Below are 55,288 nucleotides of genomic sequence, written 5' to 3'. Positions count from 1 at the left end.
GCTGATATCAATGAGAAGAAAGTCGACCTAGGCGTACAGTTGCACGCTTACTGCCTGATGACGAATCACGTGCATCTTCTACTTACGCCTGGCGATGACGTGAGTGGGGTAGCTCGACTAATGAAAGAGGTCGCTAGGCGTGCGACTCGGCGCTTCAATGATCGGTCGAGGCGATCTGGCTCTCTGTGGGAATCTCGATATAAATCGAGCGTCGTCCAGACAGAAACCTACCTTTTGGCCTGTATGCGATATATAGAACTCAATCCCGTCAGGGCGGGGATGGTCGCGCGCTACGAAGACTATCAGTGGTCCAGCTATCGGGCGAGGATGGGGTCATGTGATAGCTCTAGGCTTGATCTGCATCCAGTGTATTTGGCATTGGCCGTCGACGAGCGGCCGCGCCGCATGACATATCAAGATTATGTGCGGAGCCAGGAATCTGCGGATGAGGTGGCATTGATGCGCCGAGCGAGTAGAGAAGGTCATCCGACAGCGGATGATGAGTTCAAAGCAGCACTTGAACTGTCTCTGGGGCGACGGGTTGTATCCAAAGCCCGTGGGCGGCCTCGAAAAGCGTAGTCTGACACCTTATTCAAAGCCAATCACCCGCTTCACCAAACGCAGAAATCTCAGACTTATCTGATTGGACAACGCATCTTCTCGGCGTAAAGTCCTTCAACGCCCAACGCATCCTGCTCCGGCGCACTTAATATCCCGCGCCATTCGCCGTTAGTACTTGGACCCCTGTCGTCATCAAAGTGATCGTCCGCATCGCGGATCGACCACCCTGGGGTGCGGGCTACGCCAGCTTCGCCGGCACGTGATCGCAGGCGCCCGGTTCATTCTCCAAGCATGTCCCTTTACCCTGGCCGCCAAAGCAGCGGCCACGTTCGGAATAAGAAATGAAAAAGCTATTCGCAGTGGCAGTAATGGCGGTACTGGTATTGAGTGGTTGCGCGGTTAAACAGCCTACGCCCAGATACGAACGGGACAAGCAGGCCAACCGGACAGTGATCCAGTCGGGCAAGCAGGTCGAAATTTTCTATCATGCTGACGATTTCGGGGTGGTGGATCTGGGGGGATCCAAGTCGGTGGGCCTGCTGGGCATCCTGGGTCCGATTGGCCTCTTGGCAGGCCTGGGGGCCGACGCCGCGCACAAGTTGGACTCCAAGTCGCGCACGGTGCGACGCTCTGAGGAGTTCTCCAAGCTGATCGCGGACAACCTGCCCGACGACAGCATCAATCAGACATTCGCCCGGCAAATCGGCGATCAGCTGGAAAAGGACGGCCGGCAGGTGAAAGTGACGAAAGTGACGCGGCCTGGCGGCAGCGACGATCTGTCGCAAAGCACGTCCGCCGACCTGGTTCCCACCGATGGCTATATGCAGCTGTGGCTGCGCGTCAGCACGGGGTATGGGGCCACATCGGCCACCGACTCGTACAAGCCGATGACGATCATCGAGTACGCCCTGAAGGACCCCGAGGGCACCCCGTTGATGTCCCGATCGTTTACGCGCTTTTACGGTGAGTCGGACAAGACTTATCTGACCTACGCGGGGTTGCTGGGCGATTACAAGGCCGCCCGCGACGAGCTGGGCGCAAGACTGACCTACTGGAGTTCGCCGGTCTACACCGAGATCTTCCAGTTCTCCGACGCGGTTGCCTCCACCAAGTAGGTCAATACCGCAGCGCCTTATTCTCTTCATCGGATACGACCACGACCATGCAAGCCCTCAAATTGGCGGCCGCTGCCGCCGTATCGCTGCTGACCTCCGGCTGCGCATTCATCATGGGCTCGCCGGCCAAGCCGCTGGCGACAAATCCCGCGCCCGATGAGGTGATCAGCCCCGTGCTGGTCTACACGTCGGACTGCGATTTTCAGAAGCAGATCGACGACTCCGGATGGATCGGCGCCCGCACGGCGCTGCCGGCGCTGTATGCGGCCGAGGCCGTGTGCAAGGCGTTGAACAACGAACTGCCGGGTGCCATGGATGCGGCAGGCATCAAGGCGACATTCAAGCTGCGCAAGTCAGACCCGAAGTCCGCCCGGCCGCAGGCACTGACGGAAGATGCGGCGGCCATCGGGGCGAAGTACGTCGTGGCGCTGAGTGAGCCGAGTGGCTTTGGTGGCTATCAGCAGTACGGGCCGTCGGTGGCTATCTCGGTGCGGTTGTACGACGCCGAGTCGGGCGAGTATCGCGGCTATGCCGAAGACGCCTACCCGATTTCACTGCGTGATTATTCCAATCGAGGCCCAGCTGCAGACGGCCTGCGCATTGCGGCGGATATGGCCAACAAGTTGGCGCACACGATGCGCAAGCGTTGTACCGAGGCCTATCCGTATCAATGCGGCAAGACCGGGCTGCTCCGCCTGGCCGAACCGCGCGATGCCTATGGCAAGTGACTGCCTATGCCGTCAACGCCCCTTGACCGTCGCCGGGCAGGACGTTATCTGGTCGGCGGGTAGTGGGCGTGTGGACACTGCCCCTTCCGTGGTCACCAGCTCTCGTACCGTGACAGTGCCACCGATGAAGTGGGTTTCGTAGTCTTTGCCGGGCTGCAACGTGACGCTCACCCGCTCGTCGAAGGTCGGTTGGGTGATGATCACAGAGGGGCGGTAATCGACGCCGCCACCCGAACGGCCGATAAGAATAGGCACGTTGGCGGGCACGGCGTATTCCGCAAAATACTTGTCGTGCACTTCAGGCAACGGCATGCCGATGGTTCTGGCTTTTTCGCTACCGACCCATGATGGCCCCGCCTTGAGCGCGATGGTCCGATAAGCGGCCCCGCCCTCGACGCGCCCTTGGCAGTTCTGGTTGAACCGCACCGTGACATAAGGCCCCCAGTAGACGCGCAAACGCGCGTCGGCCGCAGGATCATAGGGTTTGATCTGCTTGAAGCTGGCGGACGAGCAGCCGGCCAACAATAGGACGGCTGCCGCTAACGCAACGCGAGACCACGGCTTGACTATCGCGGGAGCTTGTCCGCTGATTCGGTTGCTACGAGGATGAGACAGCATGCTGTTTCCGGTGGGTTGAAAGGTCGCGTTCTTGGGCGATCAAACCGGCCATTCCCCCAACCGGTACGCCGAGTCCCAGAACATCCATTCCAGTTGCGCCGCATGCGTATAGGCACGATGCATATCCTCGCGCGTCTGCGCCGAGGCCTTGTCGGCCGCGTGGTCCACCGATGCGATCACCTCGCGCACCAAGGTATGGAATTCTTCGCCAGCGTAGGTGTCGATCCACGCGCTGTACGGATTGGGGCGCGTGGCGCGCGCGTGGATGTCGCGGCCGATTTCGGCGTAGATCCAGAAGCACGGCAAGAGCGCGGCCAGGGCCACGGGGTAGGGCGCGCTCCAGGCGGTGGCGATGAGAAAGCTGGTGTAGTGGTGGCTGGCGGGCGACAGCGGGGTGGATGCAAAGGTCTGGGCGTCGATGCCGAATTGCTTCATGAAGCCTTCATGCAGGCTGCGTTCGACCACCACGGCGTTCTTGGCGGCGTCGGCAAATTGCACGACGCCGTCGGCATGGTCGGCCTTGGCGGCGGCCACGGCCAGGGCGCGGCCGAAGGCCAGCAGGTAATGGGCGTCCTGGATCATGTAGTGGCGAAATGCCTGCTCGCTGAGCTGGCCGCTGGCCAGTTCCTGGTTGAACGGCATGGAGCGCGTTTTGTCGTACAGCGCGGCATTGCGCGCCCAGGCGTCAGAGCTGAAAGTCATGGCATTCCTCAAGGCAAAAACGGCGGCGCGCAAGGGTGCGAGCCGCGGTGACGGGCCCCAGGGTATCAGGTGTTGCGCAATGCGCCGCGCCGGGGCCGGCAGCGGCAAGTGTATTCATTAATTGAGAATCATTGTTAATATGGCCGTCCTTTTGCCATGACGCGACGTTCGGCCCCATGTCCCGCTCCACCAACCCCCTGAAAGGTTGGCTCGCCTACTACAGCGAGCTGGTGGGGTCGTGGGCCAAGCGCAATTCGCGGCCCAGCGATGCCGAGGATGCGGCGCAGGACGTGATGGCGCACATGCTGGCCAATACACGCGCGGCGGCGCTGGATGCGAAGTCGTATCTGTACCGCGCGGCGCAGAACCGGTTGATTAGCGAGATCCGGCGGCAGTCGCGTCACCCCGAGACGTCGCTCGAGTCGCTGTCGGCCGATGACCACCCGCTGTTGCACGATCCCGAAGCCGGGGTGCGCGCGCGGCAACTGGCCGACGCCTTGGAACAGGCTCTGGCGAGCTTGCCGCTGAAAAAGCGGCAAGCCTATGTGTGGCACCGCCTGGAAGGCTATTCGCAGCCCGAGATCGCGCAGCGCATGGGCCTGGCGCTCAACACGGTTGAACGCTATATCATGGACGCCACTCGCGAGATGCGCGAACAGCTTGAACGCTTCTGCCCGGATTGATCCGCCGCGCAATGACAGACCCCATCGACCCCGACCTGCTGCGTGACCCGCGCGACGCCGCCGCGTTCTGGTTCGCGCGCGTGCGCTCGGGGCAGATGGACGCGGCGCAGCAGCGGCAGTTCGACGCCTGGCGGCAGGCTGATCCCGCGCACGACCTGGAATACCGCCGCGCCTGCGGGGTCTGGAATGGCATGGCGCTGGTGGACCCGGCCAAGCTGCGTGCGCTGGCGGCCGAACCTGAACCCGCGCGCCGTCGTTCCGGGTTGCGGCGCCCGTTGACGCTGGGGCTGGCGCTGGCCTGCGCCGCCTTGGTAGTCGGCGTCGCGCTGCCGCAATGGTTGGGCGCGTCGCCGACGTTTGCGCAGCAATACGCGACCCAGGCGGGGCAACGCCAACAGGCATCGTTGCCGGATGCGTCGGTGGTGGACATGAATACCGCGACCCGCCTGTCGGTGCGCTTGTACGCCGACCGCCGCGTGGTCGAGCTGGAGGCGGGCGAGGCGACGTTCTCGGTGACGCCGGACGCGCAGCGGCCGTTCTATGTCGAGGCGGGCGGCGCCACGATCCGGGTCACGGGTACGCGCTTCAATGTGCGGCGCGACGCCGACGCGGTGCAGGTGGCGGTGGATTCCGGCACGGTGGACGTGAAGGCCGGCCACTGGTGGAACCGCAGCCAGGTGCAGCTTGTCGGCGGCCAGGGTACGCATACGCTGGCGGACGGCGGCTTGTCGCCGTCGGCAATGGTGGATGTGCCCAATCTGCTGGCCTGGCAGGCGGGCCAGGCGGTGTTTCGTGACCAGCCGCTGGCCGACGCGGTGGCCGAGATGAACCGCTATGGCCGCAAGACCATGCGCGTGGCCGACGCCAAGGTCGGGCGCATCCGGATCTCGGGGGTCTTCAATGTGGATAACCCGCAGGCCTTCCTGGACCTCTTGCCCGCGATTGCGCCGGTGCGCGTGCAGGCGGCATCGGACGGCGTCGTCACAATTCTAGGCCGTTGATTGCGCCCATTGCTGGGGCCGCAGGTTAAAGCGATCGCGCCCCGACCGTTTCATTTAGTTTCAAATAAGCCCCGGATTTTCATCAGGGATTTGGCACGCCGCGGCGTCTTGCAGACAGGCGCGCTGATTGGCGTTGCCGCGCATCGCCAGCATTGCGGGCCGACACCTCGGCCGGCGAGCGTCGATTCCCAGAAAATCATCAGGAAAGCTTGTTCCGTGAACCGTAAATCCGTTGGACTCCGTTCTTGCACGCCGCCCGCCCTTGGCGCGGGCGCGTTGGCTTTGTCGTTGTTGCTGGCGGCGGCCATGCCGTTGACTGCCGTGCGGGCAGAGGAAGCGGCGCTGCAGGTCAACCTGCCCGCGCAGTCGCTGGAAAGCGCATTGATCCAGCTGGCCCGGCAGGCCTCGTGGGACCTGGCGTATTCGCCGGACGTGGTGCGTCATCTGCGGGCCCCGGCCGTGTCGGGCCAACTGACGCCCGACCAGGCGCTGCAGGCGTTACTGGCGGGATCGGGGCTGGTCTATGAACGAAAGGGCAGCACGGTGGCGCTGTCGCGCGACCCGAATGACGCCAGCGTGGTGATGGAAAGCATCACGGTGGTGGGCAAGGGCAATGCCACGACGGAAGGCACGGGGTCGTACACCACCGGCGCGATGAATACGGCGACCAAGCTGCCGTTGACCATCCAGGAAACGCCGCAGTCCGTCAGCGTGGTCACGCGCCAGAAGCTGGATGACTTTGCGATGCAAACCATCGACGACGTGGCCAACAGCACCACGGGCGTCACGGTGAACCACTGGAGCAATGACCGCTCGCGCTATTTTTCGCGCGGGTTCACGATCAATACGTTCCTGCTGGACGGCATGCCGGTCACGTACGAGACGGATACGTCCACCTACAGCACCACGGCCATGTACGACCACGTCGAAGTGGTGCGCGGGCCGACGGGGCTGATGACGGGCATGGGCGACCCGTCGGGCGCGATCAATTTCGTGCGCAAGCAGCCAACCGACACGGCGCAGTTCATCCTGACGGGGCGCGCGGGCAACTGGAACAATTTCTCGGGGGAGTTCGATGCGGGCGGTCCGTTGAACGACAGTGGCTCGGTGCGCGGGCGGTTTGTGACGTCGCAGCAGTCGCGCGACTATTTCATCGACGGCTACAGCAGCCGCAAGCACCTGTACTACGGCGTGCTGGATATTGACCTCGCGCCGCGCACCACATTGAGCCTGGGCGGGCATTCCAACACCGAAGACAACCCGGGTTCCGAATGGATGGGCGTGCCGACCGCGCCGGATGGCTCGCCGCTGGACATTCGCCGGTCGCGGCGATTCTCGCCGTCGTGGAGCTATTGGGACAAGAAAGAAAACAGCGTATTCGCCGAGTTGAAGCACACGTTCGACAGCGGCTGGGTAGCCAAGGCCGCGGCGCGTTCGGTGAATGCGAAGTCGGCGCTGGACGGCGCCTATTTCGTCAGCGGCAGCTACGACGAGCAGGGCAACATGCTGTACGACGTGATGGGCGGGCGCTACGACTACGACAAGAAGCAGCAGAGCTTTGACGTGTCGGCGCAAGGGCCGGTCAAACTGTTCGGCCGCTTTCACGATATTGCGCTGGGTGCGAGCTACCGCAAGGACACTTGGCGTGACGACGGCTACAGTTACCTGGATACGCCGGACGGCTATTACATGCTGGGCGGCGTCAATCCGTACACGTGGAACCCGGATTCGATCCGCCGTACCGATTTCGTGAAAGACACGCTGTGGCGCCGCGACCAGCGGTCGGAATTGACCTCTGCCTATGCCACGGGCCGCTTCCGCCTGGCAGATCCGCTGAGCATGATCCTGGGCGCGCGCCTGGACTGGTTCGACTTCGACAACAGCCAGTACCAGGGCGCCTGGAGCAGTCACCGAAAGTTCAGCGAAGACAAGCACTTCACGCCCTACGCGGCGCTGACCTACGACCTGAACGACAACCACTCGGTCTACGCCAGCTATTCCAGCATCTTCAAGCCGCAGTACTACCTGGACACGTCCGGCACGGTGCTCAAGCCGGTAGAGGGCACCAACTACGAAGTCGGGCTGAAGGGCAGCTATCTGGATGAGCGTATCAACGCTGCGATTGCGGTGTTCTCGACCACGCAGTCAAACCTGCCGCAGGCGGTGACCGACATCCCGTCGTGCTTTGTCGCCACCAACTGCTATCGGGCGGTGGGCAAGGTCAAGAGCGAAGGGGTGGAAATCGACGTCAACGGCGAACTGCTGCCGCGCCTGAACGTAGGCATCGGCTATTCCTACACCCGCGCCAAGGTGTCGTCGGGCGGCATCGATGGCGCGCAGGGCCAACCCTATGCCAGCTACATTCCGCAGCATCAGTTCAAGATCGCCGCCATGTATCACCTGTCCGGCGCTTACGAGAAGTGGCGGCTGGGCGGCGCGGTGCGTGCGCAAAGCAAGACGTCGACGCAGTCGTTGACCGGCAGCGAAGGCTACGAGCTCAAGCAGTCGCCGTTCACGGTGGTGGACCTGGTGGCCGGGTATCAGGTGAACCGGCAGCTGGACATCCAGTTCAACGTCAACAACCTGTTCGACAAGCGCTACTTTGAATCGATGCAGGGCAATAACGGCGGCAACTACTACGGCACGCCGCGCAGCTTCCTGCTGACGACGCGTTATCAGTTCTAGGCAAGGCCGCCGGCGCACGCTTGTGTGTGCCGGCGGTGCAGAACGCTTGGCGCGGCGGCCGGTGCCGGCCGCGCCCGACCGCCTTACTGCATGTACCACCCGTGGCTGACCACGAACGATTGGCCGGTGAACGCGGCGCTGGGGAAGGTGGACAGGAACAGCGCGGTCTGCGCCACGTCTTCGACGGTGGTGAAGACGCCGTCGACGGTGTCGCCCAGCATCACTTTCTTGACCACGTCTTCTTCGCTGATGCCCAGTTCCTTGGCCTGCTCGGGAATCTGCTTTTCGACCAGAGGCGTACGCACGAAGCCGGGGCAGATGACGTGCGAACGCACGTTGTGGGCCGCGCCTTCCTTGGCCAGCACGCGCGCCAGGCCCAGCAGGGCATGCTTGGCGGCCACGTAGGCAGACTTCAGCGGCGAGGCTTCATGCGAATGCACCGAACCCATGTAGATCACCACGCCGCCGCGGTTGTCCTTGTACATGTGCTTGAGCGCGGCCTTGGTGGTCAGGAAGGCGCCGTCCACGTGGATGGCCTGCATCTTCTTCCAGTCCGAGAATGCGAAGTTCTCGATGGGGTTCACGATCTGGATGCCGGCGTTCGAGATCAGGATGTCGATGCTGCCGTAGGCCGCTGCCACACGGTCGATGCCCTGGTTGACGGCGTCTTCGTTGGTGACGTCCATGGCCACGCCCATGGCCTTGCCGCCGGCCTGTTCGATTTCGCGGGCCACGGCGTCGGCGCCGGCCTGGTTCAGGTCGGCGATGGCAATGGCGGCGCCGGCGCGCGATAGCGTCAGCGCGATTTCCTTGCCGATGCCGCTGGCGGCGCCGGTGACGACCGCGACTTTTCCGTTCAGATTGCTCATGCTGGGAACCTCCGGGTAAGGATGCCGCGGGCCGGGTAGCGCCCGCGGATGCGTGGGGCATGCCTTGATGGTAGCGCCCCAGGATGAGAGCGGCCTGAATGCGCGCAGGGTAACTTTTTATGTCATTTGCTTCCGCCAGGCAGGCCGTGGCGCGGGTGGCATGTCAGGACGGGCCGCGCAGCGTCCCGGGGGCTGTTACCAAGCGGGCCCGCGCGCCGAAATCGGCCATTGCCGGTTGGCGCCGGCTGCGCGAGAATCCGCCGGATTCAGGCCCTGCGACAGACCACGGGCCTTCATTTCTTACAGAGCGAAGACAAGCGTGTCATCAGTCATGAGCGGTCAGGTGGGCGTCAGGGCAGCGGGATCGAAGGCGGGGCGCGTGGCGCGGCAGGTGATTGCCGGGGCCTGCCTGGGGTGGGCGGCGCTGTCGGCGCAGGCCGCCTACATCGTGGTCGACACGGGCCACACGCCCAAGCAGCCGGGCGCCACGGGCGCCAGCGGCCGGGTCGAATACCAGTACAACCTGGATCTGAGCGCCGCGGTGGCACAGGACCTGAAGCGGCAGGGCGACCGCGTGACGCGGGTGTCGGCCGACGGCGCCGAGATCGCGCTGGGTCGTCGTGCGCTGACGGCGCCGGATGCGGACTTCTTCATTTCGATCCACCACGATTCGATGCAGCAGAAGTACATCGACGCGGGTCGCCAGCGTGAATTCGCGGGCTTCGCCATCTTTGTGTCGCAGCTCAACCCCAAGTACGAAGACAGCCTGCGCTGCGCCCGCGCCATTGGCGAGGCGCTGGTGGCGGCCGGCGAGAAGCCGTCGCTGTACCACGCCGAACCGATCGCGGGCGAAAACCGTCCGCTGCTGGACCGCCGCCTGGGCGTGCATCGCTATGATGGCCTGGCGGTCCTGAAGACCGCCGCGATGCCGGCGGTGCTGGTCGAGGCCGGCGTGATCGTGAACCCCGACGAAGAGGCCCGCCTGGCCCGGCCCGACACCATCCAGCGCGTGGCGCAGGCCATAGCGGACGGCACGCACGCCTGCCAGAAGCGGTAGCGGCAGGTGGCGCGGGGTGGCATTGCCCGGCGGGATGGATAAAATCCCGCTGCAAGAGGCGTTCCGTGGATAAGGACTGATGATGCTGAAAAAAACACTGACAGCGGTAGGGTTGAGCGTGGCGATGTCCCTGGCGGCCCTGTCGCCCGCCACGGCGCAGACGCCGGCGGGCGCGCCGCAGCAAGAAGAACCGGAGCGCTACGGCCCGTTCTTCTTCCTGCCCAGCCAGCCCAACCTGCTGATCTACGTGGGCGCGGTGGGCGCCAACGACATGCTGAACCTGAAGAAGGCGCTGCGCGAGCATCCGACCATCTCCACCCTCATCCTGCAGAACAACGGCGGCGGCCTGGTCCATATCGGGCTGGTGGTGGCCGAAGAAGTCTACGAACGCGGGCTGAACACCTACATTCCCAAAGACAGCTACTGTGCGTCGGCCTGCGCGTTCGTGTTCTTTGCCGGACGCCAGCGCCTGGCCGAGGGGCGTCTGGGCGTGCATCAGATCACCGCGCCTGAAATGACGGGTGAGCAGGCGCAGTTCGGCGTGTCGGACATCGTGGCGACCCTGCCGAAGTACGGCGTGTCGGCCGATGTGCTGGGCATCATGTTCAGCACGCCGTCCAAAGAGATGTATTTCTTCTCGCCGCAGGAAATCATCAAGTACGGCATCAACCGCACGGGCAACGTGCAGACGGCCAGCAACGCGCCGCAGCAGGCCGCCCCGCGCAGCGCGCCGGTGCCGGCCCCGGCGCAGCAACCCGCCGCCGCGCCCTCGCAGGCCCAGGCTCCTGACGACGAGCCGCGCCTGCCGCCGCGCAAGCCGGCCCAGTCCGCGCCCGCCCAGTCCGCCCCTGCGCCCGCCCAGGCGCCCGCGCCGGTGCCCAATCCCTATATGCCCAAGGAAACCGCGCCCGCCGCGATTTCCGACGAGCAAAAGGCGATCAATGCCGCCGCCCTGATGATCCAGGCAGGCAGTGGCACCAACGAAGAAGCCATGAACTTCACGCGGGAGTTCTACGCCGATACGGTCGACTACTTCAAGAAGAAGCGCCCGAAGTCCGAGATTCTGGCCGACAAGCAGGCGTATTTCGCCCGCTGGCCGGTGCGGCGCTTCGTGGTGGACCAGAATTCGCTGAAGGCCAAGTGCCAGGATCAGATGTGCATGGTGGTCGGCCTGTACGACTACAAGGTATCCAGCCCGGAACGCGGCAAGACCGCCACCGGAACGTCGAATTTCACCTACGTCCTTGACCTGCGCAACCGTTACCGCATCGTCATGGAAGACAGCGAGGTCATCAGCCGCTAAGGCAGCGGCCGATGCCAGGGAGCATTGCAATGAGTTTGAAAATCCGCACGGCGCAGTTGTTGTGCGTGGTGGGACTGGGCGTGTTGTCCGCGCAGGCCATGGCCATCAATTGCCAGAAGGCCGGCACGCAGGCCGAGAAGCTGATCTGCTCGGACCGCAAGGCCGTGGCGGCGGATGCCGAGCTGAATCGTGCCTATGCGGCGCTGTTGAAGCAGGCGCCCGACGACGAGATCCGCACGGCGATCAAGGATGGCCAGCGGCAATGGGTGAACGCGCGTGACCGTGCGCTGGAACGGCTGGCCGACAACCCGGATTCGCTGCAGGATGATGACGCCACGCCGGGCAGCATCGCAGCCAAGCTGATCGCGGCCCGCACGGCAGACCTGAAGGCGCATCCGAAAAACAGCACCACGCCCGCCATGATCAACGCGGCACTGCGCCAGCGGGAATTCCGCAAGCCGTTCACGGGCGGGCCGTTCTCGGGCTACGACGTGTCCTGCGACGTGTTGCCGCCGTATGAGGTCTACGGCTGCTTTGCGATCCGCCACTACCAGAACAACGACCGCGTATGCAGCGTGGAAGACTACTGGGCCACGGGTTCGGTATACGTGCAGCGCTATGTGGCCAAGCTGGTCGACAACAAGCCGGTGCCGGTGGCCTCGTGCTCGTTCAACGGCAATGACGCCAACTGCCCGGGCGGCATCGCGGACGATGCCCACTGGAACACCGGCCCCGAGGTGCACAAGGTCGATTACCCGACGTCGCCGCTGGCCAGGCTGGCTGTGGATATCGACGACAGCGACGACTACACGTGGCTGCAGGCCTGCCTGACGGACAAGACGTTCCCGCTGTCGAACCCGACGTCCGCCGGCAAGTAACGCGGCGTCAGGCCCTGGCGCGCCGCGTCGCGTGGCGTTTGGCGTAGTCTTGCAACGCGTCCCGCAGTACCACCGCCTGGTTGTGGGCGGTATTGCGGGCGCCGTACAGCAAGGTCAGCGGGCGCTCGCCCGCGGCTTCCAGCAGGGCGGCCATGCGGGCCTGTTGCTCGGGCGTGGCCAGCTCGGCCAGGTATCTTTCGCGAAATTCTTCCCAGCGCTCGTCCACATGGCTGAACCATTTGCACAGTTCGGCGGTGGGGGCGATGTCTTTGGCCCATTCGTCCAGGCCCAGGTCGGCGCGGCGCAGGCCGCGCGGCCACATGCGGTCGACCAGCGCCCGGTAGTGGGTATCCGGGCCGGTGCCTTCATAGACGCGTTGCACTGAAATAGCGGACGGTTTCATGGCGGCTCCTGCAAAGGGTGCGGCCAGTCTACTCCCGCGGCGGCGCCGGTTGGCGCCACCGCGGCGGGGCGGTCAGGCGGGGGCGTCCGCCGCCGGCTTGCCGCTGGCGCGCAACAGCAGGAAGCCCACTACGGCCGAGGCCAGCGACCCGGTCAACACGCCGATCTTGGTGGCGTCGATGGCAGCCGGGTCGGTAAAGGCCAGCGCGCCAATGAACAGGCTCATCGTGAAGCCGATGCCGCACAGCAGCGCCACGCCGTACAGCTGCGTGAAGTTGGCATGGCGCGGCAGGGTGGCCATGCCGGTCTTGATGGCCAGCCAGGCAAAGCCGAAGACGCCCAGCTGCTTGCCCAGAAACAGGCCCAGCGCCACGCCCAGCGGCACGGGCTGCGCCAGGCTGGACAGGCCCATGCCGGCAAACGACACACCGGCGTTGGCGAAACCGAACAGCGGCACGATCAGCAGGGCCACGGGCTTGTGCAGCGCGTGTTCCAGCGCATGCAGCGGCGAATGTGCCCCGGCGTGGCCCTGGTTCTGCGGACGCAGCGGGATGGTCAGCGCCAGCGCCACGCCGGCCAGCGTGGCGTGCACGCCGGACTTCAGCACGAAATACCACAGCACCACGCCGATCAGCAGGTAGGGCGTCAGGCGCAGCACGCCGGCCCGGTTCAGGCAGAACAGGCAGGCCAGCAGCGCACCGGCCATGGCCAGCGCGAACAGGTTCAGCTCAGACGTGTAGAACAGCGCAATGATGACGATGGCGCCCAGGTCGTCCAGGATGGCCAGGGCCGTCAGGAAGATCTTGAGCGACGTGGGCACGCGGCTGCCCAGCAGCGCCAGGATGCCCAGGGCGAAGGCGATGTCGGTGGCGGCGGGAATGGCCCAGCCGCGCAGGGTGTCGGGGCTGCCCAGGTTGATCAGCACGTAGATCAGGGCGGGCATCACCATGCCGCCCAGCGCCGCGATGCCCGGCAGCACGATGCGCGACACGCCGCGCAGTTGGCCGTCGAGGACTTCGCGTTTGATTTCCAGGCCGACGAGCAGGAAGAACACGGCCATCAGGCCGTCGTTGATCCAGTGCAGCACGGATTCCTTGAGCATGACGGTGCCCAGGTGGAAGCCCAGCTTGGTGCCGAGGACGTCGAAATAATGCGGGGCGAGCGGGCTGTTGGCGATGACCAGGGCGGCGGCGGCCGCCAGCATCAACACGTATCCGCCCAGGGCTTCTGAGCGGAGGAATGCCTGCAGGAATGAAACGGGCCGGGACGACGATGGGGGGGCCTGCAGGGTCACTGGAGCATCCTTTATTGCCTTTGAAGCGATTCAATTCAAGAAGCTGAATTTTACCTTAAAGGCAGTAGTCGGTCGTCAAATATCGGGAATTTCGGCGAAACACATGTTAATTATCGGAAATTTCTACAGGCCGGCGGGTGAGGAGATTCAATGCCACAGCAGGGCGTTCATGGCTTCGACCAGCCGATTGCGGTAGCGCGGCAGCAGCGCCTGCACGCGGGCCTGGCGGTCGGCCCATTCGGCGGGTTCGCTGCCCTTGGCGATGCGCGGGGGCGCCCAGATCGGGTCGGGAAAATGGCGGTCGCCGCGCCAGCGCGGAATCACGTGCCAGTGCAGGTGCGGCACCATGTTGCCCAGGGACGCCAGGTTGATCTTGTCGGGCGACAGGATCGACTGCTGCGCTTCTTCCACCACGTACACCGCCCGCATCAGCAGGTCGCGTCCGTGGGTGGACAGGCTGGTCATTTCGGCCAGGTGGGCGTTCCAGATCACGCGGGTGAAGCCGGGGTAGTCCGGGTCGTCGACTTCGATCAGGCGCAGGTGCGGCCCCCGCCACAGCAGCGTGCCGCCCTCTTCCTGGCAGAGCGGACAGTTGGGGTCGCGCGCGCTCACGGCAGCACCTTGCGGTATTGGATGAAGCCGGAACGGTCGGCGATGCGGTCGTACAGCTGCATCGCCGTGGCATTGGTTTCGTGGGTCAGCCAGTACACGCGGGCGCAGTTGGCGGCGGCGGCCTGGGCGTAGACGTGTTCGATCAGCTTGCGGCCGGCGCCGGTGCCGCGGGTGTCCGGGTCGACATACAGGTCTTGCAGGTAGCAGTAGTCGCCAGCGGTCCAGGTGGACCGGTGGAAGATCCAGTGCACCATGCCGACCGCCTTGCCGCTGTCGTAGGCCAGGGCCGCGTGCATGGGTTCGGCGGGGTCCAGGAAGCGCGCCCAGGTGTTGCGCGTGACGGCATCGGCGATGTCGACGCGGTAGAAATCCTGGTAGCCCTTCCAGAGGGGCAGCCAGACGTCGAAATCGGCGGCGACCACGGGGCGGATGTCGGCGGAACTCATGGGGCGGGTCCTCTTGTCGGTCAGAGTTGGCTTTCGAGGGCTTCGACGATGTGCCGCAGCACTTGAAGGCGAGCGTACCGCTTGTCGTTGGCCGACACCAGATGCCAAGGGGCGTGCTGGACGTCGGTGCGGGTCAGCATTTCGTTGGTGGCCGCGGCGTATTCCTTCCATTTGTCGCGGTTGCGCCAGTCGTCGGGGGTGATCTTGAAATTCTTGAAGGGCGATTTCTCGCGGTCCTTGAAGCGTTCAAGCTGCACGTCGGCCGTGACGGCCAACCAGAACTTCAGCACCAGCGCGCCGCTGCCGGCCAACTGCGCTTCGAAGTCGTTGATCTCGGCATAGGCGCGGCGCCAGTGCGACGGCGGGGTGATTTTCTCGACGCGCTCGACCAGCACCCGGCCGTACCACGAGCGGTCGAAGATGGCGATGCGCCCCAGGCGCGGCACATGGCGCCAGAAGCGCCACAGGTAGGGGCGCGCCAATTCATAGCTGTTGGGTGCGGCGACCGGCGTGATGTCGAACTGGCGCGCGTCCAGCGCATGGGTGATGCGGCGGATGGCGCCGCCCTTGCCGGCGGCGTCCTGGCCTTCGAACACCAGCACCAGCGAGCGTTCCTGGAATTTCTTCGAGCGGGCAGCGCGCGCCAGCCGGCCTTGCAGCAGGCCGAGTTCGGATTCGTAGTCGTCGCGATCGACCTTGGCGTCGTAGTCCAGCTGGCCCAGGCGGTCCAGGATGCGGGCCGGACCGGTGTGCGCGACGAACGACGCCGGAATGCGCGGCACGGTGTGTTGGCGCAGGGCGGCCAGCACGGCTTCAGCGGTGCGCGCGGCGCGCATGTTCTCGTCGGCGCTGGGAATGACGACCCAGGGCGCGTGGCCGCTGTCGGTGTGGTTGATGACGACCTGGCCGCTGTTGCGGATGCGGTCGTATTTCTTGTGGACTTTCAGGTCCACGGGGCTGACCTGCCACGAAGTCTCGGGGCTGGCCAACAGGCGCTGGGCGCGAGCCTGCTGGGCTTCGGACGACAGGTGGAACCACAGCTTGATGATCTGCACGCCCTCGGCGGCCAGCATGGCTTCGAAGCGGCGGATGGCCACCGACTGCGCTTCGATGTGATCCTGGTTGGGCTTCTTGCGTGCGGCTTCGCGGATCAGCGGCGTGTACCACGAGCCGAACACGATGCCGGTGCTGCCCTTGGGCGGCAGGTCCTTCCAGTAGCGCCACATGGGCGGGCGGTCGAGCTCGTCGCCTTCGGGCGGGCCGTAGGCCAGCGTCTTGATGTGACGCGGGTCCATCCATTCATTGAGCAGATTGACCGTGGCGCCCTTGCCGGCGCCATCGATGCCGGCCACCACCACCAGCAGGGATTTCTCGGCCTTCTGCAGGCGCTGGTACTGCGCGTTCAGCAGCGCCACGCGCAGCCGCGCTTCGAGGGGTTTGAAGTCTTCTTTCGACAGGCTGGGGTCGGCTTCGGCTTCGGCGAACATAGGGGATCCGTCAGGTCGGCAATCGTGCGATCGGGCGATCTTGCGGGATATCCCGGCAGCGCGCAAGTGCGCGGCCGACGCGTGCGGCCTACAGCGAGTCGAGGGGAATCTTGAGGTAACGCACGCCGTTGTCTTCGGGCGGGGGCAGGTGGCCGGCGCGGATGTTGACCTGGATGGCGGGCAGGATCAGGGTGGGCATCGACAGCGTGGCGTCGCGCCGCGTGCGCATGGCCACGAAGTCGTCTTCGGCCACGCCGTCGTGCACATGGATGTTGGCGCGACGCTGCTCGGCCACGGTGGTCTGCCAGGCGGCCTCGCGCCCGGCGGGCGGGTAGTCGTGGCACATGTACAGGCGGGTGTCGGCGGGCAGGCCCAGCAGGCGCTGGATGGACTGATACAGCTGATGGGCATCGCCGCCCGGGAAGTCGCAGCGCGCGGTGCCCACGTCGGGCATGAACAGGGTGTCACCCACGAACACCGCATCGCCGATGCGGTAGGCCATGTCGGCCGGCGTGTGGCCGGGCACGTGCAGAGCGGTGGCCGTCAGGGCGCCGATGCGGAAGGTTTCGCCATCCGTGAACAGATGGCCGAACTGCGAGCCATCCAGCTGGAATTGCGGTTCCAGGTTGAAGATCTGCTTGAACACGCCCTGCACCGTGCGGATGCTCTGGCCGATGGCGATCACGCCGCCCAGCTGGCGCTGCAGGTAGGGCGCGGCCGACAGGTGATCGGCGTGGGCGTGGGTCTCGAGCAGCCATTCGGTTTTCAGGCCGTGCTCACGCACGTAGGCCACGACCCGGTCGGCGCTGGCGGTGCTGCTGCGGCCCGACTTGGGGTCGTAGTCCAGCACCGAATCGATGATGGCGCAGGCGCCGCCCGGCGTGGCTTCGTGGACCACGTAGGTGACGGTGGCCGTGGCCGGGTCGAAAAAGGCTTGGATCTGGGGATTCATGGGCAAGGCGCCTTGGCCGCGAGACGGCCGTCAACTTCTGACAATATATATTTTTCAATAATATTGTTGGATAGTTTATGCGTCAATATAATGATCAAATCCTATCCGGCTGGTTGATCCTCATCAAATGAATGCCCCCCTGACCGAATGCGAAGTCGCCGTGCTGCGCGAATCCGCCTCCCAGGCCTGCGCGCTGCTCAAGGCGCTGGCCAACGAAGACCGGCTGCTGCTCTTGTGCCAATTGGTGCAGGGCGAGCGCAATGTGGGTGAACTGGAATCCCTGACCGGCATCCGCCAGCCGACCCTGTCGCAGCAACTGGGCGTGCTGCGGGACGAAGGCCTGGTGGCCACGCGCCGTGATGGCAAGTACGTCTATTACCAGATGGCCAGCTTCGAAGTCAGCCAGGTCATGAAAACCCTTTCCAGCCTGTACTGCGGCCGCGCCATGGCGTCGCTGAAATGATGGTAGATTGGGCCGCCTTCACTCCCTGGACCGCTGCGGCGGGCGGCCTGCTGATCGGCGCCGCCGCCGTGGGGTTGATGCTGGGGGCCGGCCGCATTGCCGGCATCAGCGGCATCCTGGGCGGCCTGCTGCCCCCCGGGCGTGACCGCGCCTGGCGCCTGGCGTTCCTGTTGGGCCTTGCCGTGTCGCCGTGGCTGTATCGTCTGGCGGCGGACTTGCCCGCCATTTCGGTGGATGCCGGCAACGGCCGGTTGATCGTCGCCGGCCTGCTCGTGGGCCTGGGCACCCGGTATGCATCGGGTTGCACCAGCGGCCATGGCGTGTGCGGCCTGTCACGAGGCTCTGCCCGTTCTCTGGTGGCCACCGCGCTCTTCATGGGGGCGGGCTTTGTCACCGTGTATGTGGTGCGCCACCTGATCGGAGCCTGACATGCCTGCGCTGTTCGCCTTCGCTGCTGGGCTGGTCTTCGGGCTGGGCCTGATCGTTTCCGGCATGGCCAATCCCGCCAAGGTGCTGGGCTTTCTTGACCTGGCCGGCCCGTGGGACCCGTCCTTGGCGTGGGTGATGGGCGGCGCCGTGCTGGTGGCCGCGCCGGGGCTGGCGTGGTTGCGCCGCCGCCGCGCCAGCCTGTCCGGCGAGCCGTTGCGTTGGCCCACCGCGTCGCGCATCGACGTGCGCCTGATGGCCGGCAGCCTGGCGTTCGGCGCGGGCTGGGGACTGGCGGGTTTCTGCCCCGGCCCTGCGCTGGTGGCGGCCGCGGCCGGCGTGCGCGAAGCCGGGGTGTTCGTGGCCGCCGTGGTCGTTGGCATGGGGCTGTTTTCAGCCATTGAATATTTCAGGCGCCAGCCCTGACGGGGCGGCGCCGACAACAGGAGACAAGCATGCAGACAGCCGCACAGGCGCAGCGCGATTTCGATGTCGTGGTGGTGGGTGGCGGGTCGGCGGGCATCGGCGTCACCGCCAGCCTGCTGCGCCGCCGGCCCGATCTGCGCATTGCCGTCATCGAGCCCAGCGACAAGCATTACTACCAGCCCGCCTGGACGCTGGTGGGCGGCGGCGCGTTCGACATTGCCAAGACCGTGCGGCCAACGCGCGCGGTGATGCCGGGCCGGGCCACCTGGCTGCAGGCCGCGGCCGCCGGCTTCGAGCCCGAGGCCAACCAGGTCCGGCTGGCTGATGGCAGCGCTGTCAGCTACCAGCAACTGATCGTCTGCCCGGGCTTGCGGCTGGCATGGGACAAGGTCGACGGCCTGACGGACACGCTGGGCAAGCACAACGTCACCTCCAACTACCGCTTCGACCTGGCGCCCTACACCTGGGAACTGGTGCGCGGCCTGAAGGGCGGCACGGCGCTGTTCACGCAGCCGGCCATGCCCATCAAATGCGCCGGCGCGCCGCAAAAGGCCATGTACCTGGCGTGCGACCACTGGCGCCGCACCGGTGTGCTGGACCGCATCCAGGTGGAATTCGACCTGGCCGGCGCCGTGCTGTTCGGCGTGCCCACCTTCGTGCCGCCGCTGATGCGCTACGTCGACAGCTACGGTATTTCGCTGGCCTTCAATTCGGCGCTGGTGGCCGTGGACGGCCCGGGCCGCAAGGCCTGGTTCGACGTCAAGGACACCGAAGGCGCCGTGACGCGGGTCGAGAAAACGTTCGACATGCTGCACGCGGTGCCGCCCCAGGTGCCGCACGATTTCCTGCGCCAAAGCCCGCTGGCGGACGCCGCCGGCTGGTGCGAGGTCGACCCGGCCACGTTGCGCCACGTGCGCTACGACAACGTCTTCGGTCTGGGCGACGGCATCAGCACCACCAACGCCAAGACGGCCGCGGCGGCGCGCAAGCAGATCGTCACGGTGGCCGAGAACCTGCTGGCGGTGCGTGAAGGCCATGCGCTGCCGGTCGCGTACGACGGCTATGGCTCGTGCCCGCTGACGGTCGAGCGCGGCCGCATCGTGCTGGCTGAATTCGGCTACGGCGGCAAGCTTCTGCCCACGTTCCCGCTGGACCCGACCGTGGCGCGCAAGAGCGCCTGGTTCCTCAAGGCCACGATGCTGCCCTGGATCTACTGGAACGGCATGCTCAAGGGCCGCGAGTGGCTGGCTCGTCCGTTGGGCAACTGAGCGGGGCAGCATGATCTATTCGGTGACGCTCATCAGCCTGGGGCTGGGTGGCGGGGTGGGCCTGATCCTGGGGCTGACGGGGGCGGGCGGGGCCATCATGGCGGTGCCGCTGCTGGTGTTCGGGCTGCACCTGAACGTGTCGCAGGCCGCGCCGATCGCGCTGCTGGCCGTGGGCCTGTCGGCGGCGCTGGGGGCGGTGCTGGGGCTGCGGGCCGGCAAGGTCCGCTACCGCGCCGCCGGCTTCATCGCGGCGACCGGCATCGTGGTGTCGCCGCTGGGCCTGTGGGCCGCCCGGCGGCTGCCCAACGCGCCGCTGGCCATCATCTTTGCCGGCGTGCTGGGCATGGTGGCCTGGCGCATGTGGCGCCAGGGTTCCGGTGCGGCGGCTGCCACGGCCGCGCCGCCGCGCACGCCGCCCTGCCTGCTCAATGCCGACACCGGGCGCCTGCGCTGGACCGCGCCCTGCGCTCGTGCGCTGGCCGGCACGGGCGTCATCGCCGGCTTCCTGTCGGGGTTGCTGGGCGTGGGCGGGGGCTTTGTCATCGTGCCCGCGCTGCGCCGCGCGACCGACCTGCCGATGCAGGCCATCGTGGGCACGTCATTGGCGGTGATTGCATTGGTGTCGGCCAGCGGCGTGGTGGCTGCGGCCGCGGGCGGCCACCTCGATTGGGCCATCGCACTGCCGTTCACGCTGGCCGCGGTGGCAGGCATGCTGGCCGGCCGCGCGGTGGCGGATCGTTTTCCGCCGCGACGGCTGCAGCAAAGCTTCGCGCTGTTCGCGGCGCTGGTGGCCGCGGCCATGCTGGCCAAGGCCGTGATGGCGCTGGCCGCCTAGGCAGGCCCACGGCCGGCGCACGCGGCGCCGGCCGGATCGCCGCATTACTCGTAGGTACGGATGTCGTCGATGACCTTGCCGTCGTTCGGCAGGGCGCCTGCTTCGGCCCACTCCACGTCGCCGCGCAGCTTGGTGACGTCGCGCATGGATTCCGCGATGCGGGCGCTGAGTTCTTCGCCGCGCACCCGCGATTCCACTTTCAGCACCATGCGGTCCGAGCCGGTGGTGCCGCTGATGACCAGCCGGGCCCGCTGGATTTCCGGATGGCGCCGCACCACGTCGGCCACCTGCGACGGATGCACGAACATGCCGCGCACCTTGGTGGTCTGGTCCGCGCGGCCCATCCAGCCCTTGATGCGGGTGTTGGTGCGGCCGCAGGGCGAGATGCCGGGCATGACGGCCGACAGGTCGCCGGTGCCGAACCGCACCAGCGGGTAGTCCGGGTTGAGCGTAGTGACGACCACTTCGCCGACCTCGCCATCGGGCACGGGTTCGCCGGTGCCGGGGCGCACGATCTCGACGATGATGTCTTCGCCCAGCACCAGGCCCTGGCGGGCAGGGGTCTCGAACGCGATCATGCCCAGGTCCGCGCTGCCGTAGGCCTGGTAGCCCTCGATGCCGCGGGCGGCCAGCCAATCGCGCAGCGATGGCGGAAACGCCTCGCCCGACACCAGCGCGCGGCGCAGCGAATCGAGCTTCACGCCCAGTTCGTCGGCCTTTTCCAGAATGATCTTCAGGAAGCTGGGCGTGCCGGTGTAGCCGCTGGGCGCCAGGTCCTGGATGGCGCGCACCTGCTGTTCGGTCTGGCCGGTTCCGCCAGGGAACACGGTGCAGCCCACGGCATGCGCGGCGGTTTCCATCATGGAGCCGGCGGGGGTGAAGTGATACGAAAAGCAGTTGTAGGCCAGCTCACCCGCGCGGAAGCCGGCCGCGTACAAGGCGCGGGCAAAGCGCCAGTAGTCGGCGCGGGCGCTTTCCGGTTCATAGATCGGGCCGGGCGAGGCGAACACGCGCATCGCTTCGCCCCAGCCGATGGCCGAGAAGCCGCCGAAGGCTTTGTCGGGGCCGGCGGCGCGCGCGGTGTCGTCGCGGCTGTGCTGCTGGCGTTCCAGCAGTTCGTGCTTGCGTAGCACGGGCAGGCGCGCCAGCGCGGCGCGGGACGTGACCGTGGCGGGATCGATGCCGCGCAGCTGCTCGGCAATCGCCGGTGCACGGGCGATGGCCCGCGCGATGGCGGCGGGCAGGGCTGCCATCAGCTCGCGCTCGCGTTGCTCGGGCGCTCGGGTCTCCAGAACATCGAAAAACTCGGACATGGGATCGCACCCTCTCGTGTGCCGTACTGCGGTGTCGTTGCCGGCGGCAGGCCGGACCGCGCCGGCATGCCGCTCCAGGGATCAGGCCAACCAGCGTTTGCGGCGGCGGTAGAACTTGTTGTCGCGGAAACTCTTGCGTTCGCCGCTGGAAATACCCAGATAGAACTCTTTGACGTCCTCGTTCTGGGCCAGGTCCTGCGCGGCGCCGTCCATCATCACGCGCCCGTTTTCCAGGATGTAGCCGTAATCGGCATAGCGCAGCGCGATGTTGGTGTTCTGCTCGGCCAGCAGGAAGCTGACGCGCTCGCGCTGGTTCAGGTCGCGCACGATCTCGAAGATCTCTTCGACGATCTGCGGCGCCAGGCCCATCGACGGCTCGTCCAGCAGGATCATGTTGGGGTTGGCCATCAGCGCGCGGCCGATGGCGGTCATCTGTTGCTCGCCGCCCGACGTGTAGCCGGCCTGGCTGGCACGGCGTTGCTTCAGGCGGGGAAAGTACTGGTACACGCGGTCCAGCGCGGCGTTGGTGTCGCCGCGGCTGATGTTGCGGGTATAGGCGCCGGTCAGCAGGTTCTCTTCGATGGTCAGGTGGGCAAAACAATGCCGGCCTTCCATCACCTGCACGACACCGCGCTTGACCAGCTCGGCCGGCGACAGCCTTTCGATGCGCTGGTCGCGGTACTGGATATGGCCTTTGGTGACGTCGCCGCGTTCGCCCTTGAGCAGGTTCGAAATCGCGCGCAGCGTGGTGGTCTTGCCGGCGCCATTGGCGCCCAGCAAGGCCACGATCTTGCCTTCCGGCACCTGCAGGGAAACGCCCTTGAGCACCAGGATGACGTGGTTGTAGATCACCTCGATGCCGTTCACATCGAGCAGCACCTTGGGGGCGCTGGCGGGCGTAGCGGTAGTGGTTGCTGCGGTCATGGCATTTCCTGCGGCATGGTGGCGGCCGACGCGGATGCGCCGGCCGCCGGTTCACATCAGTTCTCGCAAGTGCGGGGCGTGATGTTCTTTTCCTTGGCGTACTTCGCCGCGGCTTCCTTGACCATCGGGTCCAGCAAGGTCTTGTCGGCCTGGTACCAGTCCGAGGCGACCTTGAACTTCGCGCCGTCCCACTGCACGATGCGGGCCCAGTCGTCACCCTTGTGGTTGCTGCAAGAGGTCTTGACCGGACGCATGATCTGGCCAAAGCCCAGCTGGTTCAGGCGATCCTGGGTGATGTTCAGGTTCTCGAAGCCCCAGCGCACCTGCTCGGGCGTCAGCGCCTTGCCCTTGCCGTACTTCTCTTGCGCGGTGCGGATCGCTTCCACCTGCAGCATCGAGATCATCATGCCGCGGGTATGGGCGATGGTGCCCAGCGTGGTCTTGCCCGACTTGTCCGAACCCTGGCCCTTGTCGTAGACGTACTTCTTCAAGTCGTCATAGACCTTGTCGTGCTCGGCGCCGCTGTTGTGCACGGTGATGGCGTTGTAGCCCTTGGCGACGTCGCCAAGGTCTTTCACGTCACCTTCCGAGCCGGCCCACCAGATGGCGTACATCTTGTCGCGCGGATAGCCGCTGGCCTGCGCTTCGCGGATGGCGGTGGGGGTCATGATGCCCGCGCTCCACAGCAGCACATAGGCCGGACGGGCCTGGCGGATCTGCAGCCAGGTGGACTTCTGTTCCACGCCCGGCGCGGTCACCGGATACAGCAGCAGCTCGAAGCCTTCCTTGGCGGCGCGCTTCTGCAGCAGCGGAATCGGTTCCTTGCCGTACGGCGAGTCGTGGTAGACCAGGGCGATCTTCTTGCCCTTGAGCTTGTCCATGCCGCCTTCTTTCTTGGCGATGTCCTGGATCATCACGTCAGCGGCGGTCCAGTACGTGCCGAGAAGCGGGAAGTTCCACTCGAACACGCTGCCGTCGACCGACTGCGACAGGCCGTATCCCATCGTCTCGACGGGCACCTTGTCGACCATGGCCTTGTCGCTGACGGCGAAGGTGATGCCGGTGGATTGGGTGTCAAAGCCCGATGCGCCGGTGCCCTTGCTCTTCAGGCGTTCATAGCATTCCACGCCGCGGTCGGTGGCGTAGGCGGTTTCGCATTCCTCGTAGGTGATCTTGACGCCGTTGACGCCGCCGTCGCGCTCGTTGACCAGCTTCAGGTAGTCCAGCTTGCCGTCGGCCCAGGGGATGCCCAGGGGTGCGAAGGACCCGGTGCGGTACACCAGCAACGGAACGAACTGCTCTTCCGCCGCCATCGCCGGCGTGGCCACCGCGGTCACGGCGCCGGCTGCGGCCACTAAGGCTGCCGCCAACTTCAGGTTAAGACGCTTCATCTCCATTTACCTCCTGCGTGGTGTTTGGGTCAATAAACCCTCGGACACCGGGGTTGGCCCGGTCTGGAGCCGGGTATTCAGGATGTGGGCCGCGGCGCTTTTGCCGCCGCGGCCCGCAGAAATCAATGCGAAATCAATGAGGGAAAGGCCAGATGCGCAGCTTCTCTTTGCCGATGCTCCACAAGCGCGCCAGCCCATGCGGCTCGGCGATCAGGAAGAACACGATCAGCGCGCCGAACACCATGTGTTCGATGTGCGCGGCGGTGTCCACCGACAGCGGCAGGCCCAGCATGTGCGGCACGTTGGACAACGCCACCGGCACCAGCACGATGAAGGCCGCGCCGAAGAAGCTGCCGATGATCGAGCCCAGGCCGCCGATGATCACCATGAACAGCAGCTGGAAGGAACGGGTCAGGTCGAACGCCAGGGGTTCCCATGAACCCAGGTGGATGTAGCCCCACAGCGCGCCGGCCACGCCTACGATGAACGAGCTGACCGCAAACGCGGTGAGCTTGGCGTACATGGGGCGGATGCCGATGACCGAGGCGGCCACGTCCATATCGCGGATGGCCATCCACTGGCGGCCGATGGCGCCACGCACCAGGTTCTTGGCCAACAGGCTGAAGATCACCACCAGGATCAGCACGAACAGGTACTTTTCAAGGGCGCTTTGCACCGGCAGGCCGAAGGCGGTCAGGGGCGGCACCGACACGTTGCCCGACGATGAATAGTTGGTGAAGAACGGAATGCGCAGGAAGGCCCAGTCGACGAAGAACTGCGCCGCCAGGGTCGCCACGGCCAGGTACAGGCCGCGGATACGCAGGCTGGGAATGCCGAAGATGACGCCGACCAGCGTGGCAAAGCACCCGCCCAGCAGGATCTGGATGATCAGCGGCATGCCGGGAAAGCGCACGCCGAAGTTCCAGGCCGCATAGGCCCCCACTGCCATGAAGGCGCCCGTGCCCAGCGAGATCTGGCCGCAATAGCCCACCAGGATGTTCAGGCCCACCGCGGCCAGCGACAGGATCAGGAACGGAATCAGGATGGCGCGCAGCAGGTAATCGCTGGACAGCGCCGGGATGGCGATGAACGCCACCGCCAGCAGCAGCCAGATGAAGATGCGGTCCTGGCGGATCGGGAAGATCTGCTGGTCAGCGCGATAGCTGGTCTTGAATTGGCCGTTTTCGCGATAGAACATGTTTTTATCCTAGAAGGCCGGGTTCAGACGCGGTCGATGATCTTCTCGCCGAACAGCCCTTGCGGACGGAACAGCAGGAACACCAGCGCCAGCACATAGGCGAACCAGATTTCGATGCCGCCACCCACCAGCGACCCCAGATACACCTCGGACAGCTTTTCGCCCACGCCGATGATCAGGCCGCCCAGAATGGCCCCCGGCACGGACGTCAGGCCGCCCAGGATCACCACCGGCAATGCCCGCAGCGCCGCGGTCGACAGCGTGAACTGCACCCCGAACTTCGATCCCCAGATGATGCCGGCCACCAGCGCGACCAGGCCTGCCACGCACCAGACGATGACCCAGATGCGGTTCAGCGGAATGCCGATGGACTGCGCGGCCTGGTGATCGTCCGCCACGGCGCGCAGCGCGCGGCCGGTGGAGGTGAACTGGAAGAACAGCGCCAACGCCGCCACCAGCAGCGCCGCGATGACCGCGGCGGTCAGGTCTTCCAGGTTGATCAGCAACCCGCCTTCGAACACCGAGTCCAGGATCATCCACGGGTCTTTCGGCATGCCCACGTTGATGGAATACACCGAGCTGCCGAACGAGATCTGGCCCAGGCCGTCCAGGAAGTAGCTGATGCCCAGCGTGGCCATCAGCAGCGTGGTGGCTTCCTGGTTGACCAGGTGGCGCAGCACGAAGCGTTCGATCGCCACCGCCAGGAGGAACATCAGGATCGCGCTGACGATGAACGCCAGCACATTGGCCAGGATCATGTTCTCGAAGCCGAACCAGCGCGGTATCCATTCGGAAAAGCGCGCCATGGACAGGGCGGCCACCAGCACCATGGCGCCCTGCGCGAAGTTGAAGACGCCGGACGCCTTGAAGATCAGCACAAAGCCCAGGCCGATCAGGGCATACATCATGCCGCTCATCAGGCCGCCGAATAAGGTCTCTAGAAAAAATCCCATGTCTCGTCCGCCTTAGTGCGACACGCCGAGGTAGGCGCGGATGACGTCTTCGTTGGCTCGGACCTCATCGGGTTTGCCGTCGCCGATCTTCTTGCCGTAGTCCAGCACCACCACGCGGTCGGAAATATCCATCACCACGCCCATGTCGTGCTCGATCAGGACGATCGTCGTGCCGAACTCGTCGTTCACATCCAGGATGAAGCGGCTCATGTCCTGCTTCTCTTCGATGTTCATGCCGGCCATCGGCTCGTCAAGCAGCAACAGGCGCGGTTCCATCGCCAGCGCGCGGCCCAGGTCCACGCGCTTTTGCAGGCCATAGGGCAGGCGGCCGACCGGCGTCTTGCGAAACGCCTGGATTTCCAGGAAGTCGATGATGTTCTCGACGAACTGGCGATGTTCGATCTCTTCGCGTTCGGCCGCGCCCAGGCGGAACGCCTGCGACAGCAGGCCGCACTTCATGCGCAGGTTGCGGCCCGTCATGATGTTGTCCAGCACGCTCATGCCCTTGAACAGCGCCAGGTTCTGGAACGTGCGGGCGATGCCCATTTCGGCGGCGCGGCGCGGATTCATGCGCGAAAAGCGCTCGCCGCGAAATTCGATGCCGCCTTGCTGCGGCGTGTAGACGCCGTTGATGACGTTCAGCATCGAGCTCTTGCCCGCGCCGTTGGGCCCGATGATGGCGCGGATTTCGTGTTCGCGCACATTGAAGGAAATGTCCGTCAGCGCCTTGACGCCGCCGAAAGACAGCGAGATGTTCTGCATGTCCAGCATCACGTCGCCGATGCGCTGGTCGCGGTCGTTGTTGCTCATGGTGTCTACGCGGCTCGGGCGGTGATGGCGGGAAACGTCTTGACCGGATGGATGCGCAGGTCGGCGGAAATCTTGCCGGTGCGTCCGTCCTCGAACTTCACTTCGGTCTCGATGTACTGCGACGACTTGCCGCCGAACAGCGCATCGATCAGCACGCCGTACTTCTGCGCGATGAAGGCGCGCCGCACCTTGCGGGTGCGCGTCAGTTCGTCGTCGTCCGGGTCCAGTTCCTTGTGCAGGATCAGGAACCGGCTGATCTGCGAGGCCGACAGCTTCGGGTCGGTGGCCAGGTCGGCATTGACCTGTTCGACGCATTCGGCGATCAGTTGGTAGACCTCGTCCTTGCCCGCCAGGTCGGTGTAGCCGGCGTAGGGCAGGCCACGGCGCTCGGCCCAGTTGCCCACGGCTTCCAGGTCGATGTTGATGAAGGCGCACACGTCTTCGCGGTCGGCGCCGAAGGCCACCGCTTCCTTGATGTGCTGGAAGAACTTGAGCTTGTTCTCCAGGTACTTGGGCGCGAACAGGCTGCCGTTGGCCAGCTTGCCCACGTCCTTGGCGCGATCGATGATCTTGAGCTGGCCGTCGGTGTCCAGGTAGCCCGCATCGCCCGTATGGAACCAGCCGTCGGCGCTGCGCGCCTCTTCGGTGGCCGCGGGGTTGCGGTAGTACTCCTTGAACAGGCCCGGGCTCTTGACCAGGATCTCGCCGTTGTCGGCCACGCGGATTTCCACGCCGGCCACGGGCGGGCCGACGGTGTCGTCACGCACCTGGCCGTCGGGCTGCACGCACACGAACACCGACGTTTCGGTCGAGCCGTAGAGCTGCTTGAGGTTGATGCCGATGGACCGGTAGAACACGAACAGGTCCGGGCCGATAGCCTCGCCGGCCGTATAGGCCACGCGCACGCGGCTCATGCCCAGCGCATTGCGCAGGGGGCCGTAGATCAGCACATTGCCCAGCGCGTAGCGCAGGCGGTCCCAGGCGTTGACGGATTCGCCATCCAGGATGCGCGTGCCCACGCGGCGGGCCAGCTTCATGCAGGCCTGGAACAGCTTGCGCTTGATGTAGCCCGCGTCTTCCATGCGGATCATCACATGGGTCAGCAGGCCTTCCAGCACGCGCGGCGGCGCGAAATAGTAGGTAGGCCCGATATCGCGCATGTCGATCGACACCGTGTCGGGCGATTCGGGATGGTTCACGGTAAAGCCCGTGACCAGCAGCTGCGTGTACGAGAACATGTTCTGCCCGATCCAGGCCGGGGGCAGATACGCCAGCACGTCTTCCTGGTCCGTCAGCTTTTCCATGTCCGACACCGCACGGGCGCGGTCGATCAGCGCATGGTGCGTCAGCACCACGCCCTTGGGCTTCCCGGTGGTGCCCGACGTATAGAACATCGCCGCCGCGTCATGCGGCTGCACGGCAGCCACGGCGCGCGCGAAGAAGTCGGGATGCTGCGCGGCGTAATCGCGGCCCAGTTCCTCCAGCTTTTCGTACGACAGCAGCATCGCGTCCGAGTAATGGCGCAGGCCGCGCGGATCGTCATACACCACATGCTTGAGCGCGGGGCATTGCTCGCGCACCTCCAGCATCTTGTCGACCTGCTCCTGGTCTTCGACCACCGCCACGCTGATCTCGGCATCCTGCAGCACATAGACCATTTCCTGCGCCACCGCGTCTTGATACAGCGGCACGGGAATCGCGCCCAGCGATTGCGCGGCCATCATGGCCATGTACAGGCGAGGGCGGTTTTCACCGATGACGGCCACATGCATGCCGGGCTGGATGCCCAGCGACGCGAAGCCGTGGGCCACCTGGCGCACGTGCTCCGCCACATCGGACCAGGTAAGGGTTTGCCAGATCCCCAGATCTTTCTCTCGTATCGCGGGCCGCGACCCGCGCACGTCGGCATGCGCGAACAGCAGCGCTGGAAAGGTGTCCAGCGCGGCCGGCACCTGTGCAGATGCGGGCGATGAATGTGCCACGTTGTCTCCTCCGGTTTGGGCGCGCCGGGCCGGCAGCCGCGAAGAGCGGCGCGGGCGATATCGCGCTTGACCAGTTGGTTTTAGATTTACGGCAGGAGTTAAGGTATAAGGTTGGGTTGCTACCAACTGTCACCATCGCGACATTCAAGGAACTTTTAGGGTATTCCCGATGCAGCTATCCGACTCCCTGCAACTTGCCGCGGCCTGGTTTCGCGTGCTCAACGCCGAGCAGCAAGCGCGCGTCGAGCGAGACCTTTCCGTGCAGCAAGCGGCCGCCGGGTCGATCATAGAGCGCAAAGGCGAACTCGCCCAGGCATGGATCGGCGTGCTTGCCGGCCTGGTGAAAGTATCCGTGGGCAACGCCGAAGGCAAAGTCGCCTCGCTGACCGGCGTGCCCGCCGGCGGCTGGATTGGCGAAGGCTCGCTGCTCAAGCGCGAAGTCCGCAAGTACGACATCGTGGCGCTGCGCGATTCCGTCGTCGCGCGCCTGCCGGCTGCCACCTTCGACTGGTTGCTCGATAGCAGCATCCCGTTCAACCGCTACCTGCTGCACCAACTGAACGAACGCGTCGCGCAATTCATCGGCAAGGCCGAATACGACCGCCTGCTCGACCCCGACGCCCGCGTGGCCCGCTGCCTGGCCGAACTCTTCAATCCGCTGCTGTATCCCGGCATGGGCATGCGCCTGACCATCACCCAGGAAGAAGTCGGCTACCTGGCGCGCGTCTCGCGCCAACGTGCCAACCAGGCCCTGCGCAAACTGGAAGAGGCGGGCCTGTTGAACGTCGAATACGGTGCCGTGCGGGTGCTGGACCTGGACGGCCTGAAACTCTACGGCTCGGACCGCAGCGCGGTGGAAGGCGAGCACATCACCTGATACGGGCGGCCCCCAGCCAGTCCGACCCCGGATACCCCTTGCGCAGCGCACCATAAAAAAACGCTTGACGTTAAATAGCGCGCTATTTAATATTGCGCAATGAAATCCAGATCCCAGCCGAAAGGCGCCTTCAACCCGCTGCTGCTAGACAGCCAATTGTGTTTCGCCCTGTACTCGACCTCGCTGGCGATGAACAAGGTGTACCGCAAGCTGCTGCGCGGCCTAGATCTGACCTACCCGCAGTACCTGGTCATGCTGGTGCTGTGGGAAGGCGACGAAATCACCGTCACCGACATCGGCGAACGCCTGTTCCTGGACTCGGCCACCCTCACGCCCTTGCTCAAGCGGCTGGAAGCGGCAGGCCTGGTCACCCGCACGCGGGCCCAGGAAGACGAACGCCAGGTCATCGTGACCCTGACCAAACAAGGCCGCGACCTGCGCAACCAGGCCGAAGCCGTGCCCCACGCCATCGCACAAGCCGCCCAGTGCTCGCTGCAGGAAGCCCAGGGCACCATGAAAGCGTTGCACGAATTGCGGGAAAAGCTGGTCAGCAGTCTTTGAACCTTAGTCTTTGAAGTGGATGATGGCAGGTGCCGTCATCCGGCATTAAAGATAGCGCGCGATGAAATTGTGTGCTATTTAATCAGGAAAGGCCGAGCCGGGAAGGGTCCCGCCAGCCTGGCAGTCCCACCATCACCTTCCAAAAGGAACGCATCATGTCCATCGAAAAAGTCCTGTACCGCGCCCACGCCCACGTCACCGGCGGCCGTGAAGGCACCGGCGTATCCAACGACGGCAACCTGAACGTCAAGCTCACCACCCCCAAGGAACTGGGCGGCGCCGGCGCGGCCGGCACCAACCCCGAACAACTCTTCGCCGTCGGCTACTCCGCCTGCTTCATGGGCGCCATGAAGTTCGTCGCCGGCCGCGACAAGATCGCCATGCCCGCCAACGCCACCATCGATGGGTCTGTGGGTATCGGTCCTATCCCGACCGGCTTCGGAATCGAAGCGGAACTGAAGATCTCGTTGCCGGGGATGGATCGGGCTGAGGCTGAGAAGCTGGTTGCTGCGGCTCATATCGTTTGCCCGTATTCGAATGCTACGCGTGGCAATATCGATGTGACGCTGACGATCGAAGTTTGAGTGGGATTGTTTTGATCGCTGCGCGCGATCTGGGGCGCGGCCTGATTGGGCTATGTTGTTTGCTTAGGCAAGAGTGTTCTTGCTTGGGCCGCGCCTGGGGCTGGGCGTCTTGATGGCGAGCGCCCACGATTGCGGTCCGGAGCCTTCGCTCCGGACTGCCCCGTCGTCATCTTCGTCCAGGCCTTCGGCCTTCCCTTCAGATTCCCTCGGGCGCATCGAGGTTGCTCGCCATCAAGACGCCCAGCCCCAGGCGCTACCGTTTTCGAGAAATGGGGCGTTGTTAGGCCGGGGTGTGGGGGAGAGGTTTGCGTCGCTCGCCCCAGGCCGGCCGCGCGGGCGGCCTTGTGGGGCTTCGGCACTGTGCGGCGTCGTGACGATGTGCGCTGCGCGCTTGCGTAGCGCGCTGTATTTGCCAGCGTTACCTTCACGGTACGACCCGGGTAGATTCTGCTGTTTGTCGGCGCTAGCGACGGGGCATGATCTGGGCAGACGCCTGTGCTGGTCCGTTACCGACGGGGCACGCCACACGCCAGCAAGTCACCGCCACCCCCCCTTGAACGGCGCTACCACCTCCATCAGCGCGCAGCGTCATCCGTGACCGCAAGACGCCGCGTAAGCCCCAAAAGGCCGCCCGCGCGGCCGACCTGGGGCGGGCCCCGCAAGATCTTCGGCGGAAAGTCAGCGCAGCAAAAAAACGCCAAGCACACAGCTCGCCACAACGACGCCAAAACCAAAGCAATCCTGAGCCCGGGGCGTCGGCTGCCCCTGGAGGGCGGGGCGTGTAGATGCGCCCGAGGGAATCCGAAGGGAGCCGAAGGCGTACGAGGATGACGAAGGGGGAGTCCGGAGCGAAGGCTCCGGACCGCAATCGTAGCCCCGCCCTCCAGGGGCAGCCGACGCCCCGGGCGGCAGAAGAACACCGCCCAAGGCCAGCAACCAATCCTTAGTGCCCCCCACCCAAATAAGCCGCCACCACCGCCGGATCATGCTTGAGCTTGTCAGCACTCCCATGCACTGAAATCCGCCCGTTCTCCAATACATATCCGTAGTCGGCTACGTTCAGCGCCGCCGCCGCGAACTGTTCGACCAGCAGCATCGTTACGCCTTCGTCCTTCAGCCGGGCAATGATCCGGAAAACCTCTTCCACCAGGATCGGCGCCAACCCCATCGACGGCTCGTCCAGCAGCACCAGCTCCGGATTCAGCATCACCGCCCGCGCCATCGCCAGCATCTGCTGCTCGCCGCCAGAAAGCGTCCCCGCCAGCTGATCCCGCCGTTCCTTCAGCCGCGGAAACAGATCCATCGCCCGGCCCAGGTCCGCTTGCACGTCTCCTTTAGGCCGGCTGCCCGTCAAACGCGGAAACGCGCCCAGCAGCAGATTGTCTGTCACCGACAGCGTTGGGAACACCCGCCGGCCTTCCGGTGAATGGGCCAGCCCCAGGCGGGCAATGCGATGCGACTCCAGGCCGTCGATCCGCTTGCCGCTCAACGTCACCTCGCCCGCCGTCGGCCTGATCATCCCCGATAGGGCCCGCATCGTCGTCGTCTTGCCGGCTCCGTTCGAGCCGATCAACGTCACCACCTTCGCCTTCGGGACCTCCATGCTGATGCCGTGCAGCACCTTCACCTTCCCGTAGCCCGCTTCCAGATTCTTGATCGATAGCATGTTGTTGTCCTTGGCGTCAGGCGGGCGCGCCGCCCAGATACGCCTCGATAACCTTGGCGTTGCTCTGCACTTCGTTTGGCAGGCCTTCGGCGATCTTCTGGCCGAAGTCCAGCACCGACACCGTGTCGCACACTCCCATCACCACATCCATGTGGTGTTCGATCAGGATCAGCGTAATGCCGTGATCGCGTACCTTGCGGATGATGGCCAGCAGCTCCACGATGTCTGGCGCCGTCAGGCCGGCAGCCGGTTCATCCAGCAGCAGCAGTTGCGGGTCCAGCGCCAGCGCGCGGGCGATTTCCAGCAGGCGTTGCTTGCCGTAGGGCAGGTTGCGCGCCTCTTCGTTGGCCATCGTGTCCAGCCCCACGAATTCCAGCAGCGCCAGTGCGCGGGCTCGCGCCCCTTGCTCTTCGCCCTTCCACTTCGACGTGCGCAGCGCAATGCCCGCCAGCCCCGTCGTGAACGTGTGGTGCAGGCCTACCAGCACGTTTTCCAGCGCCGTCATTTCGCCGAACAGCTGCACGTTCTGGAACGTGCGTGCAATGCCCGTCGCCGCGATATCGGCGGGCGCCAGGCCCACCAGCGACTTGCCCGAGAATTCCACCGCGCCCGCCGTCGGCACATAGATGCCCGTCAGCACGTTCATCATCGTGCTCTTGCCCGAGCCGTTCGGCCCGATCAGGCCGTGGATCGTGCCGCGCTTGATCGTCAGGTCCACCTCGTTCAGCGCCTTCAGGCCGCCGAACTGCATCAGCACCCCCTTGGCCGCCAGCAAGGTCTCGCCCTTGCCCTTGGCCGCTTCGGGCACCGCGTCCTGCTCCTTCACCAGGTCCTTCTTCACCGACAGCGCCGCGCGCCGGGTCGAGAAGAACAGGTTGCGCACGAAGCCCACGATGCCGTCGGGCAGGTAGTACACGACGAACAGGATCATGGCGCCGAAAATGCTCAGGCGCCAGTCGGTCACCGCATCCAGCCAGTACGAGAACACCGCCAGCAGGATCGTGCCGACCACCGGCACCGCGACGCGGCGCGCTTCGGCGCGCCCCTTGGACACGGCCACCGCGCTGCCCACCGTCACCAGGATCGCCACGCCCAGCGCGATCAGGCGGAAAGTGCCGATGTCGTCCAGCATCTTGGGCAGCAGCACGATGATCGACGCGCCCAGCAGTGCGCCCGTGCGGCTCTTGCGTCCGCCCATGATGATCGCCAGCAGGAACAGGATCGTCAGTTCGAAGTTGTAGGTGTTGGGCGAAATGTATTGCTCGGAATACGAATACAGCGCGCCTGCCAGCCCCGCGAAACCGGCGCTGATCACGAACGCGAACACCTTGTGCCGGTACACTGACACGCCCATGCAGTCCGACGCGATCGGGCTGTCGCGCAGGGCCTCGAACGAACGGCCCAGGTGTGACTTCAATATCCGGTGCACCACGATCAGCGACAGCACCAGCAGCGCCGCGACCAGCCAGAAGTATTCGCTCTTTGTCAGGATGTGCCCGCCGATCGACGGCTTGGGAATCTTGATGCCCAGCGGCCCTTCGGTCATGAAGGTCATTTCGTTGATCAGGATCTGGATGATCGTGCCGAACGCCAGCGTCACCATCGCCAGGTACGGTCCCGTCACCCGCAGCGCCGGCAACGCCAGCACCGCGCCGAATGCCGCCGCGATCAGGATGGCGGCAGGCAACGTGACCCAGATGGGCATCTGCAAATGGAAGAACAGCACGCCGGCCACATACGAGCCGATGCCGAACAGGCCGGCGTGGCCCAGCGACACCTGGCCGGTATAGCCCACCACGATATCGAGCCCGAACAACAGGATCGAATAGATCATGATCGTTTCGATCAAATGCAGGTAATACGTGTTGGTCACGCCCAGCGGCACGGCGGCCAGGCAGGCCACGGCCACGATGGAAAGCAATAGGTGCAGGGGTTTCATCGCTTACACCTTCTTGATCGCGGTCTTGCCGAACAGGCCGGCGGGCTTGAAGGTCAGTACGAGCAGCAGCAGGACCAGTCCCGGCACGTCTTTGTACCCCGTGGAAAGATAGAAGCCGGTGGTCGTCTCGGCGATCCCCAGGATCAGACCGCCCACCACCACGCCCATGCCGCTGGACAGGCCGCCGATGATGGCGACCGCGAAGGCCTTCAGGCCCAGCACTGCGCCCATGGTGGCGCCGGTCAGCGTCAGCGGCGCCACCAGCACGCCCGCGAAGGCGGCGGTCAGCGACGACAGGGCATACGAAAACGTGATCACCATGCCGGTGTTGATGCCCATCAGGCCGGCGGCGTCGCGGTCGTTCGACGTCGCGACGAAGGCCTTGCCGTAGATGGACTTGCGGTTGAACACTTCCACCAGCAGCATCATGGCCAGCGCGCCGAACACCACCAGCAGTTCCATCGGCAGCACGTTGGCACCCAGCACCTGGATCGGCGCTTCGGGCAGCGGCGAAGGAAAGCGCAGGTCGTCGCGGCCCCAGATGTTCTCGGCGACGTTCTTGAAAATGATGCCCAGGGCGATCGTGGCCATGATCCAGCCGAACTCCGACCGCGTCTTGATGGCCGGTCGCACGCCGATGCGTTCGACCAGCGCGCCCTGCGCGAATCCGAAAATGCAGACGATGGGAATCATCACCCAGTAGTTCACGCCCAACCCGACGAGCGTCAGCCCGACCAGCGCGCCCAGCATCAGGGCTTCGCCCTGGCCGAAGTTCAAGGTGCCTGAAGTGGCGAAAGTAAGCTGGTACCCGAACGCGATGACGGCATAGATCATGCCTAGCGCGATACCGCTATAGATAAGCTGTAGAAGAATCATGGTGTTTTTCGTGAGGCGCTTTGGTCCGGCCCAACCCCCTTGGGCAGAACGCTGTTGTCAGGCGGCTGCAGGCCGGCGCCCCGGGTGGGAGGCGCCGGCGGCGGCGGCCGGGCAGCCGCCGCGTCGTTGCTTCAGACGAACTTAGTTGGCCTTGACCACGCGGCCGCCCTTGACCTCGCCGATGACCACTTCCTTCGCGGTGATCGCGTCGTGGTTGTCGTGGGTGAACGGCTTGTTGTAGGTCATCACCACGCCTTCGACGGGCGTTTGCAGGTTTTCAAGCGCTTCGCGGATCTTCGGGCCGTCGGTCGAATTGGCCTGCTTGATGGCCGCGGCCAACAGGAAGATCGAGTCGTAGCCCTGGGCTGCCGACACCGGCGAGTCGATGCGGTTGTTCTTGGGCTTGAACTTGGCCAGGTAGGCGTCGATGAACGCCTTGCGCTTGGGGGTGTCCGGGTCCTGGATGAAGGTCTGCGGCATGCGCGCGCCTTCGCCGTTGGCGCCGGAGTTGTCGATGTAGTTGGCCATCGACAGCGTCCAGCTGCCGATGATCGGCACCTTCCAGCCCAGCTTGGTCATGCCGTTGGCGATCTGGGCCAGTTCGGGGCCGATGCCGTAGGTCAGCACGGCTTCGGCGCCCGCGGACTTGGCCTTGAGCAGCTGGGCCGTCATGTCGACGTCCTTGATGTTGAACTTTTCCACGGCCACGGGCTTGATGCCCTTGGCGTCCAGGGCCTTTTCCAGATCTTCGCGGCCCAGTTGGCCGTAGTTGGTCGAGTCGGCCAGGATCGCGACCTTCTTGAAGCCGCGGCGGGTGACGGCTTCCTCGACGATCATCGGGGCCTGGATGCTGTCATGCGCCGCGTTGCGGAACACATAGTTGTCCGGGAATTCCGGTGCCTTGAACTGGTGCGTGATCACGCTGCCGGTGGCGACGTTGTTGAACACCGGGATCTTGGCGTCCTGGTAGAAGCGTTGCGACGCCAGGGCCACGCCGGTGTTGATGTAGCCGACGGTGGCGGTGACCTGCTCCTTGTTGATCAGTTCCTGGGCGATCTGCACGCCGCGTTCGTTCTTGGCTTCGTCATCGCGTTCCACGGCGACCAACTGGCGGCCGAGTACGCCGCCGCTCTTGTTGATTTCCTCGATCGCCAGGCGCACGCCGTCGCGCATGCTCACGCCCATGGACGAAGAGCCGCCCGTGTAGGGGCCGGCCACGCCGATCTTGATGGGGTCGGCGGCGTAGCCCGCGGCCGATACGGCAAATGCAAGGGTTCCTGCTAGCAGCTTCAAACGAAAATCCATGGATGTCTCCGTTGTAATTAGTAGAACTGCGTGGAAAACCGTGTGCCGGCGCCTGGCGGCGTGAAATAGGGGGTGAGGCGGCGCGCTCCTGTGTTGCGTGTTGTGACTGTCTGCTTAATCGCTTACGCGAATCTGACCCGGCGGGGTTTTTCCGTGTAAATACCTAGTACGCGTGCACGGGTTGCGGGCCGGGCGCGGCGATGCAGCATGAAGCACAAAGGAATCGGGGTGGGCGACGCGCGCGACGCCGGTTTTGCACGCGCGGCCATGTTCGGCGCATCCTAGCCAGCGACGCGCCTTGGTGCGCGGAATTTCCTTCCGCCCGGGGCTGGAAATTTATTCCGGCTTGGCCGCCAAGCCGCGTGGCCATTGGGCCGCGCGTTCGCAGACCTCGCCCAGCCATAGGGAAAACGCTTGCACCGCGCCACGCGGCGGACGCGAGATCTCGGTGCACAGGTGGTACTGCGATTCGCCGGGCGTCTCGATGTCCAGCACCCGCAGCAATTTGCCCTCGTCCAGCCATTCGGCGGCCAGGGTGCGGCGGGTCAGGGCGATGCCCTGGCCGGCGCGGGCGGCGGCCAGCATCATGCCCAGGTCCACCAGCCAGACGCCGCGCGCCGGCTCGGGCCAGTCCAGGCCCGCCGCCGCCAGCCACGGGCGCCACGGTTCCATGGGGCAACGCAGCAGGACGGCATTGGCCAGGTCGGCGGGGCGCCGGAAGGGGCCGTGCGCATCGCGGTACTCGGGTGAGCAGACCGCGAATATGGGGTCGGATGTCAGCGGCTGCGCGTGCAGGCCGGGATACTTGCCGCTGCCGAAGCGGACCCAGGCGTCGGCGTTGGGCGGCATGATGTCCAGATAGGGAATGGACAGCATGATTTCCAATTCGACCTCCGGATGGGCGGCGGTGAAACTGGGCAGGGCGGGAATCAGGACCTGGCGGGCGAAGGTGGGCGTGGACACGACCCGCAGGGGCTCCAGCTTGGGTTCGCCGCGCTTGTGCAGCGAGGCATCGGACAGCAGGTCCAGCGCCGTGCGCACTTGTTCCAGGTATTCGCGTCCGGCGGCGCTGAGGGTGGCGCCGCGGCTGCTGCGGATGAACAGGGAAACGTCCAGCAGGGCTTCCAGCGCGGCGATGCGCTTGCCGATGGCGCTGGCGGTAACGAACAGTTCTTCGCTGGCGCGCTCGAACGAGCCCAGCCGGGCGGCCGCTTCGAACGCCTGGATGGCGGCCAGCGGCGGCAGGCGCACGTCTTTGGAAGGGGAGGGTCCGCGCATGATCGTCTGGCGGGCCGGCCATGCGCCCGACGAAAGAGTGGCAACCCGGCGATTATAAAAGTGCTGGGCCGGGCAGTCTGTCCCCGTATTCCCTAAGTACCTGCGAGATCACGACCCGGTAGCCGTCCAGCCAGCGTGATTGCGCAGCCTTGGCCTGCTGGTGGACGGGGTGCCGGATCAGGGCGTCCAGGGCGTCCAGCGATTCCCAGTAGTACACGTTGGCATACAGGCCGCGGGCGGCATCTTCCCAGGCTTCTTCGCCCAGGTAGCCCGGCATGCTGCGGGCGGCCTGGGCGATGGCCTGGTCCAGGCGGTGGAAGTCTTCGTCGAAGTGTTTCTTGGCGAAGATGAATGTGGCGGTATAGATGGCGGGTCCCTGAACGCGCTTACACGCCCTTGATGGCCAGGCTGACCGCCAGGCCCGCCATGACCACGGCGATGACGCCGTCCAGCACGCGCCAGGCCGACGCGCTGGCAAAGAAGCGGGCGAACAGGCGCGAGCCGATGCCCAGCACCGCCAGCCACAGCAGGCTGGCCGTGAAGGCGCCGGCGGCGAAGGCCATGCGGGCGTCGTCAAAGCCGTGGGCCAGCGAGCCGACCACCACCATGTCCAGCCAGAAATGCGGGTTCAAGAGCGAAAAGCCCAACGCACCCAGCATGGCGGCGCGGCGCGAGGGCACGACGTCGCGCGCGGCGGCCAGACCGCCGGTGGCGGTCCAGGCGCGGCGGGCTGACTGCACGGCGTACCAGGACAGGAAGGCCACGCCGAACCACAGCACGGCGGTGGTCAGCCACGGGAACCAGGCGGTCAGTGCCTGCAGGCCCGACACGCTGGCGAAGATGAAGACGGCGTCGATCAGGGCGCAGATGGCGACCACCGACAGCAGATGGGCGCGCATCAGCCCCTGGCGCAGGATGAACGCGCTTTGCGCGCCCACGACGGCGAACAGGCCCAGCCCGGTGGCCGTGCCGCTGGCCCAGGCGGTGAGAAAAAGGGGGGATGACAACGTGGCAAACATGACGCGAACCTCTCGACTGCAACGCCTTATGGCGGCGCTTGAAAACCGGGCCGGCAGCGTTGCGCATACCGACAATGCATCATTTTCGCTTGCGCAGGATATGAAATACAGCTAATTTTCCTTCACTATCTTAAGTAAAGCTAATTTCATGAAACTCGATCACGGCAACCTGCGCGCCCTGGCGGCGGTGGTGCGCGAAGGCAGTTTCGATCGCGCCGCGCTGGCCCTCAGCGTGACCCCGTCGGCAGTGTCGCAGCGGATCAAGGCGCTGGAAGACCGCATGGGGCGGCTGCTGGTCCAGCGCACCGTGCCGGCGGCCGCCACCGCCGACGGCCAGGTGCTGGTGCAGCTTGCCGAGCAGACGGCGCTGCTCGAGCACGACGCCCTGAACCGCCTGGGCGTGGCGGACGACGACGTGCCCCACGCCAGCATTCCCGTCGCGGTCAACCACGACAGCCTGGAAACCTGGTTTGTCGACGCGGCCCTGCAGTTCGCCAGCCGCACCCGCGCCACGCTGGACATGCTGTCCGAAGACCAGGACCACACCGCCGCGTTGCTGCGCAACGGCTCGGTGCTGGGGGCGGTCACGACGCTGGCCGATCCCGTGCAGGGCTGCCGCATCCACGCGTTGGGCAGCATGCGCTACGTGGCCACATGCAGCCCGGCCTTTCACAAGCGCTACTTCGCACAGGGCGTGAACGCGCAGACGCTGGCCCAGGCGCCCGTGCTGGTCTTTAACCGCAAGGACGCGTTGCAGGCCCGCTTCGCACACAAGATCTCGGACCCGACGCCGTGGCAGCCGCCGGTCTGGTGGGTGCCGTCCACCCGCGCGTTCGTGCAGGCCACCCTGGGCGGACTGGGCTGGACCATGAATCCGCTGCCGCTGGTGCAAGAACACCTTGACGCAGGTCATCTGGTCTTGCTGCGGGGCCGCGCCTGGGAAGATGTGCCGCTGTATTGGCAGCATTGGCGGGTAAACTCCGAGGCGATGGAAGCTTTGACCGACTCGGTTCTGTCAGCCGCCCGCAGCCTGGTCCGGCGGCGTTAACCCAATAGGAGAACACCCCATGAACATCCGCAAGTTCGCCGCCGTTGCCGCTTTGAGCCTGTGTGCAGCCGGTTCGGCCTGGGCCAAGGACTACAAGGTCGGCGAGGTCGAGATCGACGACCTCTGGGTGCGCGCATCCGCCCCGGGCCAGTCCAACGGCGCCGGCTACATGGATATCGACAACGACGCCAAGACACCCGACCGCCTGTTGTCCATCACGTCGGCCGCGGCCGAACGCGTCGAGCTGCATACGGTGGAAACCACGAACGGCGTGGCCAAGATGCGCCAGGTCGAAGATGGCATCGCACTGCCGGCCGACACCGAGGTCAAGCTCAGCCCGGGCGGCTACCACGTCATGTTCATCAAGCTGAAGGCGCCCTTCGCCGATGGCGGCACCGTGCCGGCCACGCTGAAGTTCGAAAAGGCGGGCGAAGTGGCGGTGCAGTTCAAGGTCAAGCCGGCGTCCTACAACCCGGGCATGAGCCACGACCACGGCGCGATGAAGCATTGATTGCGGCGGGCGGCCTGGGGGCCGTGCCATGTGAAAACGGAGCCTCGCGGCTCCGTTTCTGTTTGGGCGTCGGCCCCGCGCCGATCGGGCGCGCGAGCGAGGCCTGGCGGCCACGCCGGGCCCTGCGGCTTAGTACAGGCCCTGCTGGCGCATCGCGTCGGCCACCTTGACGAAACCGGCGATGTTGGCGCCGTCCAGGTAGTTGACGTATTCACGCTCGCTGTGGCCGTGGCGCACGCAGTTCTCGTGGATGTCGCGCATGATGGCGTGCAGGCGCGTGTCGACTTCTTCGCGGGTCCACGACAGGCGAGCCGAGTTCTGGGCCATTTCCAGGCCCGACACCGCCACGCCGCCAGCGTTGCTGGCCTTGCCCGGCGCATACAGCACGCGGGCGGCGATGAAGGCCTTGGCGGCGTCCAGGGTGACCGGCATGTTGGCGCCTTCGGCCACGCACAGCACGCCGTTCTTGATCAGCGTCTGGGCATCGGCCAGTTCCAGTTCGTTCTGGGTGGCGCAGGGCAGGGCCACGTCCACCGGCACGTGCCAGGGGCGCTTGCCGGCTTCGTAGACCAGGCCGAATTGGCGGGCATACGTATCCAGGCGGCCGCGCAGGTCGTTCTTGATGTGCATCAGCGCCACCAGCTTTTCGTGGGTGAAGCCGGCTTCGTCGACCACGGTGCCGTTCGAGTCGGACACGGTCACGACCTTGGCGCCCAGCGACATGGCTTTCTCGATGGCGTATTGCGCCACGTTGCCCGACCCCGAGACCGATACGCGCAGGCCGTCGAACGACTTGCCGACGCGCTTGAGCATTTCTTCGGCGAAGTAGACGGTGCCGTAGCCGGTGGCTTCCGGGCGGATCAGGCTGCCGCCGAAGGTCAGGCCCTTGCCGGTGAATACGCTGGCGGTGGAGTTGGACAGCTTTTTCATCATGCCGGCCATGAAACCGACTTCACGCGCGCCCACGCCGATGTCGCCCGCGGGCACGTCGGTGTCCGGGCCCAGGTGGCGGTACAGCTCGATCATCAGGGCCTGGCAGAAGCGCATGACTTCGGCGTCGGACTTGCCCTTGGGGTCGAAGTCGGAGCCGCCCTTGCCGCCGCCCATGGGCAGCGTGGTCAGCGAGTTCTTCAGCGTCTGTTCGAAGGCCAGGAACTTCAGGATCGACAGGTTCACCGACGGGTGAAAGCGCATGCCGCCTTTGAACGGGCCGATGGCCGAGCTGTGTTGAATGCGGAAAGCGCGGTTGACCTGCGCCTGGCCCCGGTCATCGGTCCAGCACACCCGGAACTGGATCACACGTTCCGGTTCCACCAGGCGCTCGAGCAGGGCGTGCTCGGCGTAGTGGGGGTGCTTTTCGATGAAGGGCCACAGGCTCAGCATCACCTCCTGGACGGCTTGCATGAATTCCGGCTGCTGCGGATCGCGCGCGGCAACGCCACGCAGGAAGTCGTCCAGACTCTGCACTTTCAACATGATCTCCTTGGGGGTGCTTCGAATAGGTGCGGACATGCGCCGTTTTGGGGCGGCGTCTGCCCGTTTTGGTGCGTTTGGCACCGGCTTGGTGCGGAATTGTAGGGCTAATTTGTTGCCCTGCGCAAAGCCGAAAGATGCGCCATCACCTTGATATCAAAGCGCTTTTTTCTTGAATAAATGGGGACGCATTTGGTAATGGCGGGTAAGGGCCAAGACCTGGCTGCCACAGGGAAACCCGGGAGGCCTTGAAATCATAGGGAAATTTAATATGTCCCCAATATTTTCGAAGACGATATTGCGTCGCCGGATCAGGGCTTCATAGGGAGAGCCGGGGAAAAATGGCCCTGTACCTGGGATGCTGACTAAGCGTCAGGCAGTTATATGTCCCTATTATTATTTTGCGAAAAATCAGACGGACGACCCGGTTCGGGCCGTCCGTCTTCGCGTTACAGCGTGGCGTCGTAATCGATGGTCAACGGCGCGTGGTCGGAAAAGCGTTCATCTTTATAGATGGCAACGTTGCGCGCACGGGCGGCGATGCCCGGCGTGGCGATCTGGTAGTCGATGCGCCACCCGACGTTCTTGGCCCAGGCCTGGCCACGGTTGCTCCACCAGGTGTATTGGTCCGGGCGGTCGTCGATGGTGCGGAACACGTCCACAAAGCCGCGCTTGTCGAACACGTCGGTCAGCCACGCGCGTTCTTCAGGCAGGAAACCGGAGTTCTTCAGGTTGCCCTTCCAGTTCTTCAGGTCGATTTCCTTATGGGCGATGTTCCAGTCGCCGCAGATGATGAATTCGCGGCCGGTCGTCTTGTGTTCGTGCATCAGCTGGTCGATCCACGGGCCGAAGCGGTCCAGGAAGCGGTACTTGGCCTGCTGGCGTTCGTCGCCGCTGGAGCCCGAGGGCAGGTAGGCGCTGATGACGGACAGGTTCTTCCAGTCGGCACGAATGATGCGGCCTTCGGGATCGAATTCCTCGCAATCCAATCCGCTGACGACGCGCTCGGCCGCGTCGCGCAGGTAGATGCCCACGCCGCTGTAGCCCTTTTTCACGGCATGGTGGAAGTGACCGGTGTAGCCGGGCGGGTGGCGCAGGTCTTCGGTCAGGTCTTCGTCCGACACCTTGATTTCCTGCAGGCACAGCACGTCGGCGGCGTGCTTTTCCATCCAGGGTTGCAGGCCCTTGCGAAAGGCGGACCGAATGCCATTGAGGTTGATCGACGTGATGCGCAGCAAAGCGGGACTCCTGTAGAGCAGCCGAGGGCGGCCGGAACAATGCCAGGAATTTAACCGACTCGGCGGCGCGGTCTGGGAAAGCCCCCGACAACGGATAAAATGCGGGGGTTTGCCATCTCTCGGACCTTCCTCGCATGTCTGCCGCCCAATCCGCCCACCACGCTTCCGCTACCTCGCTCGATTTCGTCCGCTTTGCCTTGAACGAAGGCGTGCTGCGCTTCGGCAGCTTCAAGGTCAAATCGGGGCGCATCAGTCCCTATTTCTTCAACGCGGGCCTGTTCAACAGCGGCGGTTCGGTCGGCAAGCTGGCGGGCTTCTATGCCCAGGCGCTGCTGGATTCGGGCGTGTCGTTCGACATGCTGTTCGGCCCCGCCTACAAGGGCATTCCCCTGGCGACGGCCACCGCTGTGGCGCTGGCCGGTCACGCGGCCATGCAAGGCCGCAGCGACGTGCCGTTTGCCTACAACCGCAAGGAAGCCAAGGACCACGGCGAAGGCGGCACCCTGGTCGGCGCGCCGCTCAAGGGCAAGGTCGTGATCATCGACGACGTCATCACGGCGGGCACCTCGGTGCGCGAATCGGTAGAGATCATCCGCAACGCAGGCGCCGAACCGGCAGTGGTGCTGATCGCCATGGACCGCATGGAACGCGCCGGCCCGGACGATGCCCTGTCGGCTCATTCCGCCGTGCAAGACGTGGCCAAGACCTACGGCATTCCGGTAGTGGCCATCGCGTCGCTGGCAGACATCATGGCGCTGCTGCAAGACGATGCCGCGTTTGCCGAGCACCGTGACGCCGTGCTGGCGTATCGGACCAAGTACGGGGTGAAGTAAGCGCGAGTTCGGCAAGACATTGCCGGCCGCCGTATCGCGCGACCGGTTCTTCGAGCCTGTGGACCGGTTCATGCCCAACGACCAACACGCCGCTGGTTTGTGCAGCCTGCGCCAGACGTTTGTCGAACGTGGCCAGCGCCGCGCCGCGCCATAACGCGAGTTCCAGGTACGAGGCGTCGTAAACGGTAAGTCCGTGTTTGCGGGCGAGCCGCTCGCATTGTGGCAGCCAGGCGGTACAAGGGCGCGATTCGTTGACGACGGGCACGCTGTTCAGCACGGCAGAGAATTTGGCCAGCATGGCTGCCGTGGCCTGTTGCTGTCGCTCGACGCGCAAGGCGCCTTGAGCCACTTCCATTGGCCATATCTGCGGGACAAGGACGGCTTCGCCGTTCAGGCCGTCCAGGATGGCAAACGCCTGTTCGCTGCAGGTTTGACTGGGCAATCGCAGCCAGCTCAACGCGACCGAGGCATCGAGCACAAGCTTCATTCGCGTACCCCTTTTACGGCGTACCACCATGTGGCTTCGTCGGTGTACGGGATGCCCGGGAACCGTTTCAGTTCTTCTATCGCATTGTGACCCGCTTCGGTCATCAGGGGATTGACCCGCCTGAGCTGCGCTTGCGCCTGACCGTCGTGGGTGATGACAACGAACACGCCATCGTTGGCGGCTTGGATCATTTCGTCGAGCCGTTCCGCAACTTGTTCGCGTGGGATAGATAGGTAGGGGGCGTTCATGGCCAAATCTCCAGTCGGAATCGACCAGATCATTCTTGGCCAAACAAAAGGCCGCGACAAGATGCCGCGGCCCTAGGATTGGTCTGATCTTGCACGCCGCCCCGAGGTCGGGACGGCGCATGGGGATCAGCTGTCCAGCTTCTGCTTGAGCAGGTCGTTGACCTGCTGCGGGTTGGCCTTGCCGCGGGCGGCCTTCATGATCTGGCCCACCAGCGAGTTGAACGCCTTCTGCTTGCCCGCGCGGTACTCCTCGACGATGGCCGGGTTGGCGGCCAGCACGTCGTCGATCATGGCGCCGATGGCGCCGGTGTCGCTGATCTGCTTCAGGCCGCGGGCCTCGATGATGGCGTCGGCCTGGCCGCCGTTTTCGCCGGCCCACATGGCGCCGAACACTTCGCGCGCGATCTTGTTGGAGATCGTGCCGTCGATGATGCGGTTGATCAGGGCCGCCAGGGCAGGGGCCTGCACCGGCGAATCGGCGATGGCCTTTTCTTCCTTGTTCAGCGTGGCGGCCACTTCGCCCATGATCCAGTTGGCGGCCAGCTTGGCCTGGCCGGCCGGCAGCGCGTGCGCCACGGCTTCGAAGTAGGCGGCCAGGTCGCGGCCGACGGTCAGTTGCGCGGCGTCGTAGGCGGGCAGGCCGTATTCGGTTTCGAAGCGGGCGCGTTGGGCGGCCGGCAGCTCGGGCATGGCGGCGCGCACGTCGTCCACCCACTCGCGCGAGATGACCAGCGTGGGCAGGTCGGGGTCGGGGAAGTAGCGGTAGTCGTGCGCGTCTTCCTTGCTGCGCATGCTGCGGGTTTCGTCGCGGTCGGCATCGTACAGGCGGGTTTCCTGGACCACGGTGCCGCCGTCTTCGATCAGTTCGATCTGGCGCCGCGCTTCATAGACGATGGCGCGTTCGAGGAAGCGGAACGAGTTGACGTTCTTGATCTCGGTGCGGGTGCCGAATTCCTTCTGGCCCACCGGGCGCACGGACACGTTGGCATCGCAGCGGAACGAGCCTTCCTGCATGTTGCCGTCGCAGATGCCCAGCCAGACCACCAGGCTGTGCAGCGCGCGGGCGTAGGCCACGGCCTCGGCGGCCGAGCGCATTTCGGGCTCGGTCACGATTTCCAGCAGCGGCGTGCCGGCGCGGTTCAGGTCGATGCCGCTGGCCGGCGAGCCGTTGGCCAGCGTGAAATTGTCGTGCGAGGACTTGCCCGCGTCTTCTTCGAGGTGGGCGCGCGTCAGGTTGACGGTTTTTTCTTCCTCGCCCACGAAGAACGACAGCGAACCGCCCACCACCACCGGCAGCTCGTACTGGCTGATCTGGTAGCCCTTGGGCAGATCGGGGTAGAAGTAGTTCTTGCGCGCGAACACCGAGCGCGGCGCGATCTCGGCGCCCACGGCCAGGCCGAAGCGGATGGCGCGTTCGGCGGCGCCGCGGTTCATGACCGGCAGGCTGCCCGGCAGGGCCAGGTCGACTTCGTTGGCGTGGGTGTTGGGCGCGGCGCCGAATTGGGTGCTGCTGCCCGAAAAGATCTTGGAGTCGGTGGAAAGCTGCGTATGCGTTTCCAGGCCGATGACGATTTCCCAGTTCATTGTTTAGGCGTCCTGCTGGGCCGGCGAGGCTTTGTGCCAGTCGGTGACTTGTTGGTAGCGGTCGGCGATGGCCAGAAGGCGGCCTTCGTCGAAGTAGTTGCCGATGATTTGCAGGCCGACCGGGCGCTTGGCGTTAGTGGACGAACCGAAGCCGCAGGGGATCGACATCGCGGGCAGGCCGGCCAGGCTCACGCCCAGCGTGTAGACGTCCGCCAGCCAGTCGGCGGTGGGATCGTCGCGGTTGTCGCCGATGTTCTTGGCGACCGTCGGGGTCACCGGGCCCATGATGACGTCGCACTGGCCGGCATAGGCGCGCTGGAAGTCCTGCGCGATCATGCGGCGCAGGCGCTGGGCCTGCAGGTAGTAGGCGTCGTAGTAGCCGTGGGACAGCACGTAGGTGCCGATCAGGATGCGGCGCTTGACCTCGTCGCCGAAGCCTTCGGCGCGCGAGCGGCTGATCATTTCGTTCAGGTCACCGTACTGCGCGGCGCGGTGGCCGTAGCGCACGCCGTCGTAGCGGGCCAGGTTGCTCGACGCTTCGGCGGGGGCAATCACGTAATAGGCGGGAATGGCCAGTTCGGTGCGGGGCAGCGACACCGGCACGCGGACGGCGCCCAGGGCTTCGAACTGGGCCAGGGCGGCTTCCACCGCGGCGGCCACGTCCGGCGCCAGGCCGGCGCCGAAGTATTCGGCGGGCACGCCGATGCGCAGGCCCTTCAGGGGCTGGCTGCCGGCGGCATCGTATTGGGCCTGCGCGGCGTCGAAGTCGCGCCGCACGCGGCCCGGCTCGTTGACGGCGCCGTCGCATTTTTCCAGGCTGGTGGCGTCGCGCGGGTCAAAACCGCTGATGACGTCCAGCAGTTCGAGCAGGTCGCGGCTGCTGGGGGCCAGCGGGCCGGCCTGGTCGAGGCTGGAGCCGAAGGCGACCATGCCGTAGCGGGATACGGTGCCATAGGTGGGCTTGATGCCGCTCACGCCGCACAGTGCGGCGGGCTGGCGGACCGAGCCGCCGGTGTCGGTGCCGGTGGTGGCCGCCACCAGGCGGGCCGCCACGGCCGCGGCCGAACCGCCCGACGAGCCGCCGGGCACGGCAGCCGGGTCCCAGGGGTTCTTCACGGGGCCGTAGGCCGAGTTCTCGTTGCCCGAGCCCATGGCGAATTCGTCGCAGTTCAGCTTGCCCAGCGAGACGGCGCCGGCCGCTTGCAGGCGCTCGACCACGGTGGCGTCGAACGGGCTGACGTAGCCGTCCAGCATCTTGCTGCCGGCGGTGGTGCGCCAGCCGCGGGTGACGAAGGCGTCTTTGTGGGCGATGGGCACGCCGGCCAGCGGGCCGGCGGTGCCGGCGGCCAGTGCGGCGTCGGCGGCGCGGGCCTGGGCCAGCGTCAATTCGGCGTCAATGTGTAAGAAGGCGTTCAGGCCGCTGGCCGCGTCGGCGGCCGCCAGCGAGCTTTGCGCCAGCTCGACGGCGCTGACCTGGCGTTGGGCGAGGGCCGCGCGCAGGGCGGCGATCCCCTCGAATTGGGTATGCAAGGCGGGTTTCGTCATGGCTTAATCTAGGACCTTGGGAACCAGGAAGAGGCCGTCCTGGGCATCGGGGGCGTTGGCCAGCAGGTCTGCGCGGCGGGCCTCCGAGGCGGTTTCGGTCACGGCGTCCTGGCGCAGGCGCAGCACGATGTCTTCGTGGGCCGACAGGGGGTGGGCCAGGGGTTCGACGCCTTGGGTGTCGACGGCTTGCAGCCGTTCGATCAGGTGGAGGATGCCATTGAGCTCGGCCTGCGCGTGGGTGCGCTGGTCCGGGGTCAGTTCGATTCTGGCCAGCTTGGCAATGCGGGCCACATCTGTGTCATTGAGCGCCATGGGGATTGCAAATATCGAGAAGCGAAGGCCGAGGGGCGGGACTGGGCAGTATGCACATGCCAATACCGTTACAAAGCTTGAATAGCCTGCATTTATGCGCTATTTCCGGGGAAATTATAAGTTATGATTCACGGTTTAATCGCCGTGATGACAGGCGGACCCGACCTTTCTCGGGTCGTACGCCCCGCGGCATGACCCCAATTCCCCCCAGAATTTAGCTGAGCTCCCATGTTCGGATTCCTGCGCAGTTATTTTTCCAGCGATATGGCGATCGACCTCGGTACCGCCAATACGCTGATTTACGTCCGCGGCAAGGGCATCGTGCTCGATGAGCCCTCCGTGGTCGCAATCCGTCATGAAGGCGGGCCTCACGGCAAAAAGATCATCCAGGCCGTCGGCCACGAAGCCAAGCAGATGCTTGGTCGAGTGCCCGGCAACATCGAGGCCATCCGGCCCATGAAGGACGGCGTCATCGCCGACTTCACGGTCACCGAACAGATGCTCAAACAGTTCATCCGCATGGTGCACCCCCGCAACATGCTGGCGCCCAGCCCGCGCATCATCGTGTGCGTACCCTGCGGCTCCACCCAGGTTGAACGTCGCGCCATCCGCGAATCGGCGCTTGGCGCCGGTGCGTCCCACGTCTTCCTGATCGAAGAACCCATGGCCGCGGCCATCGGCGCCGGCCTGGCCGTGTCCGACGCCAGCGGCTCCATGGTCGTCGACATCGGCGGCGGCACCACCGAGGTGGCAGTCATCTCGCTGGGCGGCATGGTCTACAAGGGTTCCGTGCGCGTCGGCGGCGACAAGTTCGACGAAGCCATCGTCAACTATATCCGCCGCAACTACGGCATGCTGATCGGCGAACCCACCGCCGAACTCATCAAGAAGGAAATCGGTTCCGCATTCCCGGGTTCCGAAGTCCGCGAAATCGAAGTCAAGGGCCGTAACCTGGCCGAAGGCGTGCCGCGCAGCTTCACGGTCTCGTCCAACGAGATCCTCGAATCCCTGACCGACCCGCTCAACCAGATCGTCTCTGCCGTCAAGATCGCCCTTGAGCAGACCCCGCCCGAACTCGGCGCCGACATCACCGACAAGGGCATCGCCCTGACCGGCGGCGGCGCCCTGCTGCGTGACCTGGACCGCCTGCTGCAAGAAGAAACCGGCCTGCCGGTGGTGGTCGCCGATGATCCCCTGACCTGCGTCGTGCGCGGTTGCGGCGAGGCGCTGGAACACCTTGAGAAACTGGGCGCGATCTTCATCAACGACTAATCCTGCCCGCCAGCCCGGAGCCCCGCTTTTCTACGGCTCCGGCCGCTGCGGGGGCGGCGGGCGCGGGCGCCCGGGCTGAGATTCATGCAACGACAAGGGACTCCCCCCCTATTCAGGCGCGGTCCACCCGCTGAGGTGCGGCTGGTCGTCCTGGTCGCCTTGGCGTTGGCCCTGATCATCATGGATTCGCAATGGCGCATGCTCGAACCGGCGCGCCGTGCGGTATCCGTGGCGCTGTACCCGTTCCAGCGCGCCGTCATGGCGCCGCGCGACCTGGTCCAACAGGTGAACGAATGGGTCAATGCGGCCAACCTTATCCGTAGCGAAAACGAAGCGCTGCAACGCCAGCGCATCGAATTGGCCCAGGTGGCCACCCATGCGGCGCAGCTGGCCGCCGAAAACGCGCAATTGCGCCGCCTGCTCGGCGTGACCGATACCGTGGCCCAGTCGGCCGTGGTGGTGGAAGTGCTGTACGAACCCACCAACGCCTTCAACCAGCGACTGGTCTTCAACAAGGGCAGCAAGGCTGGCCTGGCCCCGGGCATGCCGGTCATCGACGAAGGTGGCGTGGTCGGCCAGATCGTGCGCGTCACCCCCATGACGGCCGAGGCCGCCCTGGTCACCGACGAACAGGTTTCCATTCCCGTGCAACTGCTGCGCAACGGCCTGCGCCTGATTGCGTTCGGCGGGAACTCTCCGGGCAAGATGGAGGTCCGTTACCTGGCGGCCAATGCCGACATCAAGGAAGGCGATACTATCGTCACCAGTGGCGTCGGCGGCCTGTTTCCCGCCGGCCTGCCGGTGGCCAAGGTAACCTCGGTCGAACGCGACACCGCTTCCGGCTTCGCGCGGGCCGTCTGCGAACCGCTGGCCCACCCTGAACGCTATCGCCACTTCCTGGTCCTGCAGGTGGATGTGGAACGCGCCGAGTCCAACCGTCAGGAGGTCGATTCCGGTGGATCGGACTAATCAATCATCAGGGCAACCCCGGCGCCGTCTGGGCACGCCCAGCAATGTGCACCCCGAACGCCTGTCCGGGCCAGCCCACGGCGTGTTCGTCTGGGGCACCATCGTCCTGGTCTGGCTGGTGTCGCTGCTGCCATGGCGGCTGTGGCAGGGCGCACCCGACGTCCTGATCCTGATCATCGCCTTCTGGTGTGTGCACGAGCCGCGCCGCGTGGGCCTGTTCACCGCGTTCTGCTTTGGCCTGCTGATGGACGTGCACGACGCCGGCCTGCTGGGCGAACACGCGCTGTCCTACACCCTGGTCGCCTATGGCGCCGTGGTGCTGCACCGGCGCCTGCAACGCTTTGACCTCTGGAGCCAGGCCATGCACATGCTGCCTGTGTTCCTGATTGCGCGCTTCGTCACCCAGATCATCCATGCGTGGCTGGCCGGCAAGTGGCCGGGCTGGGACTGGGGCATCAGTGTCGCCATCACCGCCGCCTTGTGGCCGTTGGCGGGCTGGGTTCTGCACTTGCCGCAGCGCGGTGCCGACGACGCCGAATCTTCCTCCGCCTGACGGCGGCGCCGCTTCATGTTCGAATTCAAGAAAACCGGCCAGCAGCAGAAGCAGCGTTTCCGCCTGCGCGCCTGGGTGGGCGGCGTGTTCGCGCTGGCCTGCTTCGGTGTGCTGGTGGGCCGGTTCTGGTACTTGCAGGTCGACCGCTACGAAGGCCTGTCCGAGCGCGCCGACCGCAACCGCATCGCGGTGGTGCCGATTCCGCCGCGCCGCGGTGAAATCCTCGACCGCAACGGCGAAGTGCTGGCGCGCAACTACCGCACCTACACGCTTGAAGTGGTGCCGGCCCAGGCCGGCAACATGGCCGCGCTGTTCGAGCGGCTGACCCAGGTGGTGTACATCAGCCCGGCCGACCAGCGCCGTTTCAAGCGCCGCGCGGCGGAATCCAGCCGCTACGCCAGCCTGCAACTGCGCAACAACCTGAACGAAACCGAAGCCGCCTGGTTCGCGGCGCACGCCTTCCAGTTCCCGGGCGTGGAACTGCGCGCCCGCTGGGTGCGCGAGTACCCGCAAGGCGTGTCGGCCGCTCACGTGGTGGGCTACATCGGCCGCATCGCCGAAGGCGACAACGAAGAACTCGAACGCGCCGGCTTGCTGGGAAATTACCGTGGCACCGATGTCATTGGTAAGAAAGGTATCGAAAAAACCTGGGAAGAAGCGCTGCACGGCCGCACCGGGCTCGAAGAAGTCGAAGTCACCGCCGGCGGGCGCCCCATGCGCACGCTGCGCCGCATCGACCCCGTGCCCGGCTCGGACATCATGCTGTCCATCGACCTGGGCCTGCAGAAAGTGGCCGAAGAGGCTTTCGAAGGCCAGCGCGGCGCGCTGGTCGCCATCGACCCGGACACCGGCGAGGTGCTGGCCTTCGTGTCGCAGCCGTCGTTCGACCCCAACCTGTTCGTCGACGGCATCGACGTGGACAACTGGCGCATGCTGAACGAATCGCCGGACCACCCGCTGATCAACCGCCCGCTCTACGGCACCTATCCCATCGGTTCCACCTACAAGCCCTTCGTGGGCCTGGCGGCGCTGGAATTGGGCAAGCGCCGCGCCACCGACCGCATTTCGGACCCTGGCTACTACGAGTTCGGTGGCCAGAAATTCCGCAACGCGGGCGGCGCGGCCTACGGCATGACCGACATGCACAAAGCCATCGTCGTGTCGTCCGACACCTACTTCTATTCGCTGGGGCCCGAAATCGGCGTGAACGCGCTGCACGATTTCACCAAGCAGTTCGGCTTCGGCCAGATCACCGGCATCGACCTCGAAGGCGAAAAGCGCGGCGTGCTGCCCTCTACCGACTGGAAGCGCTCGGCCTACAAAGACAAGGACCGCCAGCGCTGGTACGCCGGTGAAACCATTTCGGTGGCCGTGGGCCAGGGCTACAACGCTTTCACGCTGCTGCAGCTGGCGCAGGGCACGTCCACGCTGGCCAACAATGGCCTGTACCGCCGCCCGCACCTGGTGCACGCGGTGCGAGATCCGCGCACCGGCGTGGCCAAGCCCACCGAGTCTGCACCCGACTACCGCATCCCGCTCAAGCAGGCCAACGTGGATGTCATCAAGAACGCCATGGCCGACGTGGTCCGTGCCGGCACGGCACGCCGTGCCTTTGCCAACGCGCCGTACCAGGCCGCGGGCAAGACCGGCACCGCCCAGGTGTTCAGCCTGCGCGGCGGCCACTACCGCGCCAGCGCCATCGACGAACGCCTGCGCGACCACGCGCTGTTCATGGGCTTTGCGCCGCTCGAACACCCGCGCATCGCCGTCTCGCTGATCGTCGAGAACGCCGGCTGGGGCGCCAGCGTGGCCGCTCCGGTCGCCCGCAAGGTGTTCGACTACTGGCTGGCCAAGGATCGGCAGGACAAGATCGTGCGGCCGGACCGCAATGTGCCGCTGGCCACTGTTGAAACCATTACTTCCGACGTGGTGCGCCGACCATGAAGCGTCTCGGCCTGATCCTGTTGCGCGTCTTCACGGCGTTTGACTGGCCGCTGCTGGCCATCCTGATGATGTTCGCCGCGCTGGGCCTGACGGTCATGCATTCGGCGGTGGGCGGCACCGACTGGCGTTTCGCCGAACAGTCGCGCAATTTCATCATCGCGTTCTTTGCCATGTGGATCATGGCGCTGATCCCGCCCAAGTGGCTGATGAAGCTGGCGCTGCCGTTCTATGTGGTGGGCGTGGTGCTGCTGCTGGGCGTGGAATTCTTCGGCGAAACGAGCAAGGGCGCGACCCGCTGGCTGAACCTGGGCGTGACCCGCATCCAGCCCTCCGAGATGATGAAGATCGCCGTGCCCATGATGCTGGCCTGGTACTTCCAGCGCCACGAGGGCGCGGTACGCATCCGCGACTTCCTGGCCGCCGCCGCCATGCTGGCCGCGCCGTTCGGCCTGATCGTGCTGCAGCCCGACCTGGGCACCGCGCTGCTGGTGTTTGGCGCGGGCTTCTTCGTCATCTATTTCGCCGGCCTGTCATTCAAGCTGCTGGTCCCCGTCATGCTGGCCGGCATCATCGGCATTGGTACGCTGGTCTACTACGAAGACCAGCTCTGCGAACCCGACGTCAACTGGGTGGTGCTGCACGACTATCAGAAGCATCGCGTCTGCACGTTGCTCAACCCCAGTTCCGACCCGCTGGGCAAGGGCTTCCACACGATCCAGTCGATGATCGCGGTAGGCTCGGGCGGTGTGTACGGCAAGGGCTACATGAAGGGCACGCAGACGCACCTGGACTTCATCCCCGAACGCACGACCGACTTCATCTTCGCGGTCTACGCCGAGGAATTCGGCCTGTACGGCGGCATCGCGATCCTGGTGCTGTACGGCCTGATGATGGCCCGCGGCCTGACGATCGCGTCCCGCGCCTCATCCCAATTCGGCCGCCTGCTATCCGGCGCGCTGACGATGATGCTATTCATCTACGTGTTCGTGAACGTGGGCATGGTGACAGGCATCCTGCCAGTGGTGGGCGTGCCACTCCCCTTCATGAGCTACGGCGGCACAGCCCTCTTCACAATGGGCATAGCATTCGGGATCATGATGAGTATTAGTCGGCATCGGTCGGTTAAGACTTAAGGACTTTGGGTTTTTTTGTCGTTTTGATCTTCGTAGGCCGCCGAGGGCGAGGGGCTTCGTGGTGGCGGGCGCCCACGATTGCGGTCCGGAGCCTTCGCTCCGGACTGCCCCGTCGTCATCTTCGTCCAGGCCTTCGGCCTTCCCTTCAGATTCCCTCGGGCGCATCGAGGTTGCCCGCCACCACGAAGCCCCTCGCCCTCGGCTACGAGCGTGCAGAAATGAGATGCCGCTAGAACTGTTGGGGGCGGAGAGGTTTGCGTCGCTCGCCCCAGGCCGGCCGCGCGGGCGGCCTTTTGGGGCTTTCGCATTGCGGTGCGTCGTGATGGTGTTCGCTGCGCGCTGATGGTGGTGGTGCTCGATGCTGCTTGCGCGTCAGGCGCATAGCCCGCAGTGCCACGACGCAAGACGGCGTGTAAGCCCCAAAAGGCCGCCCGCGCGGCCGGCCTGGGGCGAGCCCCGCAAGATCTCTCTCTTCCCCCCGCCGCTGGCAAAAACGCCAAGCACACCACCCGTCCCAGCATCCGGCAAGATTCAAATCCTGTGAGCCTGTTGCGTTGGTGGGCGGTAAGGGCGGGGCGTGTAGATGCGCCCGACGGAATCCGTAGGGAGCCGAAGGCGGACGAGGATGAGGACGGGGTAGTCCGGAGCGAA

56 protein-coding genes (1 of these 56 cut by a window edge) are annotated in these 55,288 nt (G+C 65.3%); 25 read left to right on the top strand and 31 right to left on the bottom strand.

Going from position 1 to position 55,288, the window contains the following annotated elements; translation table 11 throughout:
* The 3 genes from U858_RS36480 to U858_RS0107795 form a co-directional block, all read left to right on the top strand.
* Positions 1-579 carry the 3' portion of a transposase gene (locus tag U858_RS36480; protein ID WP_198529708.1) on the top strand. The gene continues 114 nt to the left of window position 1, outside the view, so the window shows 579 of its 693 coding nt (coding positions 115-693); its start codon lies off the left edge, out of view; the stop codon is at positions 577-579.
* 323 nt (positions 580-902) lie between these two features.
* Positions 903-1,676 carry a hypothetical protein gene (locus tag U858_RS0107800; RefSeq protein ID WP_025136611.1) on the top strand — a complete coding sequence of 258 codons (774 nt, stop codon included), beginning with the start codon at positions 903-905 and terminating at the stop codon, positions 1,674-1,676.
* 47 nt (positions 1,677-1,723) lie between these two features.
* Entirely contained in the window at positions 1,724-2,404 is a 681-nt protein-coding gene (locus U858_RS0107795; protein WP_025136610.1) for a hypothetical protein, read from the top strand.
* A gap of 12 nt (positions 2,405-2,416) precedes the next feature.
* On the opposite strand, the gene U858_RS0107790 is transcribed toward U858_RS0107795, so the two are convergent.
* Together U858_RS0107790 and tenA are read right to left on the bottom strand one after the other, a co-directional pair.
* Positions 2,417-3,022, bottom strand: coding sequence for a hypothetical protein (locus tag U858_RS0107790; protein WP_157838788.1), 606 nt, complete (start codon positions 3,020-3,022; stop codon positions 2,417-2,419).
* A 39-nt stretch (positions 3,023-3,061) separates the two neighbouring features.
* Positions 3,062-3,724, bottom strand: coding sequence for a thiaminase II (gene tenA, locus U858_RS0107785; RefSeq protein ID WP_025136608.1), 663 nt, complete (start codon positions 3,722-3,724; stop codon positions 3,062-3,064).
* Between the two features lie 176 nt (positions 3,725-3,900).
* Between tenA and U858_RS0107780 the strand changes: the two genes are divergently transcribed.
* Together U858_RS0107780 and U858_RS0107775 are read left to right on the top strand one after the other, a co-directional pair.
* On the top strand, positions 3,901-4,407 hold the full coding sequence (locus U858_RS0107780) for an RNA polymerase sigma factor (protein WP_025136607.1): 507 nt from the start codon (positions 3,901-3,903) through the stop codon (positions 4,405-4,407).
* 11 nt (positions 4,408-4,418) lie between these two features.
* Complete coding sequence (locus U858_RS0107775; protein WP_025136606.1) at positions 4,419-5,408, top strand: FecR domain-containing protein; 990 nt, start codon at positions 4,419-4,421, stop codon at positions 5,406-5,408.
* Positions 5,409-5,458: 50 nt separating this feature from the next.
* Here the strand turns inward: U858_RS0107775 and U858_RS35600 are convergent, their stop codons facing one another.
* Positions 5,459-5,716 carry a hypothetical protein gene (locus tag U858_RS35600; protein ID WP_157838786.1) on the bottom strand — a complete coding sequence of 86 codons (258 nt, stop codon included), beginning with the start codon at positions 5,714-5,716 and terminating at the stop codon, positions 5,459-5,461.
* Here U858_RS35600 and U858_RS0107770 point away from each other — a divergent pair.
* The gene (locus U858_RS0107770) at positions 5,715-8,093 is read left to right on the top strand and encodes a TonB-dependent siderophore receptor (protein WP_042884606.1); all 2,379 of its coding nucleotides are present in this window, start codon (positions 5,715-5,717) and stop codon (positions 8,091-8,093) included. The genes U858_RS35600 and U858_RS0107770 overlap by 2 nt on opposite strands.
* An 83-nt stretch (positions 8,094-8,176) precedes the next feature.
* Here the strand turns inward: U858_RS0107770 and U858_RS0107765 are convergent, their stop codons facing one another.
* Positions 8,177-8,962 (bottom strand): 3-hydroxybutyrate dehydrogenase, encoded by a 786-nt coding sequence (locus tag U858_RS0107765; RefSeq protein ID WP_025136604.1) that lies wholly within the window; start codon positions 8,960-8,962, stop codon positions 8,177-8,179.
* A gap of 331 nt (positions 8,963-9,293) precedes the next feature.
* Here U858_RS0107765 and U858_RS0107760 point away from each other — a divergent pair, with 331 nt between their 5' ends.
* The 3 genes from U858_RS0107760 to U858_RS0107750 all read left to right on the top strand — a co-directional run bounded on the left by U858_RS0107760 (position 9,294) and on the right by U858_RS0107750 (position 12,200).
* Complete coding sequence (locus U858_RS0107760; RefSeq protein ID WP_051593540.1) at positions 9,294-10,019, top strand: N-acetylmuramoyl-L-alanine amidase; 726 nt, start codon at positions 9,294-9,296, stop codon at positions 10,017-10,019.
* 79 nt (positions 10,020-10,098) lie between these two features.
* Complete coding sequence (locus tag U858_RS0107755; RefSeq protein WP_232786510.1) at positions 10,099-11,322, top strand: hypothetical protein; 1,224 nt, start codon at positions 10,099-10,101, stop codon at positions 11,320-11,322.
* 29 nt (positions 11,323-11,351) lie between these two features.
* Entirely contained in the window at positions 11,352-12,200 is an 849-nt protein-coding gene (locus U858_RS0107750) for a lysozyme inhibitor LprI family protein (protein ID WP_025136601.1), read from the top strand.
* A gap of 7 nt (positions 12,201-12,207) precedes the next feature.
* On the opposite strand, the gene U858_RS0107745 is transcribed toward U858_RS0107750, so the two are convergent.
* From U858_RS0107745 to U858_RS0107720, 6 genes are all read right to left on the bottom strand, one after another.
* Positions 12,208-12,603, bottom strand: a complete 396-nt coding sequence (locus tag U858_RS0107745; protein WP_025136600.1) for a DUF488 domain-containing protein — start codon at positions 12,601-12,603, stop codon at positions 12,208-12,210.
* A gap of 72 nt (positions 12,604-12,675) precedes the next feature.
* Positions 12,676-13,896: a Na+/H+ antiporter NhaA gene (nhaA, locus tag U858_RS0107740; protein ID WP_025136599.1), complete on the bottom strand. Its 1,221-nt coding sequence runs from the start codon at positions 13,894-13,896 to the stop codon at positions 12,676-12,678.
* Positions 13,897-14,043: 147 nt separating this feature from the next.
* Positions 14,044-14,508, bottom strand: a complete 465-nt coding sequence (locus tag U858_RS0107735) for an HIT family protein (RefSeq protein ID WP_025136598.1) — start codon at positions 14,506-14,508, stop codon at positions 14,044-14,046.
* Positions 14,505-14,954: an N-acetyltransferase gene (locus tag U858_RS0107730; RefSeq protein WP_025136597.1), complete on the bottom strand. Its 450-nt coding sequence runs from the start codon at positions 14,952-14,954 to the stop codon at positions 14,505-14,507. The genes U858_RS0107735 and U858_RS0107730 overlap by 4 nt, the downstream gene beginning before the upstream one ends.
* Before the next feature lie 20 nt (positions 14,955-14,974).
* On the bottom strand, positions 14,975-16,441 hold the full coding sequence (pap, locus tag U858_RS0107725) for a polyphosphate:AMP phosphotransferase (RefSeq protein WP_025136596.1): 1,467 nt from the start codon (positions 16,439-16,441) through the stop codon (positions 14,975-14,977).
* Positions 16,442-16,529: 88 nt separating this feature from the next.
* The gene (locus U858_RS0107720) at positions 16,530-17,393 is read right to left on the bottom strand and encodes an MBL fold metallo-hydrolase (RefSeq protein ID WP_025136595.1); all 864 of its coding nucleotides are present in this window, start codon (positions 17,391-17,393) and stop codon (positions 16,530-16,532) included.
* A gap of 127 nt (positions 17,394-17,520) precedes the next feature.
* Between U858_RS0107720 and U858_RS0107715 the strand changes: the two genes are divergently transcribed.
* Genes U858_RS0107715 through U858_RS0107695 form a run of 5 tightly spaced genes read left to right on the top strand, consistent with a single transcriptional unit; the run spans position 17,521 to position 20,811 of the window.
* The gene (locus U858_RS0107715; RefSeq protein ID WP_025136594.1) at positions 17,521-17,856 is read left to right on the top strand and encodes a helix-turn-helix transcriptional regulator; all 336 of its coding nucleotides are present in this window, start codon (positions 17,521-17,523) and stop codon (positions 17,854-17,856) included.
* The gene (locus U858_RS0107710; protein ID WP_025136593.1) at positions 17,853-18,284 is read left to right on the top strand and encodes a YeeE/YedE family protein; all 432 of its coding nucleotides are present in this window, start codon (positions 17,853-17,855) and stop codon (positions 18,282-18,284) included. Before U858_RS0107715 ends, U858_RS0107710 begins: the two co-directional genes overlap by 4 nt.
* Position 18,285: 1 nt before the next feature.
* Positions 18,286-18,708, top strand: coding sequence for a YeeE/YedE family protein (locus U858_RS0107705; protein WP_025136592.1), 423 nt, complete (start codon positions 18,286-18,288; stop codon positions 18,706-18,708).
* Positions 18,709-18,737: 29 nt separating this feature from the next.
* Positions 18,738-19,976, top strand: coding sequence for an FAD/NAD(P)-binding oxidoreductase (locus U858_RS0107700; protein WP_025136591.1), 1,239 nt, complete (start codon positions 18,738-18,740; stop codon positions 19,974-19,976).
* A gap of 10 nt (positions 19,977-19,986) precedes the next feature.
* Entirely contained in the window at positions 19,987-20,811 is an 825-nt protein-coding gene (locus tag U858_RS0107695; protein WP_025136590.1) for a sulfite exporter TauE/SafE family protein, read from the top strand.
* 44 nt (positions 20,812-20,855) lie between these two features.
* Here the strand turns inward: U858_RS0107695 and U858_RS0107690 are convergent, their stop codons facing one another.
* The 7 genes from U858_RS0107690 to U858_RS0107660 all read right to left on the bottom strand — a co-directional run bounded on the left by U858_RS0107690 (position 20,856) and on the right by U858_RS0107660 (position 29,382).
* The gene (locus tag U858_RS0107690) at positions 20,856-22,124 is read right to left on the bottom strand and encodes a phenylacetate--CoA ligase family protein (protein ID WP_025136589.1); all 1,269 of its coding nucleotides are present in this window, start codon (positions 22,122-22,124) and stop codon (positions 20,856-20,858) included.
* 81 nt (positions 22,125-22,205) lie between these two features.
* Complete coding sequence (locus tag U858_RS0107685) at positions 22,206-23,048, bottom strand: ABC transporter ATP-binding protein (RefSeq protein WP_025136588.1); 843 nt, start codon at positions 23,046-23,048, stop codon at positions 22,206-22,208.
* A gap of 56 nt (positions 23,049-23,104) precedes the next feature.
* Entirely contained in the window at positions 23,105-24,445 is a 1,341-nt protein-coding gene (locus tag U858_RS0107680; protein ID WP_025136587.1) for an ABC transporter substrate-binding protein, read from the bottom strand.
* Between the two features lie 127 nt (positions 24,446-24,572).
* Positions 24,573-25,637, bottom strand: coding sequence for a branched-chain amino acid ABC transporter permease (locus tag U858_RS0107675; protein ID WP_025136586.1), 1,065 nt, complete (start codon positions 25,635-25,637; stop codon positions 24,573-24,575).
* A 23-nt stretch (positions 25,638-25,660) separates the two neighbouring features.
* Positions 25,661-26,590 (bottom strand): branched-chain amino acid ABC transporter permease, encoded by a 930-nt coding sequence (locus U858_RS0107670; RefSeq protein ID WP_025136585.1) that lies wholly within the window; start codon positions 26,588-26,590, stop codon positions 25,661-25,663.
* A 12-nt stretch (positions 26,591-26,602) separates the two neighbouring features.
* Entirely contained in the window at positions 26,603-27,400 is a 798-nt protein-coding gene (locus U858_RS0107665; protein WP_025136584.1) for an ABC transporter ATP-binding protein, read from the bottom strand.
* Between the two features lie 5 nt (positions 27,401-27,405).
* Entirely contained in the window at positions 27,406-29,382 is a 1,977-nt protein-coding gene (locus tag U858_RS0107660) for a long-chain fatty acid--CoA ligase (protein WP_025136583.1), read from the bottom strand.
* Positions 29,383-29,551: 169 nt separating this feature from the next.
* Between U858_RS0107660 and U858_RS0107655 the strand changes: the two genes are divergently transcribed.
* The 3 genes from U858_RS0107655 (at position 29,552) to U858_RS0107645 (ending at position 31,404) form a co-directional block, all read left to right on the top strand.
* Positions 29,552-30,259, top strand: a complete 708-nt coding sequence (locus tag U858_RS0107655) for a Crp/Fnr family transcriptional regulator (protein WP_025136582.1) — start codon at positions 29,552-29,554, stop codon at positions 30,257-30,259.
* Positions 30,260-30,358: 99 nt separating this feature from the next.
* Positions 30,359-30,820 carry a MarR family winged helix-turn-helix transcriptional regulator gene (locus U858_RS0107650; RefSeq protein ID WP_025136581.1) on the top strand — a complete coding sequence of 154 codons (462 nt, stop codon included), beginning with the start codon at positions 30,359-30,361 and terminating at the stop codon, positions 30,818-30,820.
* Positions 30,821-30,975: 155 nt separating this feature from the next.
* Positions 30,976-31,404, top strand: a complete 429-nt coding sequence (locus U858_RS0107645; RefSeq protein ID WP_025136580.1) for an organic hydroperoxide resistance protein — start codon at positions 30,976-30,978, stop codon at positions 31,402-31,404.
* A 943-nt stretch (positions 31,405-32,347) separates the two neighbouring features.
* On the opposite strand, the gene U858_RS0107640 is transcribed toward U858_RS0107645, so the two are convergent.
* The 7 genes from U858_RS0107640 to U858_RS0107610 all read right to left on the bottom strand — a co-directional run bounded on the left by U858_RS0107640 (position 32,348) and on the right by U858_RS0107610 (position 39,487).
* Positions 32,348-33,070: an ABC transporter ATP-binding protein gene (locus tag U858_RS0107640; protein WP_025136579.1), complete on the bottom strand. Its 723-nt coding sequence runs from the start codon at positions 33,068-33,070 to the stop codon at positions 32,348-32,350.
* A gap of 16 nt (positions 33,071-33,086) precedes the next feature.
* The gene (locus tag U858_RS0107635) at positions 33,087-35,009 is read right to left on the bottom strand and encodes a branched-chain amino acid ABC transporter ATP-binding protein/permease (RefSeq protein ID WP_025136578.1); all 1,923 of its coding nucleotides are present in this window, start codon (positions 35,007-35,009) and stop codon (positions 33,087-33,089) included.
* 3 nt (positions 35,010-35,012) lie between these two features.
* Complete coding sequence (locus tag U858_RS0107630) at positions 35,013-35,885, bottom strand: branched-chain amino acid ABC transporter permease (RefSeq protein ID WP_025136577.1); 873 nt, start codon at positions 35,883-35,885, stop codon at positions 35,013-35,015.
* A gap of 141 nt (positions 35,886-36,026) precedes the next feature.
* Complete coding sequence (locus U858_RS0107625; protein WP_025136576.1) at positions 36,027-37,190, bottom strand: ABC transporter substrate-binding protein; 1,164 nt, start codon at positions 37,188-37,190, stop codon at positions 36,027-36,029.
* A gap of 336 nt (positions 37,191-37,526) precedes the next feature.
* Positions 37,527-38,468 carry a LysR substrate-binding domain-containing protein gene (locus tag U858_RS0107620; RefSeq protein WP_025136575.1) on the bottom strand — a complete coding sequence of 314 codons (942 nt, stop codon included), beginning with the start codon at positions 38,466-38,468 and terminating at the stop codon, positions 37,527-37,529.
* 52 nt (positions 38,469-38,520) lie between these two features.
* On the bottom strand, positions 38,521-38,835 hold the full coding sequence (locus U858_RS0107615) for an antibiotic biosynthesis monooxygenase (protein ID WP_025136574.1): 315 nt from the start codon (positions 38,833-38,835) through the stop codon (positions 38,521-38,523).
* A gap of 19 nt (positions 38,836-38,854) precedes the next feature.
* The gene (locus tag U858_RS0107610; protein WP_025136573.1) at positions 38,855-39,487 is read right to left on the bottom strand and encodes a LysE/ArgO family amino acid transporter; all 633 of its coding nucleotides are present in this window, start codon (positions 39,485-39,487) and stop codon (positions 38,855-38,857) included.
* A gap of 148 nt (positions 39,488-39,635) precedes the next feature.
* Here U858_RS0107610 and U858_RS0107605 point away from each other — a divergent pair, with 148 nt between their 5' ends.
* Together U858_RS0107605 and U858_RS0107600 are read left to right on the top strand one after the other, a co-directional pair.
* Entirely contained in the window at positions 39,636-40,535 is a 900-nt protein-coding gene (locus tag U858_RS0107605) for a LysR family transcriptional regulator ArgP (protein WP_025136572.1), read from the top strand.
* A gap of 19 nt (positions 40,536-40,554) precedes the next feature.
* Complete coding sequence (locus U858_RS0107600) at positions 40,555-41,046, top strand: copper chaperone PCu(A)C (RefSeq protein WP_025136571.1); 492 nt, start codon at positions 40,555-40,557, stop codon at positions 41,044-41,046.
* 129 nt (positions 41,047-41,175) lie between these two features.
* On the opposite strand, the gene gdhA is transcribed toward U858_RS0107600, so the two are convergent.
* Both gdhA and U858_RS0107590 read right to left on the bottom strand, forming a co-directional pair.
* A complete protein-coding gene (gdhA, locus tag U858_RS0107595) occupies positions 41,176-42,522 on the bottom strand; it encodes an NADP-specific glutamate dehydrogenase (RefSeq protein WP_042884599.1) in 1,347 nt (448 codons plus the stop codon).
* A 446-nt stretch (positions 42,523-42,968) separates the two neighbouring features.
* On the bottom strand, positions 42,969-43,757 hold the full coding sequence (locus U858_RS0107590) for an exodeoxyribonuclease III (protein ID WP_025136569.1): 789 nt from the start codon (positions 43,755-43,757) through the stop codon (positions 42,969-42,971).
* 134 nt (positions 43,758-43,891) lie between these two features.
* Here U858_RS0107590 and pyrE point away from each other — a divergent pair, with 134 nt between their 5' ends.
* The gene (pyrE, locus tag U858_RS0107585) at positions 43,892-44,590 is read left to right on the top strand and encodes an orotate phosphoribosyltransferase (protein ID WP_025136568.1); all 699 of its coding nucleotides are present in this window, start codon (positions 43,892-43,894) and stop codon (positions 44,588-44,590) included.
* Here the strand turns inward: pyrE and U858_RS34710 are convergent.
* The 5 genes from U858_RS34710 to gatC all read right to left on the bottom strand — a co-directional run bounded on the left by U858_RS34710 (position 44,505) and on the right by gatC (position 48,766).
* On the bottom strand, positions 44,505-45,077 hold the full coding sequence (locus tag U858_RS34710; protein WP_081821567.1) for a type II toxin-antitoxin system VapC family toxin: 573 nt from the start codon (positions 45,075-45,077) through the stop codon (positions 44,505-44,507). The genes pyrE and U858_RS34710 overlap by 86 nt on opposite strands.
* Entirely contained in the window at positions 45,074-45,325 is a 252-nt protein-coding gene (locus U858_RS0107575; protein WP_025136567.1) for a hypothetical protein, read from the bottom strand. The genes U858_RS34710 and U858_RS0107575 overlap by 4 nt, the downstream gene beginning before the upstream one ends.
* 126 nt (positions 45,326-45,451) lie before the next feature.
* Positions 45,452-46,909 (bottom strand): Asp-tRNA(Asn)/Glu-tRNA(Gln) amidotransferase subunit GatB, encoded by a 1,458-nt coding sequence (gene gatB / locus U858_RS0107570; RefSeq protein WP_025136566.1) that lies wholly within the window; start codon positions 46,907-46,909, stop codon positions 45,452-45,454.
* A 3-nt stretch (positions 46,910-46,912) separates the two neighbouring features.
* Positions 46,913-48,454 (bottom strand): Asp-tRNA(Asn)/Glu-tRNA(Gln) amidotransferase subunit GatA, encoded by a 1,542-nt coding sequence (gatA, locus tag U858_RS0107565; protein WP_025136565.1) that lies wholly within the window; start codon positions 48,452-48,454, stop codon positions 46,913-46,915.
* Positions 48,455-48,457: 3 nt separating this feature from the next.
* Entirely contained in the window at positions 48,458-48,766 is a 309-nt protein-coding gene (gatC, locus tag U858_RS0107560) for an Asp-tRNA(Asn)/Glu-tRNA(Gln) amidotransferase subunit GatC (protein ID WP_025136564.1), read from the bottom strand.
* A 228-nt stretch (positions 48,767-48,994) separates the two neighbouring features.
* On the opposite strand from gatC, the gene U858_RS0107555 reads away from it, so the two are divergent.
* The 5 genes from U858_RS0107555 to rodA all read left to right on the top strand — a co-directional run bounded on the left by U858_RS0107555 (position 48,995) and on the right by rodA (position 54,637).
* Positions 48,995-50,038: a rod shape-determining protein gene (locus U858_RS0107555; protein WP_006216320.1), complete on the top strand. Its 1,044-nt coding sequence runs from the start codon at positions 48,995-48,997 to the stop codon at positions 50,036-50,038.
* A gap of 84 nt (positions 50,039-50,122) precedes the next feature.
* The gene (gene mreC / locus U858_RS0107550) at positions 50,123-51,007 is read left to right on the top strand and encodes a rod shape-determining protein MreC (RefSeq protein WP_025136563.1); all 885 of its coding nucleotides are present in this window, start codon (positions 50,123-50,125) and stop codon (positions 51,005-51,007) included.
* Positions 50,994-51,560, top strand: coding sequence for a rod shape-determining protein MreD (gene mreD, locus U858_RS0107545; RefSeq protein ID WP_025136562.1), 567 nt, complete (start codon positions 50,994-50,996; stop codon positions 51,558-51,560). Before mreC ends, mreD begins: the two co-directional genes overlap by 14 nt.
* A gap of 15 nt (positions 51,561-51,575) precedes the next feature.
* Entirely contained in the window at positions 51,576-53,504 is a 1,929-nt protein-coding gene (gene mrdA, locus U858_RS0107540; RefSeq protein WP_025136561.1) for a penicillin-binding protein 2, read from the top strand.
* Complete coding sequence (rodA, locus tag U858_RS0107535) at positions 53,501-54,637, top strand: rod shape-determining protein RodA (RefSeq protein ID WP_025136560.1); 1,137 nt, start codon at positions 53,501-53,503, stop codon at positions 54,635-54,637. Before mrdA ends, rodA begins: the two co-directional genes overlap by 4 nt.
* Positions 54,638-55,288: the final 651 nt, after the last annotated feature.

The sequence above is a fragment of the Achromobacter sp. DH1f genome (genome assembly GCF_000633435.1).
GTDB classification, from domain to species: domain Bacteria; phylum Pseudomonadota; class Gammaproteobacteria; order Burkholderiales; family Burkholderiaceae_B; genus Achromobacter; species Achromobacter deleyi.
This window is presented reverse-complemented; position numbering and strand designations above follow the sequence as displayed.

Bases quoted from the DNA above. Each gene is read 5' to 3' on its own strand.
- U858_RS0107800 (WP_025136611.1), top strand. From the start codon at position 903: ATGAAAAAGCTATTCGCAGTGGCAGTAATGGCGGTACTGGTATTGAGT.
- U858_RS0107795 (WP_025136610.1), top strand. From the start codon at position 1,724: ATGCAAGCCCTCAAATTGGCGGCCGCTGCCGCCGTATCGCTGCTGACC.
- U858_RS0107790 (WP_157838788.1), bottom strand. From the start codon at position 3,022: ATGCTGTCTCATCCTCGTAGCAACCGAATCAGCGGACAAGCTCCCGCG.
- tenA (WP_025136608.1), bottom strand. From the start codon at position 3,724: ATGACTTTCAGCTCTGACGCCTGGGCGCGCAATGCCGCGCTGTACGAC.
- U858_RS0107780 (WP_025136607.1), top strand. From the start codon at position 3,901: ATGTCCCGCTCCACCAACCCCCTGAAAGGTTGGCTCGCCTACTACAGC.
- U858_RS0107775 (WP_025136606.1), top strand. From the start codon at position 4,419: ATGACAGACCCCATCGACCCCGACCTGCTGCGTGACCCGCGCGACGCC.
- U858_RS0107770 (WP_042884606.1), top strand. From the start codon at position 5,715: ATGCCGTTGACTGCCGTGCGGGCAGAGGAAGCGGCGCTGCAGGTCAAC.
- U858_RS35600 (WP_157838786.1), bottom strand. From the start codon at position 5,716: ATGGCCGCCGCCAGCAACAACGACAAAGCCAACGCGCCCGCGCCAAGG.
- U858_RS0107765 (WP_025136604.1), bottom strand. From the start codon at position 8,962: ATGAGCAATCTGAACGGAAAAGTCGCGGTCGTCACCGGCGCCGCCAGC.
- U858_RS0107760 (WP_051593540.1), top strand. From the start codon at position 9,294: ATGAGCGGTCAGGTGGGCGTCAGGGCAGCGGGATCGAAGGCGGGGCGC.
- U858_RS0107755 (WP_232786510.1), top strand. From the start codon at position 10,099: ATGATGCTGAAAAAAACACTGACAGCGGTAGGGTTGAGCGTGGCGATG.
- U858_RS0107750 (WP_025136601.1), top strand. From the start codon at position 11,352: ATGAGTTTGAAAATCCGCACGGCGCAGTTGTTGTGCGTGGTGGGACTG.
- U858_RS0107745 (WP_025136600.1), bottom strand. From the start codon at position 12,603: ATGAAACCGTCCGCTATTTCAGTGCAACGCGTCTATGAAGGCACCGGC.
- U858_RS0107730 (WP_025136597.1), bottom strand. From the start codon at position 14,954: ATGAGTTCCGCCGACATCCGCCCCGTGGTCGCCGCCGATTTCGACGTC.
- pap (WP_025136596.1), bottom strand. From the start codon at position 16,441: ATGTTCGCCGAAGCCGAAGCCGACCCCAGCCTGTCGAAAGAAGACTTC.
- U858_RS0107720 (WP_025136595.1), bottom strand. From the start codon at position 17,393: ATGAATCCCCAGATCCAAGCCTTTTTCGACCCGGCCACGGCCACCGTC.
- U858_RS0107715 (WP_025136594.1), top strand. From the start codon at position 17,521: ATGAATGCCCCCCTGACCGAATGCGAAGTCGCCGTGCTGCGCGAATCC.
- U858_RS0107710 (WP_025136593.1), top strand. From the start codon at position 17,853: ATGATGGTAGATTGGGCCGCCTTCACTCCCTGGACCGCTGCGGCGGGC.
- U858_RS0107705 (WP_025136592.1), top strand. From the start codon at position 18,286: ATGCCTGCGCTGTTCGCCTTCGCTGCTGGGCTGGTCTTCGGGCTGGGC.
- U858_RS0107700 (WP_025136591.1), top strand. From the start codon at position 18,738: ATGCAGACAGCCGCACAGGCGCAGCGCGATTTCGATGTCGTGGTGGTG.
- U858_RS0107695 (WP_025136590.1), top strand. From the start codon at position 19,987: ATGATCTATTCGGTGACGCTCATCAGCCTGGGGCTGGGTGGCGGGGTG.
- U858_RS0107690 (WP_025136589.1), bottom strand. From the start codon at position 22,124: ATGTCCGAGTTTTTCGATGTTCTGGAGACCCGAGCGCCCGAGCAACGC.
- U858_RS0107685 (WP_025136588.1), bottom strand. From the start codon at position 23,048: ATGACCGCAGCAACCACTACCGCTACGCCCGCCAGCGCCCCCAAGGTG.
- U858_RS0107680 (WP_025136587.1), bottom strand. From the start codon at position 24,445: ATGGAGATGAAGCGTCTTAACCTGAAGTTGGCGGCAGCCTTAGTGGCC.
- U858_RS0107675 (WP_025136586.1), bottom strand. From the start codon at position 25,637: ATGTTCTATCGCGAAAACGGCCAATTCAAGACCAGCTATCGCGCTGAC.
- U858_RS0107670 (WP_025136585.1), bottom strand. From the start codon at position 26,590: ATGGGATTTTTTCTAGAGACCTTATTCGGCGGCCTGATGAGCGGCATG.
- U858_RS0107665 (WP_025136584.1), bottom strand. From the start codon at position 27,400: ATGAGCAACAACGACCGCGACCAGCGCATCGGCGACGTGATGCTGGAC.
- U858_RS0107655 (WP_025136582.1), top strand. From the start codon at position 29,552: ATGCAGCTATCCGACTCCCTGCAACTTGCCGCGGCCTGGTTTCGCGTG.
- U858_RS0107650 (WP_025136581.1), top strand. From the start codon at position 30,359: ATGAAATCCAGATCCCAGCCGAAAGGCGCCTTCAACCCGCTGCTGCTA.
- U858_RS0107645 (WP_025136580.1), top strand. From the start codon at position 30,976: ATGTCCATCGAAAAAGTCCTGTACCGCGCCCACGCCCACGTCACCGGC.
- U858_RS0107640 (WP_025136579.1), bottom strand. From the start codon at position 33,070: ATGCTATCGATCAAGAATCTGGAAGCGGGCTACGGGAAGGTGAAGGTG.
- U858_RS0107635 (WP_025136578.1), bottom strand. From the start codon at position 35,009: ATGAAACCCCTGCACCTATTGCTTTCCATCGTGGCCGTGGCCTGCCTG.
- U858_RS0107630 (WP_025136577.1), bottom strand. From the start codon at position 35,885: ATGATTCTTCTACAGCTTATCTATAGCGGTATCGCGCTAGGCATGATC.
- U858_RS0107625 (WP_025136576.1), bottom strand. From the start codon at position 37,190: ATGGATTTTCGTTTGAAGCTGCTAGCAGGAACCCTTGCATTTGCCGTA.
- U858_RS0107620 (WP_025136575.1), bottom strand. From the start codon at position 38,468: ATGCGCGGACCCTCCCCTTCCAAAGACGTGCGCCTGCCGCCGCTGGCC.
- U858_RS0107610 (WP_025136573.1), bottom strand. From the start codon at position 39,487: ATGTTTGCCACGTTGTCATCCCCCCTTTTTCTCACCGCCTGGGCCAGC.
- U858_RS0107605 (WP_025136572.1), top strand. From the start codon at position 39,636: ATGAAACTCGATCACGGCAACCTGCGCGCCCTGGCGGCGGTGGTGCGC.
- U858_RS0107600 (WP_025136571.1), top strand. From the start codon at position 40,555: ATGAACATCCGCAAGTTCGCCGCCGTTGCCGCTTTGAGCCTGTGTGCA.
- gdhA (WP_042884599.1), bottom strand. From the start codon at position 42,522: ATGTTGAAAGTGCAGAGTCTGGACGACTTCCTGCGTGGCGTTGCCGCG.
- pyrE (WP_025136568.1), top strand. From the start codon at position 43,892: ATGTCTGCCGCCCAATCCGCCCACCACGCTTCCGCTACCTCGCTCGAT.
- U858_RS34710 (WP_081821567.1), bottom strand. From the start codon at position 45,077: ATGAAGCTTGTGCTCGATGCCTCGGTCGCGTTGAGCTGGCTGCGATTG.
- U858_RS0107575 (WP_025136567.1), bottom strand. From the start codon at position 45,325: ATGAACGCCCCCTACCTATCTATCCCACGCGAACAAGTTGCGGAACGG.
- gatB (WP_025136566.1), bottom strand. From the start codon at position 46,909: ATGAACTGGGAAATCGTCATCGGCCTGGAAACGCATACGCAGCTTTCC.
- gatA (WP_025136565.1), bottom strand. From the start codon at position 48,454: ATGACGAAACCCGCCTTGCATACCCAATTCGAGGGGATCGCCGCCCTG.
- gatC (WP_025136564.1), bottom strand. From the start codon at position 48,766: ATGGCGCTCAATGACACAGATGTGGCCCGCATTGCCAAGCTGGCCAGA.
- U858_RS0107555 (WP_006216320.1), top strand. From the start codon at position 48,995: ATGTTCGGATTCCTGCGCAGTTATTTTTCCAGCGATATGGCGATCGAC.
- mreC (WP_025136563.1), top strand. From the start codon at position 50,123: ATGCAACGACAAGGGACTCCCCCCCTATTCAGGCGCGGTCCACCCGCT.
- mrdA (WP_025136561.1), top strand. From the start codon at position 51,576: ATGTTCGAATTCAAGAAAACCGGCCAGCAGCAGAAGCAGCGTTTCCGC.
- rodA (WP_025136560.1), top strand. From the start codon at position 53,501: ATGAAGCGTCTCGGCCTGATCCTGTTGCGCGTCTTCACGGCGTTTGAC.